Origin of the sequence: Methanoregula sp., assembly GCF_041663825.1 — an archaeon.
Taxonomy (GTDB): Archaea; Halobacteriota; Methanomicrobia; order Methanomicrobiales; family Methanospirillaceae; genus Methanoregula.
Genome location: NZ_JBAYLY010000001.1, coordinates 55,387 through 113,057, shown reverse-complemented (window position 1 = coordinate 113,057; position 57,671 = coordinate 55,387). Strand labels below are relative to the sequence as shown.

The window sequence follows — 57,671 nt, the reverse complement described above, 5'->3', positions numbered from 1 at the left end:
AACCGTTCCGGTCAAGGCAGATCACCCGGCTGTCCTGTGTTCCCGCGTAGATCCGCGACGCATCCGGTGAAATGGCAACTGCGGTCGGCGGACTCAGTGTGGAATAGTTCCAGAGGATCGCACCTGTCCGGTCAAAGAGAATCACCTGGTTTGATGTCGTGGACGTGACCGAACCCGCGCAGCAGCCCGGCACTAGTTCGGACGCCGCTATGATGCTGTTGTCCCGCGAAATATCTATTGAAGAGATCCACGGCGGCCGTTCAGCGGTAAACTGCCTGCTCCAGAGAAGTGCGCCGGTGCGGTTGAAGTACAGGAGCGTATCTTCGTCCGCCACGTACGCCGCCAGGTACTGTCCGTTGTCAGAAATGGTTATCCTGTTGAGATTGCCTTCGTGGGTTGCATCTGGCGACAGGGGAAATGTCCACTGGGGCTGGACCGCAAGGGCCGGGACACACAGCAGACAGAGTACAACAAGAGCAGGCAGCAACCCTGATGCGTTTGGTATTTTTTTATCCTGTTTCATGTAGTTCCTCTCCCGGTGAGTGCGGCCATTTCAACTCCAGTAATACCTGGTTCCGAGCAAAGCATATCCCCCGTCTGCGGTCCTGATAAGGGATATCGAACCAAACGTCGGATTGTTTCCGCCATGTGCATTCGCAGCGGAATCGAGCACATTCTTCGGAATCAGATCAATAAAATCGGTCCTGCTCCCATCCTCTGAAAAAATCCAGGCAGGTATTCCGGACAGGTCTGAAATTTTATCCTGCCGGACGATATGGCCCTGGGAGTCCAGCCTTGCAGAGATCGTATCCGCAGGCACGGATTCATTTGAATGCTGGAGATGGGACTGGTAGATGATATCATACCCGTCCCCCGACTCATGCATGCCGATCAGGTTGTTATTGCAGAACGATGTCTTGGTATTGCACGTGCCAAGTACGGCATCCCACGATATTGCCAAAGACGCATCTGTCTTTTCGATCAGTATTTCGTATCCCGTCCCGCCGGGTGAATAATCTATGTACTCTTTCCCGAACAGCAATCCGTTGTCATCTGTCCGGATGATGTCTGTCACTCCCTCCGGGTCTTTCAGGGGGAGGCTCTCTTTTGTAAGGAGCGTCCCGTTCCGGGCAACCGTTGCGGTTATCAGGGTGATCTTTGATGTGGAAAAATTTCCGTTCGTCAGGATCCAGTTCAGGCTGCCTTCAGGATCCTGCTTCAGGGAGACCGGAGTAAGATCATAACATACCGTACCATTGGTCCGGCAGATCGAATCCATGATATTCGTGGCACCCAGAGGCCTTCCCGAAGAATCGATAGTGAATACCAGTCCATCTCTCCCCAATATTGAATATCCCCCGTCATCCCACGGGAAAATCGAACGGATCTCTCCACCCATGCCTGTGTCTGCCGGTTTTTGGTCCCAGAGGGGATTTCCGTTGCTGTCGGTCCTGAAAACCCGGAGTGTTGTATAGCCCGATTTGTTGGAATAATACCCTGCGACAAAAAATCCGTTATCCAAAGTCTGGATGAACCGGTAATACCGGGGTGCAAGCGCCGTGGCTGTTGCATAATCCGGGTTTTGTATAACCGAGATCCACTGGATATTCTCCTGGCTGTCAAGTTTTACCAGCACTGTCTCGGTTTTTACAAATGATCCTTCGATACATCCAGCAAATGCCACGAGAAGAAGAAAAAAAACTGTCACGAGGCTGAGATATGCGGTTCTCTTCATGTGCGTTCACCGTATTTTTCCAATCATGGGGCATCCGGTACACGATTCATTTCTTCTTGCATCTCATGCAGGCTGCTGCGCCCAGACCCGTTGCAGCGATGGAAACTGCCAAGGGGAGCGGGGCCGGGAGGGTTGTCGGCACATCCGCTGGCAGATTCCCGGTTGGAGCGGTCGTTCCCTGAGTGGTATTTTGCAGGAGTGCCGGGGAAGCAGGGGTAGTATCCACGATTGTGAACGGATATACTTCCTGGTTGAACGGCCCTATGGAGAGTTCGTAGTTCCCCGGGACCGCAGCCATCCGGACCACAGACCCGTTCTCGAACGATTTTTCAAACCGGGTTGTATTTACGACAAATGACCATGTGTTGATCTCACCTGTCCCCCGATAAACGATAGTGGAGCCGGAAAATCTGGGCGGCAGGAGGTTCGGGCTGCCCGGGGCATAATTGGCAGAGAACGCCCCATAATCGATCTCCTGGCCGGTTGGGAGATTGGTCTCCCCGGAAATCCTGAATGTATCGCCGATGAAATGTGAGCCTAGGGGAAGATTGTCTACGGAGATCCAGTATCCCCGCTGTGCATGGACATACTGATTGGTGTGATAGGGAGTAAGATTGGGTGTTATAACCGTACGGTTATCCGTATCTTCCGGAGACAGAATTGAAATGATCTGGGAATCCTTCGCTGAATTACGGGGATCCTGCGAAACAGCGGTCACCAGGTACTCCCCCGGGACTGCATCGGGCACGGGAAACGGTGGCCCAAGCCCGTATGTCTGCCAGAGACTCGTCGTTACATTGCACGACCAGGTATTGACTCCGTTCTCCCCGGGTTCAATAGTGACGTTGGACTGGTAGGCAGACCCTCCACCTCCCGGGTTGAAATTGGTGCTATAGATTTGAAGAAGGAGAGGAATTCCCGATGCCGGCAGGTTCGTCGTCCCGGAGATAAAGAATACTTCGTCAAGGGGATGGTCGCCGATGGGGACGATGGTGATATACGGCGTTGTGACAGCGGTTACATTTCCATCATCAGCGCTCGCTAATGGGACAATCATGAGAGCCGCAAGGACTATGGCAAACGATACAAGAAACATTATTTTTCTTGATTCTTTTAACATTCTTCACACCTACCAGTATTCACGCCAATCAACAAATCCATCTGACAGTATACTCCTGTTGTCAATGTTTACGAGGGCATAGGCGAGTCCGTACTCGTTTGATGACAGGGAGCCAACGGGCATTGAAAGACGAACATTCCCTGTGTAAGGATATGCCCATTCAATGGTTATTGGTCCATGTGAACTCCTGAGATAGTCACCAAAATTTTTGTGTGGTACTCCTGCATTGGCTGCCGATGATAGATGAGAATTCAGCGTTGACGTTGACGCTATCATAAGTGCATCAATTTTTTGTATTCCTGTGATTGACGGTGTGTTTATGTAATCCGTGAAGTCTTTCGAGGGGCCGAAATGAACTGTTGAAATCTTTTTTGACAACTCCACTTTGTGGAGGGGCCAGACTATCCTGGGAAGAAGGGTGTCCTGTCGGGCTAATGATGCAACGGGACTGGCAACCTGCAATGGTGTCTCTTGGGTTGTAATTACAGTAGGTGTGGCCCTCCCACTAACGGTCGGAATATTCACAGGAAACCTGGTCGTGTTGCTGCCTGCTGCGTTGGTAGCCGTAAGAAATACCGTATAAGTTCCGGCACTTGAATAGGCGTGATGCGGGTACTGGGAGGTTGACGAGCTCCCGTCGCCGAACGACCAGAGCCACGATGCCGGTGAATTTTTGGACGTATCAATAAAATCAACCGTCACTGATGTCGTTTCAGAGGGCGTTGTTTCACCGTACCCATATGCAAATGATGCTACCGGTGGCGTGTAACTTTGTAAAGTGTGACTTGAAGTGATTGTACTGTTGGAGGACACCGTGAAAACGGATTGTGCTTCAACATCTCCGAGGGAAGATATGGAAGCAACCATCACAATATATTTACCTGGTATAGCATCAGGTTCTGGCCCGGGGAAAGTAACCCATCGATCGGTCGTAGCATTACAAGACCAGAGATTGACTCCCTGTTCTCCGGGTTGTATAGAGATGTTTGAACGGTAATCTGACCCCCATCCGGCAGGGTTGAAATTGGCAGTCTCGATTTGGATTAAAAGAGAGTCATTCGAAGCCGGCAGATTTGTTGTTCCGGTAATAAAGAATACATTATCAATCGTTTGGTTCCCGATGGGATCGATGGAAATAAACGGTTGTGCGGGAGGTGTCGTTACATTCTGATCCGGGACGGACCCCCCGCTGCAAGCCGGTATAAGGAGGAGTATAACGAGGAGCATCAGACCCGGGATTTTGATCACTGACAGAATCTTTGTGTACATCTCTTTATCCATGAATATCCACAAATCCCGCCGTTAGGGCAGATCCTTACTGAATGAATCGTAGAACGATCCGGCACTTAACTTTTCTCGCCCGATCGTTTACCGGTTTTGCGACCGGTGTGGTGTTTTCGGATCGCTGCGACAAGACCGGTACAGAGAAGAACCATAGCGATGGCGGACAGAGGCCCGGAGCCCGCAGGGGCCGGCTCCGAAAATGTATATGTCAGGGCCGTACTGTTTCCCTGTTGAGGAGTGGCTGGCGATGAAACCGACAATGGCTGCGCTGGTGCCGGTGTATCGATCTTGAAGATGTGAACATATCCGTCATTGATGGACTCATTGTCCGGGTTTGCGTAGAGGATCCGGTTATCGATAAGGCCCAGCAGCATCGGGTGCCGGGTTCCCGGTTCGAACAACACGCTCTCGCCGGTCGCGATATTGTAAACGACAACCTGCCGGGTTTTGTCCTTGGTGTCATCGTAGAGCGCGTACGTTTCCCAGGCCACGTAATTTCCCGAAAGGTACGGCTCTCCGGCGTAATACGTGAGATCGCTGATCCGGTACTCCGTCTCTGTTGTCAGGTTGTAGAGATAGATCGCAGGGGTGCCGTCGCGCAGATCTCCCCAGACCACATAATTCCCTGAGACCTGCGGATAATGCTGGAGGCCATGCGCTGTACAGAGAGGACGTTCCGTATTGTTCTTCAGGTCGAAAAGATAAGTATCGCCGGCTCCCGGATCGTTGCGCTTGTCCACCCAGACAACGTACGAGTCGTCCATGGTGGGGCCTGACTTTTTCCCGGGATCTGTTGCAATAGCCCGAAGGGACTTGTCGGTCAGGTTGTACAGGACGATGTCAGAATCTTGTGACGGGTAGAGTTTCTGTTTGGCCCAGACTACCCGGTCCCCGAAGATAAAGGGGTCCCGATTTTCCCGCTGAATACTCACGTCCCTAGTACCATCAACTGTGAGAGGATGTGTCGCCCCTACGTGATTATCGTACATGTAGAGATTGCCATCGAAATCTGCACGCCAGACAACCCGCCCGTCCGCAATGCCGAACGGCGTCTCGAACGTATACTGATATTCTGCTGAGGGAGACGTAGCAATGATTCGTGTCGCCCCTTCAGAGAGGTTCATCAGGTAGATTGTGCTGGTAAAATCATCCGTTGAGGGATGGGTCACCCGGTATGTCTCCCAGACCATCCGATCATGATCAAGGGCAAAACCGTCCGAATATGTGTAGTAGGGGTTACCTGAATCGTCCTCGGTGATGTACGGGGAATAGACTGGAATATCGGTACCGGAGAGTGTGGCGGCAACGGGAGGTATCACGAGGCAGAGGAGAAAGATAATCCCGCACAGGTACAGGAAAATTTTCATGAGTCTTTGACCCTCCGTCGGGAATTTGTCAGCATTACCCGGGGTACAGAAATAAAAAAGATCAGGACATTGAGATTGTACCCGCGTTGCCAGGCCCGTCATCATGATACATCCGGTAAAATCGTCTTTAAGATTTCTGTGACAGAATTTTATCAAATAGATTAAAGAGCGACACCCGGAAAAGTAAACCTATGGATGGGAAAAGCGGTGCATTCAGGATTGTGTGCCGTGTCGCATATTACGGGATAATCATTCTTATCGTCCTGTTCGTTGTCTACTCTTTCCTGAACTGGCTGACGCTTTTTTTGTGGGGTGACTCGTCCGCCCTGCGGGGCGAGCCCCGGATGTTCCACCCCCCGCAGATCGTGATCCTCCACTATACCAGCATGATCTCCCCCGAGCTCGGAAAGATCATTGTTGCACTGCTCTTCTCTGGGTGTGCGTTTTTTACGTACCTGGGATACCGCCAGTTGACCCGGAAAAATTCTCTCGACCATCCCACACGAAACAAGATCGCCGGGTGTATCCGGTCCCATCCCGGCTGCCATTTTGGCTCGATCATGCGGGCAAGCGGGATCAACCGGGGAACGCTCTCTTACCACCTCGGCCAGCTTGCCGCGCTCGGCCTCGTGCACGAAGTACGGGTCAGGGGCATGACCCGGTACTTCATGCAGGGGTGCGCACGTTCGGCGCTTGAAGAGGCGCTCCTGATCCACCGGAACAACAGCGTGCGCTCCCGGATCCTCGATATGCTTGAGCATGCACCAACCGTAACAAGGACAGAACTGAAAAAAGGCCTGGGGATTTCCGGCCCGGCGCTCTGGTACCACATGCAGCTGCTCATCCGGGACGGGATCGTCCGCGAGATCCAGGCCCCGGAGCAGATCGGCAGGCCCGTCAGGTACGCGCTTGCCGGGCCTGCACGGGAGATCGCGGAAAAAATGAGAGGGGCGCTCGGGTCTCTCGCAGGCGCTGGCATGTTATCCGATCAGGGGCAGGGAGAGGGCACCCTTGCTGGGCAGTGACACCCTGGCGAGGATATGAAAAACCGGTTCTGTAGATACACCGGATCCGAATTTTGATCCTTTTTGGGAAATTCTCCCGGGCCATTACGAGGGATCAAAAAGAGATTCAATAGAATGTTTTAGTTCTTTTTCCTGAACGAACATACGATAACCACAAATATAACCGCAAGACCGGGAATCACACCAGACACAGGGGCCTCCGTCGATCCGGTTCGTGCGATCGTTGCAGGGATTGTTCCCGTGGTTGTCACCGGGGTCTCTTTTGCAGGGTGGATGACAGGCCCGAGATCGGCATACCAGAGCTGGTAGTTCCTGGCATACTCCTCGGTCTTCTCTTTTGGGAATGACTTGATCAGGAGTCCCCCGTCATTGAACCGTACAATATCGAGTTGGGAAGTGTTTTCATTGGGTTCGCCGTCAAACAGTTTGTCCAGTCCGCCATTGAACGAGATTTCGGTTTTTGTGCCGGTTGGGATATGATAGAGGGTCCGCCCGAAGAACACGTAATCGCCGTCGATTGCGTAACTGTCGTCGCTGAAAGCCCCGTCCGTTTCACATAACGGGACGGTCTTTAAGGTACTGATATTGGTAAGGAAAAGGGTACTGTGATACCCGGAAGTACTGGTGCCGGTTGTTTTTGTCCATGCAACATAATCCTCCGAACAACAGTCCGGGGAAACTCCAATGCTCTCTTCGGGATAGTGTATATTCGTCGCAGACGGGATGGTGACCGGTGTCACCGACCGGTTTGAAGCACGCATGTCCAGGGAGAACAGGGCCATTCCTTCATCTGGTAGGCGTTTATTCGTTTCGTGGGGAATCTCTATTCCCTCAGTGAGAGTGGCAACGGTATTGCCGCCAAACCCCACAGGATCGCTTCTGTCGATACGATTGTCGACAGGGATAATTCCGTTGAAGTCCGGCGAATAAATGAACAGATCGGCAGCCGATCTTTTTCCGGAATCCAGAAGATGGCCAGAGTTCGTTGTATCGTGGATGAGTACGAGGCGGTGATCCGCGATGATATTCATTATGTCATGATGAAAGAAGGCGGCGACCGGGGTATTGTTTTTTCCGTCAAAGGCATACAGTCCGCCTTCCGTCCCATGGTTCACCCGTTTGGTTCTTTTATCGAACCCGTAATACACGACACCGTCGGCAATATCGAGGGCCGTGATCTCCGTGTTGTAATTTGCCTCCGGGGGAATCTCGAATATTTGTCGCTCTCCGGTTTTACTGTCCCAGGTATAAATCGTCTGGCCCTTATGGTATGCAACGACGCCCTGGCTTAAGCCCAGGTGCGACTGCCAGGCGGAAGGATCCCAGAGAGAGACATTCCCTTCGTCAATAAACGTATAATTGACCGTTACCCGTTTTTCTTCTGCGGTTACTGGTGAAGGTAATAATAACAGGAAAATAAGTCCGATAAAGAAAAACTCCAGCGTATGATCTCTCTTAAAAAAAGAGAAGAACTGTACGAATTCGGGTGATTTTTTCCGGCCATTCATATACAACAAATAATTCCACGTTATTTAGTGTTTATTCCGAACGTGTCTACATACCGGGAAAAACGAAAAACTGTGTAGACACTTTCGGAATAATGCTTATTGTATTCCGTTTCCCAGTGAGGATATGAACCATCAACCGGACGAAATACCCTGGTTTGCAAATGCCGGTCCCAAAGGATGGTATCTATCCCCATCACCCCTCTCTGGAGCGGATGCTGTCTTTCATGGATGACATGGTTTAGGAATGAAAAGAAGAACACCCATGGTTCAACCATGTGGGATTTCCCCCCATCGGAGCGTGGGGAAGCTGGGGTATTCTTCCCCAAGGTTTGGATGGACGGGAAAGAGCAAGGAAGTGAACAAATGACACAAGGCCACACAATTAAACTCGTGACAATCGTCGGTCTCCTGCTCCTGATTATTGCAGGATCCGGTGTTGTCAGCGCGTTTTCGATATCAGCTCAAGCTAATGAAAAACAGCTTGAGATCATCAAGGAGATTTACGGGACAAAAATGACCCAGGGTGAATACTGGGAGAAGGTATATCCCGACGAACTGGCGGAAATCAGGAAAAGTGTACCGGAAAAAGAGTATACTGAATTCTATAACCAGATGTACTACTGGGGAGATGACCATCCCGAACTTCCCAACGGGGCAACAGTCTGGGATGAGAGCGGCCCGGTAAACCTCAGGGCTATCAGCAGCGAAGAGAAGCAAGCATTCGGGCTTGAAAACATGAAAACAGACGAGAGCGGATATGTCCTCCGGGGCATGAATCCCGCGGATACAGATTCCACACTGGACAAGCTTTGTGCCTGGGTAACAAAGCGGACTGCGATGGCCCCAATGAGCGGGCTGGTATTAAACCCAGACGCTCTCACAAGTAGCGGGTCTGCAATTACCCATGGGGGGAAGGGGATTGTTGCAGGTGGCAGCAGTTCCACGACGTTATCTCTGACAACGGGGTTGTATGGGGACGGGTCGCTGGTTGATTCCTACACTCTGTATTGGGGGAGCGGAGGAAATGCCTGGAAATACATTTCACACACATTTTACAGCCCCCAGCGGAATGTACTCTACCAGTCCAAACTCTCGGGATCGTCAACAAATCCCACCTACTCCGGGTATGCCTGGTCCTACGGACAGGTATGGCCATTTTAAATATGGCTCTGTGGGGCTAATCTCTGCATACCGTAAATAATGACTAAAACTATTTTTTTCTGTTGGGTAAGGGGAACCTGTAAAAACCGGTTTCGCTCGTGATTCTACAGGGTCATACCTTCAAAGTCGCTCATCATATAATGATGCACGACCGTTCCGCTTTTTATCTTCTTAACGATATGATCGCTTTCAAGTTTTGAGATATGCCAGCTGACAGATGGGCCCGAAATATCCATCAGTTCTTCAATCTCTCTTCGGGAAATCCCCGGGTTTTTCGAAATCAGCCCGATTATCGTCCGTTCATTGGAATTTTTTGAATGCAATAACAACAACCGTTCTTTGGGGGATTCTGTCGAGGAATTCTGGAAATATCCTTTTCCCTTTGCAGATTCCTCAACGGCGATCATATGATACGTTAAAAGTTTGTTCACGTGATACGTGACGTTTTTATTGGTTAGTTTTGTCATCCGCTCTATTTCTGACAGGTAGATGCCGGGCTTTTGCCGGATAACCGTATAGACCCGGTTTCTTGCGTCATTGTCCAGAAGATTGTTCCGTTTTAATTTTAAAAGTCCGGTAATTGCCGGCAGATTGCCTGACAAGATCAGTTTAATCTGGGATACCAGGATGGAGAGAAAACCGGTCACGGTAAGGATCAGGAGAATTGCGATCGGGAGATCCGAGTACTCGATCTGTTGCGGTTCAGGTACATGTATCAGCGCATTCGCGGAGGTGTCGGGATGAAAGTAGAGGGTATCATAATCCGGAGAGAGATCGTATGCAGGCCGGACCTTATATCCCCCGGTCTCAAGTGCCGGGATCGGGGCGGCAAGGAGTATAATGGATATCAGAACCAGCATGACTTTCTCGTTTTTATCCATATCCCACATCCCCCCTCAATAGAAGAACACGATGAATGGCTGAACCCCGTCCGTTTTTCCGGCGTCTATCTTCTCTGCCTCTATGACAACATACCAGTCCCCGCATGAAAGATTCGCATCCCGTGATATCTGGAGGAATATCCTGCCATCAGATCTTCCATCGGAAATATCATAGTAAGGTCCCATCACACCATCGGGAGCGAATATGGTGAGCTTCAATGAACTGTCTGTATCCCGCCAGTTAAGGTCGCAGGTAATATTTCCGGATCCCGATGGGATGCTTCGGAAGAAAGCGATGGACCGTCCTTCCCGGATATGCCAGGTTAAACGGTCCAGTATCCTGTAACCGTCCCCACTGAGGATCGCCTCATCGATCCCGTACCGCTCTTTTTCGGTTTCATTTAATGCACTCAGGTTAACCGGGCCGTTTTCGGTCCAGACGTTTGCACCGTAGGGAAGTTCCGGATGGTCATTTCCCCAGTATACGTGCTGGTTGCAGAACTTTTCGAACGCGTCCCTGGTTAAACTCTGACGCAGGGTCTCAATCTCTGCGGGATAAATAATCTCCATGTATTCTTTGTTGGTGATATTGGATCCATGCAGCTGTGTTCTTAGATCGGTTTGGCCATTTCCTGAATGATTTGTTTTTTCTGCTGCAACAACTCCGGCGGTCATAATGCCGATCGCTAACGAGAGGCAAATAATCCGGGCTGCCAGATGATATGTTGTTGTCAATTATGTGATTCCCTCGGGGATTACATTGTCTTTCCCTGATTAATGTAGGGTATATTTTTGTTGTTCTATATACCATTTATTCCGAAAGCATCTACATTGTGCAGAACCCGATCCGTCACCAGGTACAGACATGAGAAGTACCAGCGAAGGATCCCCGGAGTATCGTGAAAAGTAAGATCCGGGAACCCTGCCATGGAAGTACCCGTCCCCGGTCACCCGATCCGGGCTACGCTATTCCGGGCCCAAATTGAGCCCTGATTGGCCTTGTTGATCCCAAAAAGAAGTCCGTATCGGGCTCCGTTTTAAAATGTCCACAAATAGGCCGTATTTTGGCAATCGGACGAGATAAAACGATCTCATAAACGCGATTTGCGGGCCTTTTCCCTGCCCGGACAGGCATTTGAATCATCTTGGAAAAAGGGGCGCCGGAACGCGTCTATGAACCGCTAAAGAGCATTATATGGGGCTCAATTTTGGTGTATTTTTGGAAACAGAGTAATATAAAAGCCCCGATTTGCGAGGCAGAGCCGGGACGGGGAAAAATGGATTGTTGTATCAGGCCCAGCCAAATAAAGCCTGCACCATTTTGAATACCGGCAGGAGGCCGGACGCCCGGCCTGTTGCCCCGTCATCCGGGATCGTAAAAAGTGCTGTACCGTGGCCGCTTGCCTTTTCTTTCTGCCAGCCGACATCGGCATAATATTCCCCGGGCACGAGCCCTGTCGGGTCCAGTTCGAACGTCCATGAATTCAGTACCTTGTTTATTCCCGGCTCGGCACCGGTGCCCGGCACAATCGCGGAGACCGGCACAGACCGGACATGCGTGCCGGTCGTAAGATTGTAAATTTCAGCGGTCAGCGTGTTCTCGCTTCCCATGTTCGTGGTCCCGGCAAAGGTAAGCCGGCCATCGGTGCTGCGGGCTGGCGTCAGCTGGCCGGTTACAGGGTCGGTCGTGCCGGAGAAGTTGAGGAAGGGAAGCTCGACGAAGAAATACGCAGGCGTCACGATATCGTCAACACCCGGCCGTCCTAAAACATTCTGGAGCGCCTCAACTGCCGGCTGGACGCCCGGGCCAAGCCCGCTCACCGGCCCGAGATCAGCGACCGGGACACCGCGATCGGTGAGCGTGATATTCCCGGTCCCGGTGACATGGGCGGCAATCTCGAACTGCCGGTCAACGCCCGGATCCAGTATCACAAAGGCATACTGGCCACTCTGGAAGTTCTGGGTCTCAATGGGGGACAACGTAACGGAATAGTTCCCCTGCGCATCGGGAATTGCCGTAAAGGTATGGAAATAATTCCTGCCAAATGCCATGACAGCGACAGAACCGTTAGTCGCGCCGGTCCCGGTAATCGTGAAGGCGTCGCCTTCCGCAATCGTCTGCGGGCTGCTCGATGTAAATGCCAGGCCGGCAGATGCCGGTGCGACTACGAGCACAATCAACAGGACGATGATCCCTGCAAATGCTGTGGAGTGTTTCATGGTCGTTCACCCGGAATGGGTTAGGGGTAGTATCGGAACCGGGATTTAAACGATTTCTGTGACAGGATTTTACCATCGCAAAAAAAGGGCCGGTAGTGTATCCGAAGTGCTGTAAAAAGTGAAGATGCCCTGTATCCAACAGTGAATTGGGAAAAACAAAGAGGAACCGGGCAATACTACCTCCTTAATCCCTTTCGTATTATCCCCCAAAGAGATACACCCGCCATCACACCGGCTATCGACACCATGCCGGGCAAACCGGCCGGTGCAGCCGGAGTTGCCCCGGTCTGTACCCCGGAATACTGTGCACTGGGTTGTTGGGTGTTGTTGTCATCGATCCCGGTTCCGGAAAGAGTGGTTATGGTGCTTGGCCGTGGTGCGGCAAGCGTATAAAGCACCACCTCCCGAGGCTCCTTAAACCAGTCGTCCCCCGCGCCCCGGGTATAGACGATCCTGTCTCCCGAGATTACCGGGAACGATACCCCCTTCTCAAATGAAGTGATCTGGCTTTTTTCGCCGGTGCGCAGATCCATGACCATGATGGCACCCTGTACTTCCCGCATATTTGAGGGACTCCTGGAAACACGCCACACGATCCTGTCATCGGAAACAGGAGAAATCGCCTGGGTCTGACCCATACATCCGGGTCCGATGTCCGAGCGGGTTCCGGACGAGATCGTATAACGGACGATGGTATCGATCCCCATAGAATTTTTCTCCTCCCAGAAGACGGAATCGCCTTGGATAAAGGGGATACCCCTCACGGATGAAACAAGCCGCATCTCGGTCCCGTTCCGGATATCCATTAGATAGAGATCCGGGGAATCCCTGTTGCCGCGGTAGTCCCTCCAGATGATAAAATTCCCGGATATCCTCGGGTAGCTCTGGTTTCCCGGCATACCGGCCGGAACATACTCTTTTTTGCCCGTGGTCAGGTTCAACAGCACTATCTTTCCACCGGAAACACCGGAACAGGACCCTCCGGCATGTTCGGTCCAGACTATCTTGTCCCCGTCAATCCAGGGATTCTGGTTATACCTGAGTTCGGAGACCGGAAGGATTGCATCGTTCTGGTTGGTGAGCCGAATGGTCGATCCGGTGGTAATATTGGTCAGCATAATCCTGCCTGCGGCGAATACGACCCGATCACCGGAGACTTCCGGTGTCAAAATCACATGTACCGTGGCGTTATTTCCTTCTGAACTTTGTTCCGACGGTTCACCGATCCGTACGAGTTGTCTTGTTGTGCCCTCCGTAAGATTATACACGTAAAGTCCCTGTTCCGGGGCATCCGGGGATGCGCTCTGCTGGAGCCAGAGGAGCCGGTCGCCATCGAACACCAGGGAAAGCGGTTCCCCCTTAAGGGTAAAAAGAACGGTCTCGGTCCCGGAGGTGTTCTCTGCTGCCGATACGGTCAGGACAAGGAACAGACCCGATAAAAAAAGACCCCTGAGTAGCAGACTTGTAAGGTTCATTCTTGTAGGGTTCATTCTATCACGAAAAAAAGGTTAGGGGAAACTGAAGACTGAGGTATCATCAGAATCCTCGGCATAGTACGGCGACGGGATATAGCCCCAGGAATGTACGTAATAGTTGCCATTAGCGGGATATAACGTGTCTTTCGATGAGGGAATCGACCAGACTCCGTCTTGTGAACTTGCCGATGTCGAATCCACAGTCTGCCCGGTGTCATGGTTAATCAGAAACGCCTCGTTATAAATGTACCAGGGTTGTGTCTCCAATCCCGATGCAGTAGTCGTTCCTCCAAAGCGAATGGTTCTTGAATCGAATTTGTATCCGATGGCCGTGACCGATACCGTTGCGCGTTCCGTGCGTGATGTACTTTCTGTTGTTATTTGATTGAGCGCCGGTTCTTTGCCCCACCAGTTCATCTTCTGCTGGGCCATGTTCTTCTTCACAGAATCCGGCACCCCGACCAGATGTTCAGGGTGAACCTGCTCCATGTAATCAAGGACTGTAATGTTCTTGCCATAGAGTTCATTGATGAGGTTCAGTTGTTCCTTACTTGCATCCGATCTCACGACACCCTTCTCATCCGCTGCACTTACGGCAGCGACAAACAACGCTGCGAGAAGAAGAGTAATGAGAACGATCCTTCCTGTTTTAAGTCTATGTATTTGCATGTTTCTCTCCCCAGGCCCGACAGCGTACGCTCTTTGGATAAGAACGCAGTGTCCGGCCAAGATGTAAGGGCAGCACCGGAACTGTCACACACCCCCTGCGGGGTCCTGCCTTTGCACAGGGTGGGTTTATCCTCTGAAGCCCTAAGCCCTTAGTATCCTGATATGGACAGGCCGCATATACGATCTCTGTGACAGGATCAGAAATTCGCAGGATGATGGTTCAGGATCTGTCACAGAGCATTTATCAGCAGCCCTGCCAAGATCCGTTCGATGAAGATCAGGAAACCGGAGAACGGAGACAACGAAACATTCGGCAATCCCGCCCAGCATCCGATCCGTCGCTATCTTGTTGCGGCGCTCGGGATCTTCTTTGTCGGTTTCTGTCTTTTCGAGCTGGTGTACATCCCTCTTTTCGGTGTTCATGCCGATGGTGTACCGATTCCCCGCTGGCAGATGCGGCCCATCGATCTCTTTTTCCATATGCTCCACTCGGTTTCTCCGGCGCTCGTTGAACCGATCGAGGCCGTTCTTTTCTGCTCTGCCGGCGCCGGGATCGTTGGGATGTATCTTGGTTTTCGAATCATCTCAAAAAAAACGGTGCTTGTCGAGCCGACGCGTGCACGGATCTTCAACGCAATCAAAGGGGAACCCGGTATCCACTTCAATGAGCTCAGGCATCGGACCGGCATCAACAGGGGAACACTTCTCTACCATCTCGGGATACTCGCCCGTACCAAAAAAATTACCTGTTATAAAGATGGACTCTTCTCACGCTATCTTCCGGAAGAATGGGGAATCTCCAGGAAAGACATGATCGTGGCCTGTAGGTTCCGGAGCAGACCGGATCGTTTTATACTTACCTACCTCCACTCTCACCCGGACGCAACCCGGCACGAGATCGGGAGTGCCGCAGGGATCTCTCCGTCAAATGTAAGCTGGAGGATACAACGATTCCTGCAGGAAGGAATCATCCGCATTGATCGGGGTGAAGGAAGAACCACGCGTATTTCCCTCACAAGCGATGCAGAGAACTCCCTCATGAGGTTGCAATGTTCACCTGTGTCGCCCGACCGGGCCGGATCCGGCCCCAAAGGGATCATCGGGCAGGAAATGTGAACGCAGGGATCGATCCCGTCACGGCAGGTCGATCAACATGCTAATGTCTCTTTATGAATTCCCGACAGGAATTCCTGTCAGCTGTCGTGGCCCCTGGTAGTATTTTTCATTCCTGTCACAGAGATCGTTTATTTACTCTGTCCGATTCCTTACCGGACACACGAACGTCCAGGAAAAAAATGCCAGTGAAATGTATGTCAAGGCTCTCTCTCATCTGGCTGGTAATCGTGGGACTCATACTCATCATCGGCCCCTGCTCTGCCAGCCTGGAGGTCCGGCCAAGTACGAACATCGCTCTTGCCAAAGGCGATCCCCTGACCATTACCGGAACCGGCTTCATGAACGGATCCGCAACGATCTGGGAGTTTGGGTCGGGGTTCTTCGCGTATAAGAGTATACCGGCTGCGCCGGAGGGGACCCTCTCCTGGACACAAGGAATGGACGTGACTGAAACCTTCAGGAGCGGCCCCCTTATGATCATCGTTCAGGATCCCGGGCGTGACCGGCAGTACTCGCTTCATGTCGATGCATCGGGTGAAACAAAACGTATCGTAGTGGGAAACGGTACAGATCTCTTCGATGTGAAACCGGATTCCCTGACGATTCCTGCTGCGATGGGTCTTGCAGAACAGGTACAGGACGAGATCGCCCGGGAAGAGACGGACGATTCAGGTACGCTTCAGATTGTCTTTGTGGAAGAACCCACTCTTAGTTTCCACCAGGAGAACGCCGGTGAGATCCCGACCGTTGCTGCAGGAAAGAGTATCCGGTTCTACGGGACAATGAATCTGGCACCGGAAAACCGGATCACCGCAAGGGTCGAGAACACTGCCGTGATTGAAAAGACCGGTTTACGCATACCGGTCAGGACCGGTACGGTTACCACAATCCGGACCGGAGAACTGCAGAACCGGTGGGAGTACACGCTTGACACGTCGGGGCTCGAACCCGGCGAGTACCTCGTTGAGATCGGATGGGAACAGTCTGCAGTGTCAGGGCAGAACGCGGAGATCTTCCGGATTGTTCGGCAGTCGGGAGCTGACAACACCACCGGGAGATCCTCGTTCTCCCTCATGTCTCTCTTCTCTGTTCCCGCGATCAAACCCATTGTTGCATGAGTTTTCCGTGCCGGAAAATTTTTTGCGCGAGATGAGAAAAATGCAATATTTTTTCGGTCGAACGTCCCTACGACCCGGAATTTTCGGACCAAACTCCGGATTGCCGGAAAATTTTTGGGACTAACGAATTCTACGTTAAAAAAATCCGGACAATATACGCATTTGCAAAAAGATTTCTTGTATCATGCTGTTCCCCCCTCCTTGTGCCAGCCCTGCTCCACGGGAGTGGGGGAGTATGCGGTGTCCTTTTTTAGTATTACCTGGACCCGGCAATGTTCCCGATACCGGTAATACGGCACTATCGCTAGCCGGGGGATACCCACGCTGGCAAAGGGCGGCAGCCCAAGAAGAGCGTTCTTACCACTCCCCCCGGGGATTTCTCCAGAGCACAAAAACAAAGACCCCCAGAAAGCCCCGGGCCTTAGCACGGATACGCCTGCTGCTCTGTCCATGTCCTCCAGTATTCCTGTACTTTGCCGGATACGGAATCGACAACAACGGTAAAACCATCGTTTTCGCAGGTCTTCCGGCCGGGCCGGTCATTTGAGTACAGGAACACGTACTGCCCGGCAATATTGGCACCCGGCATTCCCAGATCATCGTACCGCGACTGGATAAGACCAATGAGAGAATTTCCTGTGCGGTTCTGTACCTCGGCCCGTGCTGTCTTTTCGGCTGTATCCATGGAAACAACCGGCGTTGCCGGGCGCCCGAACCGTGTCGGGCCGTTCAAAGCATACCAGTCGAGCACGCCATCATCCGGAGATAAAGCACCGTGGACCAATTCTTCATCACCGGAATAGAGATGAAATTCCCAGGACCGGGTGTACCGGATCCCATCGTTATACTTCATCTGCACCCGGTCGATAGTCCACTGGGGAAAGCTTAAGCGGGCCCGGACTTTTGCCTCATCAATCGTGATCCCGGCTTTGTCCTGCAATGGAGAATAGAGATCACCGGTGGCGGCATTTACATAGGCAGTCTGGTTATTGTGGAACGGAGAATCGCTTGTCGGGACAAGGATAAATTCATACAGGAGTTTCCCGGGGAACCGGTCGGTCAGGTTGATGGCCGCAATGGAATAATACATCGGGTAGTCTTCCATCACGAGCGCCGATGCATTCTCCTGCGTAATGGTTATCCGGGGTGACGGCTGCGGAGCGGGTGTTGCCGTGAACGTGCGTGCGGGAGACGGGGCCGCAGACGTTGGCGACAGCAGCGGGGTTGCCGGGTCTGCCTTGTGGAGGGTTTGTTCCGATGCTGCACCGAAAAAATGAAATGCAATCGCGATCCCGAGGATGCAGCTGATTGCAGTAATAATCACAACCAGAATTGTTCTCGTCCTGAGTTCCATGAATCACTCAAACTCCTTTTTGTACCCCCGAACGGTGGCGGGGATCGTACACCTTCGACAAACACCACTCTCTTTTGGAGCGATAAACAGGTTCTGTGACAATTTTTTATCAAAAGGGAGATTCCCGGGCAGACATGAACGATCGACAACAAAACCCCGGTGTCCCTTGGAGTCCCTTATTCGCAGTCTGCCGGTTTATCCGGTGCAGTTACTCCAAGACCTCTGCATTGGATCCGGGCCCAGTCACCTGTGGGTGGTACTTATCGAGCGCACGGGCGGCATCCTGGGCTATTGAATATTGTACCGTTCTCCCGGTCTTTGTGACAGCGAGCACCCCGGCATCACGCAGCCGGTTCGTGTGCCAGGTCACCGCAGCGCCGGAGATCCCCAGTACTTTTTCGAGGTCGCCCCGGGTCGTTGCAGGGTTCCGGATCAGGTACTCGCAAATGAAGCGTTCCCTGTCATTGTGCAGAAACGCGAGGATCTTCTGTTCGGCCTCTGAAAACTTCCCGGAGTTCTCAAAATACCGGACATCGGATCCGGTTTTCGATGCCGTGATCTTTCCGGTCATTTTCAGCAGTGCGATATGGTACCGGAGCGTGCTCCGGGCAACACCGGTTTGCCTGACAAGCTCGTTAAAATAGATCCCGGGGTCTGCCACAATTGTCTCGTAGATCCGGGAGCGCGTCGCGTTCGTGAGCACGCTTGCTGCCGTGATCTTACGGTAGCCGAGGTACGCGAACATCTTGATAAAAAAGAACAGTTCGAGCGGATAGAGCAGGAGCGGCGACAGCGATAATGCAACAACAATCAGCATCTCCCGTGGCGAAAGATCCCAGAAAGAGACCTCCACCGTTTCAAGCGGAGTACTGTTTGCAATGTCTGCATCAGTTGCCGGCGTCACTACGTACCCATTATTCAGCAGGCCGGACATTGGCACGACAAAGAAAAAGAGGAGGAGACAGGCTGCCGTGATGACGATGCCGAGCCGGTCAGTGTCCATGGAAGAATATGTGTGGGGCAGGGGGTATTGAGGATTATGATCCGGTGTTTTGCCGGAAAAGAGAGGGCGGACGCCCGGTTTAAAGATCAATTCACCATTTTTATCACCTTATGCGATCGACAATCCGTTCATGGAGTGAACACCCTGGCGCCCGACGCTCTGCCTGCTGCTCTGTACGGTCATTCTTGTGGCCTGTGCCGGGTGCACATCCGGGTCCAAACGGTAAACAAACGGGATATTTCGGTACCCCGCTTTCTGTACTGCATTCTGCCTGTTTCTCCGGTGTGGTTACTCCGGCAGATCTGCGCCGGTCCCGGGTTCCTGTGGGTGGTATTTATGAAGCGCACGAACCGCATCCGGGGCTATCATGTACTGTACCGTTCTTCCGGTCTTTGTGACTGCGAGCACCCCGGCATCACGCAGCCGGTTCGTGTGCCAGGTCACCGCAGCGCCAGAGATCCCAAGCACTTTTTCGAGATCGGCCCGGGTCGTTCTAGGGTTCCGGATCAGGTACTCGCAGATAAGGCGTTCCCTGCCGTTGTGTAAAAACGTGAGGAGCTTCTGTTCGGCCTCTGAAAATTTTCCGGAGTTCTCGAAGTACCGGACATCGGATCCGGTTTTCGATGCCGTGATCTTTCCGGTCATTTTCAGCAGTGCGATATGGTACCGGAGCGTACTCCGGGTGACACCGGTCTGGCGTGCGAGCTCGTTGAAATATATCCCGGGGCTTGCTGCAATCGCCTCGTAAATACGGGAGCGCGTCGCGTTCGTGAGCACACTCGCCGTGGTGATCTTCCGGTAGCCGAGGTACGCGAACATCTTGAGAAAAAAGAACAGTTCAAGTGGATAGAGCAGGAGAGGCGACAGCGAGAATGCAACAGATTCCAGCATTACCCGGGGCGGGAGCTCCCAGAACGTGATCTCTGCATCCGCACCCGAGGTATCGGTATTGGGCCCTGAGAGATCTACCTCCGTTGCCGGCACGACTTTGGTCCCGTCGTTTAAGAGGCCGGACATGGGCACGGCAAAGAAGAGGAAGAGCAGGCAGGCTGCCGCGATGACGATGCCGAGCCGGTCGGTGTCCATGGAAGAATATGTGTGGAGCAGGGAGTATTGAGGATTATGATCCGGTGTTTTGCCGGAAGATGAGTGGGAGGCGCCTGACCAGCGGTCCGCACCCGATTCATTTAAGCCCTTTTTTGACAGGACGCAGTTCATCCTCCTGCCCGAAAATAAAATGCGGGCTTGTCATGCGCCGGTTTTTTTGGCTGTGTCCGGTAAACGATCGGGCGAGAAATCGTAAATACCATAAGGGCCCCAGAGATTTTCATACGTGGATGTGGAGGTACCCTGATAAGATATGCAGCCAGTACAAAAACAAGTAAAACGGATCGTTATCCTCATTATTTTTATCGTTATGGGAATTGTCGGGGGCATACTGTTATGCAGCATGTTCCTGCTTTCGGGACCGCAACAGCAAAATCCGCAGCAGGGGTTGTTGGCACAATGCGAGGTACAGGAAGCAAATATAAGCCTTGTCCATAACAGGACACTCATCACGATTACCGATGCCGAACTGGATGCCTTCCCGGGACTTACGTCCACGCTTCAGCATGCGTACGATTCATCGGGAAGGTGGGTGAACGGGTACCGGGGAATTACCGATTTTGAAGCAAATATTAGCCGCTATTATGATTTTGTCCACCGGGTCTGCAAAGATAAAAAGACGATGTTCGATTGTTTTCCCCAGCCGCCGCTTTATGAATACCGCGGACGGTATTATGACATTCAGTGCCTGGAATTGTATTATCACACTACCGCCCGTCCCATGACTCCCCACGTGGTAACGAATGTGTCGGATCGGCAGGAGAATAGCAGCCCGGTAACGAACGGGTGCAGTCCCCGGAAACCCTGCCTCGAAGTGTATGATCCCGGCACCGGCAGGCAGTCTTGGATCTCCCGGGATCAGGCAGGATATGCCCCGCTCCTGAACAATATGACCACGATCTTCCGGTCGATCAAAGGCCAGCTGAAATGCGCTGTTCCTTACGATGAATTCCAGGTGGAAAAACGGGAATACCGGTATGTTACCTTCACGGCCGCCGGTACGGTAACCGGCCGGTACTGCTATAACAACATCACGGCCGAATGCATGAATATCACTGCCGATGAATTTACCGTTCTGCTGCAGAAAAAAGCAAAAAACAGTACCTATGAAACCTGTTCGGAGAGCAACCTGATCTTTACCTACCGGAACGGTACCGATGCCAGGATGTGGTCGCTTGGCGAAGAGGATGCTGCCCTCCTAGACGCCCTCGACAAAAATGTCCGGGAAATTATTGACCGTCAACCCTAATCCCGGCAGATGTACATGAGCCGGGGAACGCCGGAGGGGGGCTCAGGATCCCCCGCACCCGGTTAAATGCACAAGGGAAACGGCGGGAGTTCGTAGGGAGTATGAACGTTCCCTGGGAAAAATTCAGGAAGAGCAATGCAATGATGGGGTTTTTCCGAAAGAACGGTTCATTGTGTGAAGTACAGTCCTCTGGTCTGCGGTCATCCGGATTGCGGGGCGGCCAAAGTACAATCCTTCTGCTGCTTTTTCCTGCCCGCTCCCGTCAGTACCAGCACAGGTCGTACGGGACAGTACCGTTAACCGAGTCCCCGGTTATTGCCACGGTCCATTTCCCCGGTTCGAAATATCCCGCGGGCCGATCGGAAGAAATCGTCATACGGACTGCCTGATCCTCCCGGGAATCGTCAGCGTCGGTAAAATGCCACGCCGACCCCCCCGGGCTTACAAGCGTCAGGGAGAGGGAGGTTTTGGGATCGTTCCACCGGAGCTCAAATGATATCTCCTGAGCCTGTTGCGAAGGTTCCAGCGAGTACCATTCCATTTCTCCGTTTGAAATGGTGCTGTAGTAGCGGACCCGGGTACCTGGTGTGGGAATTGTCGTGGGTGAGGCAGAATAAGCGGTTCCCCCCTGCCCTCCTGAAAAATCGTGCGAGCGGTTCGCCGGGTATCGGTACAGGAAGATATCGTGTGCGTTGTCGTACCCGCCGGACCAGATAACAAACTCCCCGGAAATTCTGGGGAATTCCCGGGGAACCTGCCCGTCAGCCACAATTTTTGTCGTATTCGTGGCAATATCGTAGAGCCGGATATCGCCGCTTCCCCGCTGGTAATTAAAAGAACCTGCCGATGAATTCCGGTAGTCTTCCCAGACAATCAGATTGCCGGATATATCGGGATACATCTGGAACGATCCGGAGGGGCTTACCGGTTTTGAAATCCCCGATTTCAGGTTGTAGAGAAACACCTGGTACGGCCCGTTGCGGCCGTCGGCCCAGACAACATTATCCCCGTCGATCGCGGGCATGGAGCGGGAACCCGGTCCATCGTAAAGGACGGTCTTTTCCATGGTGGTGAGGTTTACGAGTACCATCAGATCGTTTGCCGGCCCGGATTCGCGGAACACAACCCGGTCGCCGGAAATTGCCGGCTCGCCCAGGGAGGCGGCTGACGCCACCACGGTCCGGTGCATCCCGGACACGGCATTGTACACCTCCAGGGAATAATTCCCTTTGTTGTAGTCCACCCAGAGGACCGTACTTCCGTCAATACAGGGAGATGATGACTGATTGCCGGGGGAATACAAAAACGTCAGCATGCCCCGTGCGCTGTCGTACAAAAAGATTCCCCTGCCATCGCTCCAGACATACCGGTTCCCGGAGATCGCAAGGTCGCGCTTCCATGAAGGATCCCTGATCACCACGTCCTTTCTCCCCTCCGATACATTATACCGGTAGATCACCCGGGAATAATTACCGGGATCTGTTTCCGATCCATACTCAACCCACGCTATATTTCCTTCATCGCAGGCGATCGTGTTGTACTTGTAGGAGTTGCTTTTTGCTATAAGATAGGATTCGAATGAGTCCGCCCCGTAACACGGAACGGTACAAAAAAGAATGAGCGCGACGATCCCGAGAACAAAAAATATCGTCTTCATGGTTCGTCATTTTTTCCTGAGAATACCGGTGATCCCGCCCACGCAGCCAACTCCCGCCAGACCTGCAAGTACCAGTATTGCAGGATCGGGCGAAGGACCGGCCTTTTGAGTGGAAGTTCCGGTAACGACGGTTTTTGACTCCGGATCGACAGCGTAGGTCTTTGCGACAAAACCCTCTTTGGCAGAAGCGCCCGTATCGTAAAGACTGTTGTAGATTACCATGAGTCTGGTCGCTTCCGTTGAACCGTTGCGTACCTTTACGATATATTCTCCCGGTGACAGCGACGAGGTATCGATAACCGCATGCCATGAGCCGTCTTTGCCTGTGGTATCCGCAACGTGAACTCCCGCGATGGCGAATGCCGGCTGCTTCTGGCGATCGATATCCGCAAGGAAAACGCCGATGTCAAGAAGCGTACCGGTATTCAGGTTCGTTGTCCCATTTAGCCAGACGGACGTGCCGGAAACGGCATCGGGAATATCGTCCATCGAGATTACCGGTTCTTCCAGGAGGATCATGAATTTCTGGTATGGGTTCTCTTTTTCGTACGCATTCAGTTTGGTTTCCAGGACATCTGCCGGGATATATGCAGATGAATTTTTTTCATCCGGCAGGACTTTTAAGGCATCTCCCCCGTCCACCACATAGAAAAAGTACTGACCTGACCGCAGCAGAGTAGTATTGGGGAGATCGTACTCCGCAACTCCCGATCTGTCTGAGGAGATCTGCCGGAAATACGTATGGCCTGCCGCTGAAGAGGCGCTGGTGATCCAGATGCCGACGGGGCTGCCGGACGATGTTATGGCAGTTATCGTCAGCGGGGCTCCTTTCGCGAGTATGCTGCACCGCGTATTGAGATCCGGGGAGGTCCTGACCGTGAAGTTCCCGTCGGGCGAGACATACACCGGCGACCTGAACTCCCTACAGCCGGATACCGCTGTTACCGCCGGTGTCGGAACGGACGTCTCTTCCCCCCGGGCAAGCCGGACCTGGACCGATACACGATCCCCGCTTCCGGACTCCCCGATTGTGAAGATATAATCAGCGGGTGCATAGCCCTGCGTAAGGACCGGGACATTCCAGACCGGGCCGGCGGCTCCGTTCTCTACCGGGACTGTACCTTCGGCTCCGGAGTGTTCTCCATACCTGACCGTTCCGTTTCCTGAATCTTTGCGTGAGAACTCGTACTGCAGGATTGTCCCCGCAGGAAGGGTTGTCGTTCCGGTAAAGCTGATGACAGACCCTGTCGCCGGATTCCCGGGGACCGGATCGATGGCAATCCGGTTCATTGCAGATACCGGGGCGACACAGAGAAGCAATACTCCTGCAAGGAGCAGGATTCGGGCATAAGGGTGTGCACATGGAGTCATCTTTTCATACGTCCTTTTTCGTTTGTCAGATGACTGTATGGAGAATCTATATAAGTGATTTCTGTGAGGGAACTCACCTGATGATCGGGACTGCTGCCGGTTACATTCGAGTGTTCTCACAGAACTTATATAAGATATCGTTCCTTTCAATTCCTCAAAGGCTGTATCTATGAATCCTGCGAAATGGAGTGTTCCCGGTCGTATGCCGGTTTTTATTCTGGTCGCAGCGTGCGTCTTTCTCCTTATCGCTCCTGTATCGGCATATTCACCCCCCTATTCCATCCATCCCTGGTCAGATAACCTCCCGGTCAGCGAGGCAAAACTTCCGGTGCCGGTGGGTATATGGCAGGTTCCCCCGCTGACGGTTCTCTTGGCATTCACCGCCATTTTCCTGCCGTTCTGCCTGGTACCCCTGGAGATTCTTGTTTCATGTGCGGGATTTGTTGTCATGAATTTCCGTCGGGTCCGGAAAAACGACGTATTTGGAAACGACTGCCGGGCGATGATCTATGATCACATCGTACTGTACCCGGGCTCGGGATTTACTGAGATTATGCGGGATCTGCCGGTAAACCGGGGGACACTGTACTACCACCTGAATGTCCTCTGCCGCGAGAGGCTTGTTGTTGCTTTTTTGGCAGATAAAAAGACCTGTTACTTCCAGAATGCAGGAAAATTTTCCGATCCGGAAAAGAATGCGATTGCCCGGCTGAGAAACAGCGCCGGTCTCCCGATCTGCGAATTTTTGGTTTCCTGCCCGAATGCGTCGCGCCGGGATATTGCCCTGAGACTGAAGACCACCTGTTCGACGGTGTCGTGGCATATGCGGAGACTTTGCGCGGCCGGTCTTGCCACATCGATAAAAGAGAGCAGGAATGTCCGGTACGCGCTGACTCCTGCTGCGGCAAAGGTTATCGGCGATCTGCGGGAAGCGGCGGGTAGTGCCGGGTATACGGATTCCCCGGAACTCCGGCCGTTTCCTCCATGAAAAGCCGTCATTCCGCTGAAAAGCGGAAATTCCGGGAAGGAATGGCATCGATTGGTATCCGCGCCAATGGAATCTGGGTGAAACTGCCCGAAAAAAGAGCCGCAAAAGACCCGCAACTTTTACGCAGAGAAGACCGCGAAAACGATATCCGCGATCTTTTTCCAAGGGGATTTTTTCACCAGCCGGCATGGCTGCACATACGGGACGCGGGCGTACTCCGGCGGTACCTGGTTTCGGCAGATTACCGCGGACGGAAATTCAGGGATGCAGATCCCACGGGGCGATAAAACGTGATTCCTGCGATGGGAAAAACCGTGCGCTCTGATACGACCGGTAGACAATGTGGCGAGAAATCGTTTATGCCATGAACTGTTATAGGGATCGTATCCAGGAAAACCGGTGCGATGATGAATGTTTTTACAGGGGATCCTTTTTACCGGAAAAACCCTTTGTGGCTGCCGACATCTGCGGTACGGTGCACGGCGATTTTTTTAATAAGGCATCCCCGGGTTTCCCGCAGGAAGTGTGACCCCTGATAATCCGTGAACGTACGGGGTACCAGTGCCTTGCGATCGCTCTCCTCCTCCTTGCAATACTTGTCCCGACCGCAACGGCAGACGGCATGTCGTTTCTTGGCGACCCGGACATGATGCTTCTCCAGCCGGAGAACGACCAGGCAGGCGCGATCTTTTATGAGGACGGATACGAGAATATGCTCCTGTCCGTCTCGCTGGACTGGAACCAGCAGGGCAACCAGAGCGTCTGGATCTTCCCGGTCCCCGCCCGACCGCAGGATGTCCGGATCGACGTGCTCAAAGGATTTCCCACGTACGACGGGACCACCCTTCAGGAGAAATATACAATGGAGATTGGCACGGTCGCCGTCGCATCGGTATCGTATGCCACCTTCCCGCTCACCACCCCCGTCATCTTTCTCGCGGCTGTGGGCTGGTATGAGGATCCCCATGCGGGATTTGCCGGTGCGCCCCCGTCAGCTTCCGGGGACGTCGTTGTCTGGGACCGGGTGGACCGGCGCGGCCTGAAAACAGAAGTGGTTTCGGCCAAAGACGCCGGCGCACTTACCCGGTACCTTGCCGGGCAAAACCTCACGCTCCCGAACGGCTCCCTTACGATGCTGGACGACTATATCGCAAAGAACTATTCCTTTGTCGTCACGTCCGTGCAGAACGTGACGGAATACCGGGAGCAGTTCCCGTCGCAGTCGCTTGGGATCTCCGGGCCGGTCTTTGCGGAGAGCGGATCGGACAACGCGCTCGGGGTCTTTGTCCGTTTCCCCGCGGACCGGATCTATTTCCCGCTCAAGCCGACGCAGGCATACGGAAACCGGACGGTGCCGCTCCTCCTTACGGTCAACGGGTTTGTCACGCCGGTTTTCCCGGCCGGCACCGGCTCCCGGGCCTCCGTGTCGTACCTGGAACAGGACAGTTACTCGCCGCCGGCAACTCTCAAAGATTTCTTTAACGGGCAAAAGGAAAAAGCGCCGTTTACCTACACCAAGATCCTGCTTGTCGTACCGGCAGAAGAGTTCACCGACGACCTCTGGCTCGATAACGTCGCTCCCCAAGAGGTTTCAACCCTCTCGTGGATGATCACGTACTACCCGCTGATCGGTATCGGCCTGTACATCCTCTTCTCGGCTCTCGCCGCGCTCCTTGCCGGTCTTATCGTGTTTACCCGGGGGAGTGTGAAGCCGGCCCGGCTGCTGGAGCACGGCCTCTGGAACTGCGCAACGCTCGTCGGGGTTGTCTATGCCACGCGCAGGTACCTTGTCCTTCCTGACAGCGACAAGAAGAAGCGGGCCCGGTTTGTGGGTGTGTTTGTTGTCCTGTTCCTCATGCTCGTGACTGCCGCTGCTCTCGCGTCCGAGCCGGCCTTTGCCGCCCTGCTGCCGGTGTCACCCCTTATCCTCCTGATGTTCGTCCTGTTTGGGACCTTTGGCTGCGCAGAGATGGTGCTCCCCGTCTTCACCGATCACGCGGTATACCTCCCGACCGACGGGTTGATCCTCTGGGGGATGGCGGTTGCCGGGTTCGCACTTGTTGTTGCGGCCTGCATCTATGCCGCGTACCGGATCGTGCGGTACCTGGACAACTAAAAAAGGAGTGTGCTATCAATGGAAAAATTAAAAATAAACTCAAAATATCTGGCGTTTTTTCTTTGTCTGGTAATTCTGGTACTTGCCGGAAGTTACGTAGTTTACGCCACGTATCTTCTTCCAGGAGACTCTCACCGGAACCAGCCGCAGGATCTTCAGCCGCCACCGGAAATTCTCAGGCAAATCTCCCGGGACTGTTCCGGTTATGTTATTCGGGAAATCCAGACCGGTTACCTTTCTCCATCTGCCACGATAGTCCACCTTACTCCTGACACACTCGCGAATTTCCCGGCGATAAAAAGAGATTTGCAGAACGCAACGACCCTTCCCGCGGGCGATCGGTACGGGCCAAATACTATTGACTGGTTCAATGGCCGCCGGCATGTCGGTACCTTTGACAATGATGCCCAGTATTATGAATTCCGGAATTTATCCTGTAAACACAGTCCCGACCCAAAGTGCAATCCATTGAATTTCACGCAGGAATTCGAATATACCGGGCGGTACTTCGAAGTGCTGTGCTATCCGAGTTTTGCGGGAGCGCATGACAACCTTCCTCCCCCGAAGCAAATGGGGTGAGTTGGATGAGGAAAAAAATTCTTATATTTTTGATCCTTTTTATTGCGTTCTGGTGTACGGGATGCGTAACCAACAGCCCGGATCATCCCGATACGGGAAATACGGTTGCTGCTGATTTCTTCCAGCATTCCCATACCGTCAGGAGTTATACCGCTGAAGTAACCCGAACCTATGCCGGGATAGAGAACGACTCGGAAGTTTTTACAATCAATGTGAAATATCCCGACAAGTTACGGATTGACCTCAAGAAATCGTCAAGATCCGGTGACGGAACCGTTGTTGTTATCCGGGAAAACCAATCGTTCCGTTACAGTCCATCAGCAAATCAGGTGACAGAAATGAGTATCGATAAGCAGGACTGGTCAAATGGGACATCCTGGGCTGACGACGATTACTGGAGGATGGCCGAAGTGATTGCAAGTGATTCGGAGATTACAACAAAATCCTGCGAAACAACCGGGGGAAAAACGTATTGCATCGTGGAGATGCGACCGCGGAATCCCAATGATTTCGGGAAATACCAGAGCAGCTACGCATATTCTGACGTCCTCATCCGGGTAGACACCTCGACATTGAATCCGGTAAAGATGCAGTTGTTCTACGATAACGATACAAATTCAGTTTCTGTCGATTACCGGAACCTCACCGAAAATCCGGATCTCAGCGATTCATTGTTTACGATTCCGATCCCTGCGGGAGTTACTGTCGTTACCCCTCCGACACATCCCCCCGTTCATAAATACCCGGATACAGGCATTAGGACTTCACCGGTACAAGGCATCGGGACGATGAATGTATCCGCAACTCCGGAAAATTCAAATGTTTCACGCATAGTTGTAAATTATACGGGCGTCCGGGTGATTGGGGAGGATGACGCAACTGATCGCATCGATGAGAACCAGAAAAAAATGATTGTTGATGCAGCCCTTAGTGATGAACGTGTCAATGCCCTGCTGCAAGAAGGTGGTGTGATTGAAGGAGTCCTCTACCAGTGTCATCCGACCCCGAAAAATTTCTCCGGTCCTGCCTGTGCACCGGCCCTTCGCATTCTTCATGAGAATATAACCTGGGATTTTCTGATCGATGAAAAAAGTCGTACGGTCATATTTGTACAGCACGATCTCCCCAAGGGTGCGTTGATATGATTTGCATTTCATTAACCCCGGTAATTTCACTTGGCACATTAATATTCACCCGCTCCAGTATTCAAAGAGAGGAGCCCTAAGTGAAGGGAGGTGAAAAAAATTCAAAAACAATCTGTTTTCCTTATTTTTGCGATTCTGGTTATCCTCATTATTATTGCCGCCGCACTTGTGATGCTGCCCTCTTTAACAGATTCCCGGATGTTATCTCCTGCGGGGACTGATTCCGGTAACTCTCACGCTGACAACGAACCCGGGAATAATAAAACCGTGTCGATCGTATCAGTGTCCCGACAGTCCGGGGACGGGACGATCCGTTTGTCCGGCTCGGCGGACCTTCTCTCCGGTTCTGCAATCCTGTACGAGGTCTGGCCTGAAAACGCTGTCACCCTGAAAAAAACCACGGATGAAATATCAGGAGTATCCGGCAGGACCCTGACATACACCCGGAATGCGTCAGTGGTCTGGTCGGTTGACCTGGATACAGCATCATGGAAAAACGGGGAATACGTCGTCAACGCGTGGCCGGAACAATTGGATCCTCTGTACGGGGACAGGAAAAAATTTACTCTCCCCTTGGAGGATTCCATTAGGACCGGTACCGGGAAAGATGCAGGAAACGGGGAAATTATTCTTAATGAGGTAATCCCATCTGAATTATCCTCAGTTCCGGATTCCATAACGCCCCTCCCGACTCCCGACATACCATTATCGACTCAACCGGCCTCCCCGGCCGTACCGGTGACCGTTTCCATGCAGGATCCCGGGTCGCTATGCAATCTTTCTGTTGCCGGTCCCCGGGTTCCTGTCCCTGTCGATACGTCCGTCCCGATCCGGGACCCGATGCCCGGAATCCGGTATTCCCTGAACGAGAGCGATTCCGACAGGACTATCGTACTTGATAAGGGAGAGACCGTTGAGATCAACCTCCGTTGGAGACCAGGACATGGCTTACACTGGATCGTCCCGGTTTCCGGGTGTGGGCTCGATTTAGTAAATGATGGATATTACGACACTGGTACCGATTTCTGGAATACCTCCGGCTATTACCGGGCCAGGTATCGGGCGGTCAGCCCCGGGACATCGGTCCTTAACGGGGATGCGACCAACAAATGGATCATACTGGATGCATGCAATGTCTTAACGGATACCGATTGGGGGAGTGCCCTGAAATACTCACACGGGTTGCTTGGGTTTACATCAGATAAAACACCAAGTACGGATCTTCCAGATCGGTTCTTGCGTAACACAATTGATAATGACTACACGATCTCTTATTCGTGGCAGCGTGCCACACAGGATACGTATCAAGGTTCTGGATATGGTGCAAGGGTCATATTCGATACCCCGGACCAGTTGAACAACGATCATCTCTCGGGTCAGGGAACCGTGGCATCGAACGAACTGGTGGATGACAATACTGTATATGTCTCTTCATGGATGTGCTGATAATGGTAACGATGGCAAAATTATTCGGTATTATTGCAGGAATAATCCTGGTAAGCTCAATTATGGGTGTATTGATCCTTGTGCCAAGTGTGAACGAAAATACATCCTCGTACGTAACCCAGGGATCGATATCCCAAGTTTCGACGGATGAAGTGTTCGCGCTCGATATTGCATTACCACAATCTCCGGCAACAGCACCGGTATACAAGGTTATTGCTGCCGACTCAATCTCAAAAGGAGATCCAAAATTAATGGATGCCAAACCAAGCATCCCTTCAGAAGCAGAAGCCCCGGCCCTTGCTGAAAAGGCACTTGAAAAATATGGCGGTCTGCCCAAAGATGCAATCCTCACTGGCATCGAATGCGTATCGATAAAAAAATACAACACGGAAACAGGTATTGTCGAGGCAGAATACCCACAATGGACAAGTGTCCATTACCGGCAGCAGATTAACGGATCGCCCACCATGGGACCCGGTGCGGGTCTTACAATAAATCTTGGGGAAAACGGGGAATTGCTTGGTATCAGCAAAGGATGGCGTACCCTTGAATATGCCGGTGAAATTCCGGTGATCACGGTTCAGGAGGCATATGAAAAACTCAAAAACGGGGAAACGCTGACGGTCTATCAGTCCAGTCGGGCGGGTCTCAGGGTATCCGATATCAAGTTGGGATATTATGCTGAAGATACAAATGTAGATCAGAAATACTATACCCCGGTCTGGCTGTTCTATGCCACAAAAGACGGAAAAACTACCTATCCCTGGCCGGTAGATGCACGGAGGTAGGATTCTCTACCGACACCTGCCCTTCGGGCAATCACCGGAAAAAAACGGTATGTCGGCAACCTGCCCGGGGGCGGGAGCATGCCCTCCCCCAAAAAAACCGCCCCTCTTTCCCCCCTTCAGGAATCCGTGTTACGAACCCAGTATTTCGTGTAAAGGGAATGGCCAGAAATCATTTAACTGATCGGGCGAAAGCACAAACTGCGGATATCGACTGCGCTCTCAAATACTGGCGAGCCCCGCCGCGCTACACGGAATACCGGTACTTCATTGATTGCGGCCCGTGGAATTTTGATAAAAAAGCGATCGTTTTCCCGGGCTGGGAACGGTTGCAGGAAAGGAAACAGACGATGACAACACCGTGTAACAGGAATCGCACGAGCCTGTCCGAACGGGGTGAATAATATGGAAAAGAAATGGATTATGGCAGGAATTGCCCTGGTATGCACGGTTGCCTGTGCCGCTCTTGTCCTGTCTCTTTTGATGAATGCCCCGGCCACTTCGGCCCCGCAGGGATCTACCACAGGGTTTATTTTAGAGACAAAACTTCCCGAATCCCCTGCTACAGCGCCGGTATACACCGTTGCGCGGATTCCGGAGGTTAACATTTCCACTATCCCAGATCTCGGTTCGGGCTCTCTTCGCACCAATGCATCGTTTGTTGCGCAGATTGCGCTACAGGACAGAAACGTTCAGAAAATGATTAGTCATGGAAGTATCATTCGCGGTGTAATCGATTTCACGCCGTCAAGACCTAAAGAATGGAATATGAGTGCTGGTCCGACGCTTTGGGTGGATTACCGGGATATTGATGTCTATTTCTATGTCAATGAAACAGAGCAGTTTATTGAACGGTATGAGATCGTTGTCCCGGGGTACCTGTATCGAAAAGAGCGATCAAATACTGGAACCTGCCTTCTTGATAAAAACGGTACTGTGGTGCTGGCATTCAATACCAGCGAAGTTTGGTTCCCGATGGAAAACATTTGCTCTTATTCACACTAAAATAATCGCGAAGAACAGTTTGTCGGGGGCAGCACACAAATTGCCAGCGATCAAAAAATTTCGCACAGGAATGATGGGATGTGTCATCGATGGAAAAATTAAAAATAAACGCTTATTATCTGGCGGTGCTAGTTTGTCTGGTTATCCTAGTAATTGCCGGAAGTTATTTTGTTTACAAGGCGTATCATCCGTCAGAAAAACTTCGCCAGAACCAACAGCAGGACCTTACCCTTCAGCCAACACCTGTTACTCCAGCACCGGCTCAGTCAACCTCTCCGGCCGTCTCGGTACCTGGCTCTACTCAGGAGTCCGGGTCCCCCCGGTGCGATTCCCCTCCGGTTGTCGATTCCCAAATCCCTGTTCCGGCTAATATATCCGTTGCAATCCGGGATCCGGTGCCCGGAATCCGCTACTCCATTGGAGAGAACGATTCCGGCAAAACGATCGAGCTCGCGACGGGGGATATTGTTGAGATCAACCTCCGGTGGATCCCGGGGCTTGGTTTTCACTGGGTCATCCCGGTCTCCGGGTGCGGGCTTGAACTGGTAAATGCCGGCACCTATTCCGATGGTGGCGATATCTGGAATACCACGGGCCATTATGTGGTCAGGTACCGGGCGGTCAGCCCCGGGACATCGAGCATTGATGGAAAATTCATTCTTGTTCATGAAGAAAAAGGAGATCTGGGGTTCAATCTTACCGTGATCGTGAAGTAGGGCCAGGGCGGGTAAAGATGCTCGTTCGGAAGAATGTGTCATCAGGAACTTTCGGTATCTTGTCCGGATCGCCCCCTCTCCCCTGTGCGGGAGCCCACCCGGAAAAATTTCGGCCAAATGAAGTGTGCTATTAGGTGCGCCGCTCTCCGGCAATAAATCCCGCACGGGATGGAAGGAGGACGGGTGATGGGGAGTATGGATCGGCATTTTTTACGTAAAGGGAATGGCCAGAAATCGTTTATACGATCATGTTGAGAAGATTGACTAAAACAACCTGAATAAAAGTCGTGACATTCCCATGCCAATTTCCAAAAAAATATCTCCCGTTATCGTGATTGTCGGTCTCGTCATTATCGTTGGCGTCATCAACCTCCTCGTTATCTCATCCCTCCCGTGGATGTACTATAGTTTCCTGCACCAGCACGATCCCAATGCAATAGGGCCGCAGGCCAGTACACGAAATTTGTATCCTATGCAAAGGGGGGTGCACTCTTCATGAACCAGCGGGTTGTATGTCCCCGGGGACTCCTCATCTTCGTATTTTTTCTTTCCCTCATCCTCCCCGGTGCCATGGCAGATGGCACCATCTCGACAAAGACCGCAGTGTTCTTTGAACAAAACGGGAAACCGTTTGACAGCCCGGCCCCGTCTCCTGTGGCGCATATACCGGCACTCCCGGCGGAATCCAATATATCTGCCCTGAACAAAACCACACCCGGTTCCCCTCCGACCCAGGTCCCGGCCGGACGATCCATAATCGATGAAATCTCCTGCTGGTTTGCCGGGCAGTTTAGGGGAAGAGGTCATTCATGAAATCACGGTTCCTGCTCCTTATCTTCATAAGCCTAGTCCTGATTTCCGCACTTCCGGCGCATGTCGATGCGAATGCATACCGGCCAACGCTCACGAACGTCTATTTTGAAAAGGATCATGTACCCTTCAACGAATCTATTCGATTTACAATAAATTGTTACGGGTACCGGTGCGAGAACATTGGTTGTACCGCACTTGGCGACAACAGGATTCCCGGTACGTATACGCAGGATCTTGTATTCTCATTCTTTGCGACCTGTCCGGGATACGGGTGCCGTATATTCGAACCACACTCCTCGACAAGCGATATGAGAATCGATTATTGTTCCCTTGAAGGGGAAACAAGTTCAGGAAATTTTGTCATCCCCCGGTACTCGGATACCCCGTTCCCGGATTGTTTTGCAGCTGGAGAGAATATCTATGCGGTTGATGATCAATCCGGGAAAAAATATATCAGAACGAATTCCCGGTCATATTCATGTACGCGGGAACGGGAACAGGAAAAAAAGCGGTGCGACCAGTATCTCATTACATTTGACCGCGCCGATGAAAAAAAGTATAATGTAAGCGACCAGATTCTCCTGAACCAGACTCATGGGATCGTATCTACCCCCATGTATACGGAATGCCAGAGTATGATCGATCGACAATTTGACTGCACCCAGTACCTGGAAACACTGAACAGTTCCTCATTGATCCTGGACGACCGGGGTAACGTGGTATCCGAAGTTTGTTCTTTAAGATTTTCCCTTCCTGAAGGTAACCAGACACCGGCCGATCCTCCCGGGCATCCGGATTTCATCACTTCGATCTCCTGCTGGTTTGGCTGGTTCCTTGGCAGGGGATGCAGCGTATGATCCCCGTACAACTCCGGTTTTTCACAGGAGATTTCCTTTACGCAAGGATCCCGCCGCACTCAGGAGCACCCGGTTAGCATGCTTTATGAAACACAGTTCCTGCTGGCGCTCGCGATAACGATTATCACCGAAGTCACGATGCTTGTCGCATTGATCCGGTTTGTATTCCGCGATACGGGCATCCCGATCCGGAGTATTATTGGTATCGGTGCACTCTGTACGGCACTGACACTCCCGTACCTCTGGTTCGTGTGGCCGCCATTCGTGGACGCGGCATACTACCCGCTGATCGGCGAACTGCTGGTCGTGCTTGTGGAGGCAGGCGTGCTAAACCAGCTGCTCGGCCTCGATGTGAAGCGGGCGGCAGCCTGTTCGCTCATCATGAATGCCGTGTCGTTTGGGATCGGGCTTCTGGTTTTCTAGGATTTCTGCCGCATATGTGTAGAGAAAATAGCTAGAAACCGTATATAGCAGCGGGTCAACAGGTAAATTTTATATGCGACGCGTGAAAAACGGGAAGTACCCCAGAATGAACCTGCGGCCCGAGCAGAATAGGATTGGCATATTACTTGTTGGGACGATCCTGCTTTGCGTTGTTGCCCTTGCAGGGTGTACCGGTACAGATACAACAACACCGGCTATTCCTTCCACCACCCAAGGAACCGCCGGTGTTACGGACGCAAACAACCGGTTCGCGTTCGACCTGTACTCGCGGCTTGCAAAGGATCCGGCATACACGGGAAACAACCTCTTCTTCTCGCCATTTTCCCTGTCGTCGGCCCTTGCAATAACGTACGAGGGTGCACGCGGCCCGACTGCCGATGAGATCCGGTCCGTATTTTACTTCCCCAACGATACTGCCGCACTGAGACAGGGATTTGCAGACATGAATTCCGGCATGAACAATGGATCTGCCGGGTATACCCTGGACACGGCAAACGCGCTCTGGGTGGAAAAGACATACCCGTTTCTCACGGGGTACATAAGCACCGCTGCCCAGTACTATGGTGCAAACGCAACCTCCCTTGATTTCATCAACCGGCCCGAAGAGTCCCGGGCAATAATAAACCGCTGGGTGGAACAAAAGACCCAAAATAAAATACAAGACCTGGTACCTGCCGGTGGAATTACCCCTATGACCCGCCTCGTGATCACCAATGCGGTGTACTTTAAAGGCACATGGGTCACGCAGTTCGATAAGAACACGACACGGGAAACGAGATTCCGGGTTTCGCCGGAAAAAACGGCAAACGTGAAGATGATGCAGAGGATAGACGAGAATGCCGTGTACCGGTATACGGAGACCGACGATCTCCAGGTACTTGCACTGCCGTATGCGCACGACAGCGGCAAGGAACTGTCCATGCTCGTTCTTCTCCCGAAAGATGATAACCTGATGGCGGCAGAACGTGCCCTGGACCCGGTAAACTATGCAGGCATACAAAATTCACTGGTATCCCAGCGCGTGAAGATCTTCCTCCCGAAATTCCGGATTGAGACGACCGCCCACCTCCCCAGTACCCTTGCTGCCATGGGAATGCCGACCGCATTTTCCGGTTCTGCGGATTTTTCGGGGATGGATGGCACACAGTTCCTGTACATTGAGGATATCATTCACAAGACATACATCGATGTGAATGAAGAGGGAACGGAAGCTGCGGCTGCAACCGCTGTGATTATGTGGGGGAAAGGGAGCGTTCCCGAAGAACCTACGGTCCCGGTATTCAATGCCGACCATCCGTTTCTTTTCATCATCCAGGATGACGAAACCGGGGCCATTCTCTTCATGGGCCGGGTCACGAACCCGACCGGCTAACACTGAACCGGGGATATGCGTCCATCCGGTATCCCCCGGCTCCTTTTTTTATTCAGTATCCTTACAATAAAAATCAGGAGACCCGTTTTTGAAAAAATAACGTTCAGGGATAAATTAAAGCTCCGGGATATACAGGAGGGGAAAAAAAGATCGTGCAACCGCAATTGCCATGTCCCGAAGCGTGACATCCCAAAGGAAATGGGGGCTACAGGTCTTCCCGGATTAATTCCGGCGCAAGGTCCTGTCCCGGTTCAACCACATGCCTTCCATTCAACGTCCCGGGTCCGTGCATACCGATCGATACGACAACAAAGCAGGCTGCCGCGATAATGATCCCGGGGAACAGTGCCTCTCATATGATGTGTAGAGAAAATGGCTAGAAATCGTTTATATAATAAAAATCATAGGGTGACTATCAATAAAACCTGGCGATGCAATGAACCCGTCCCTATCGAAATACATGGTTGCTGCCCTGATGCTCTGCTCACTTGTCGCTGCGTGTGCCGCTGTTGAATATTCCGGAACGTCAGCGGGTGTGCAGACCGCTGTTGCGGTTGCGCAGGGAGGATCCGTCGCAATCCCGCTCCCGGAACCGACACCGGCCGGCGATCTTACCGGCAATTATACGAGACTTGAGATCATGCCCTCGTACATACACTTCCTGCTCAAGCCGGGTGCGGGCGACGAACAGGTCGTAACGGTCAGGAACCGGGACGATAAAACGATCACCGTCAGTCCCTTCGTCCAGCAGAATCCGTACAACGGGCTGTACCAGGTAGAAAAATCCTGGGTCTCCATCACCCCGGCCCGGGCAGACATCCCGGCCGGGCAGAGTGCGAAGTTTACAATCCGTGCCACGCTCCCGCAGGATACCCCCCGGGGATCGTATAATACCCAGATTGCCTTTACGGACGAACAGTATCCCTCGCCCTATCCCCAGACGTACCCCAATTACGTCCACACGCTGAGTTTCTCCATCGATGCGGCGATAACGCCGGTGATCCGGATAGATCCCCTGTATATCAGCGACCAGCTGGAGGCGGGAAAGGAGTACCGGTATACCGTGAATATAACAAATACCGGCCTGACACCGATCCCGCTGTCGCCCCGGGTCGGGAGCGACAATTACCTGGTGTATTCCTCCTCCGGCCCGCAGGAACCGGTGCTGACCGATAAGGCGATTACGATCGATGCACCGTCATCGGTACCTCCCGGAGGGAACGTGACCATGACCGTGACCGTGCAGGTCCCGCCGGGAAAGAGCGGCAGTTATAACGGGTATATCGATCTGGGCATTGACGACCCGGCAGTACGGGAAGGCGAGGGGCGGGTCTCGCTTGGTTTTCAGGTCTGGCAGCAGCCTTCAGGGGCATTTACCCGGCAGTTTTCCATGAGCTCGCCGGACACTATTACCGTCAGGCTCACGGCAACACCTCAAGGTTATCCGTCTCCGGGCACCGTGCGGAACTATCCGGTACGTGAACCCGCGTTTGACGTAACACTTGCCGGACCGTACGGGAATGTTGCTGTGCAGCAGGTGAAAAAAGAGATCACTGGGACGGTCAGTGTCGGTGCGGATCCGCTGATCTACGGAATGGGAAATGCCGGGGAGTACCAGCAGGTCAGCACGCAGTATGTCTATACCTACACCGCACAGGGAAGAGCCGGCGCGTGGACGCTTGCCGTGACGCCAAAAAACACGCAGACGTTTGGTTATACGATCAGTTTCGGGAGTGCACAGGAGGAGTCGCCCCTGCTTGTCCCGCAACCGACCCTTGTCTGGGGTCTCCGGGGGACAAACCTGGTATAAATCGATTAAAAGGATGTGACGGGTGAGAGAAAGTACCGAAACCAAGGTTGCAGGCGGTGTCATTGTCGGTATCCTGATACACAGCCCGCACCGCCCCCTGCCGCACTTGTCATTCTTGCTATCGGTTGTATCGGAATACTTGCTGTCGGTCAGCGAAGAGGGGGAGATACATGAAGGAGCCCGAAGTTGAGGAGCCTATGACGAAGACAAAAAGTATTGGTCTTTTCGCACTGACCGTTATCTTTGGACTTACGTGTCTCGGTTCAATAACGTGGATAAACCAGATTGTCAACCACGAGTTTTTCTGGAGTGGGATAGACGGAGTATTTGTCGAGTTCGGTTTTATCATCGCGTACGTACTGGGAATAATCCTGATGGGCTTTATTGCATCGATGATATTCCGAAAATATACCAACTCCCGCAAGGACCTTTTAGTGATAAGTGCCTGCTCCGGCTGCGTGACAGGAATCTTCTGGTTCTTTGGCATGCAGTTCCTGAACGTCGTCTATGAATACCAGCTTGGGCATTATATCACCAGCACAACTGTTTTGGATATCATTCCCCTGACCATTACGCATTTTTTCTGGAGCGGCCCCTTAATGTGCCTGATAATTCTTGCAATCATGGGTTTGGGAATCACAGGATCCCTGATTTTTTCATACTGTGATCGCACTCCGGAAGGTACCCTGCCGGGCACGAAAAACACGGGAAGAACGCCAGTACAAGTCAGAACCGTGATTATTGCGTTTATCGCAGCGATCCTGATGAGTATTATCCTTCCCCTAGGTGGGGATATTGCAGCGATCAGTTCCGGAACGAATTCGTGCTCGCAGTGTGGTCCCTGGAATCCCGTTTCCATGACGGTAACGAGAACAGACAATTCGACGATAACCCTGCAACTCTCCATGGATTATGACGGCCATGCAGGGAACCGCCTGATTCCCCTGCAATCCCAACCGTTGCAGATCCTGGTGGATGACCGGGATTTCTCAAACCAGTCTCTTATACAGGATCAGGATCTTTCCGATACGATCAATCCTCATGAGGGAATCACGACGTATGTCGATGGTTCATCAGTGACTCTTTCCGGCCCGGATCTTATAAGGAGTAGTTCATCCGGAACTCACATTTACGTTGTCAGTTATTATAATCAGCAAAACCCGTGGGTTGTGGTGGATACTCATGTGTGAGGCACGTGAACGGGAGATGCAGGACCCTTGTTATCTGCCTGGCAGTGAGCGGAAAGTAATAAAAATGAAGGTCTGACCGGTTATGAAAAAACTCCTCAATGAGAGCAACCTCTCGAACCTGGCAGGAGCACTGGCATTCCTGCTCATTTCGGTATATTTTATCAGCATTGTCCTGTACGGGCAGCCGGGAATTGCCGAACCCTTCATTATCACCGGCATCGGACTGTTTTTTTGTTGTGTGATTATCTACCTGGCGAAAAAATACCCGATAAAAAAGATCGCCCTCGCCATCGGAACCGGTATCTGTGTCTCTCTTCTGGTGTTGGTTATCGTGGTATTGATCGGTACGTCGCTGGTCAGCGATCTGTCACCTCCACTGCCCGTCGGGTCATCCCCCGGTTCCATGGAATACAACCGTACCATCACCCTTGATGCCCCGCTGCCCGTATCTCCTGCGACCGTGCCGCTGTACCGGGTGGTATCCGCGCAGAGATTCTCAACCGGGACCGGCACGGCCTTTACGGTGAAAAAACAGATCCCTGCAACCGGAGAGGCACCCGGGCTGGCAGAAAAAGCGCTTGAAAAATACGGGGGACTCCCGGCCGATGCAGTCCTTGAAAGGACCGGGCAGGTATTCATGAAAAAATACAACCTCCAGACCGGGACCGTCGAGGAGCAGTACCCGCAGTATACTCAGGTGATATACCGCCAGTATGTCAACGGTTCCCCGGTGATAAATTCAGAAATATCCGTCTCGCTTGGGGAGAACGGGGAACTTCTTGACCTCTCCAAAGACTGGAGCACCCTTGAACCTGCCGGGAAAGTCCCGGTCATCTCTGCTAACGAGGCATTTGAAAAACTTCAGGCACGGGATCTGTTCATCCCGATCCAGGGCTCTCTTGACGGTTACCACATCTCCCGGGTACAGTCCGGGTACTATGTCGAAACGCACCTTCCCGACGCGTCGGCCCTGCCGGTGCCGCCGGATACCTGTACGCCGGTCTGGATCTTTTATGGGATAAAACCGGGAACCGACAGCGATCCGTTCCCCTTGTTGATCAATGCTACGAGGGGATGAGAGATGAGAGTCGGTCTTGTATTGGCATTTGCCATAATGCTCCTCATTGGCATCAGCAGTATTATTCCCGGTTGTATGAACAGCCAAGAAACCAGTTTCACCCCCGTCGACTTGGCAAGCACTTTCTTCAACCATGCCAACCTGATCACGGATTACCAGTCGGAATATACGTCAACATCTGACGGAACCGTCCAGTTTGACTGGAAGGCACCGGCCCTCTACCGGATGGAGTATATCAATTCCACGAACCCGGTGACGGGATCCCTTTTAATCATGAACCGGACAACCGCCGTAGAATATAGTCCCGGGGAAAAGACCTATCATATTGAACCGGATATGCAGTATCTTCCCCAGCATGATTACCAGAAGATGGTGAGGCAGATCGTGCAGGACGGGCAGTATTCGGTTATTGGCAGGGAGGTTATGAACGGCCACACGATCTACCTGATCGAGGGCCTCCCGGATAACTGGCAATCGAAAGATATGCCCTACCTCATCTCTAAAGTCCGGGCATGGATTGATCCCGAGTCAGGGTTGGCCTGGAATATTACCACGTTTTACCCGGCAGACACGGTAAATAACCAGATCGATTATTCCCGGATCGATGTTAATACCGGTATCGCAGACGATCATTTCGCGTTCGTCCCGCCGCAGGGATCGTCCGTCCAGTGCGGATATACCGGAGGATCAACGGATGCGGAGAATTATAATCCGAAAAACCTCCCCCCTGCACTTGAACCCGGCTGCCTGAACTGCACGGACGCGCTGCTGACCCGGCCGGTCGGGGGATTCAGTGGCGACAAACTTCTGGTATCCCTCTATGACTACGAGGCCGGAGGCCGGACGATCGATCCGGATCCTCATCGTTCAATAAACTATACGTTCTATGCCCGGGCTATGAAGCCGGGAAACGTCAGGTACACGGTGTCCCGTGTCGCTGGTCTTTACGATACAGAGCCCGAACCGATGCCGGAGAATATCTCCGTCTTTGTTGAACCCGGTGAATTTACCGCAGAGCCGGGCCATGAATATACATCGGCAGTCACCGTCCATGTGAAGCCGGGAACCGTTATGAGAGAAAATTTCTGGATCCACATTCACGCAGCTGTGGAAGGTGAGCCAGATGCGCTCACGGACGACTGGGTCCGGCTTGCCGTTGATGACGGATCTGAGATGAGCGGTATGGGCCTCTATCACTTTTACCAGGGGAGTGGCGGATACTGCCAGAAGGTGCTCGTGATCCGGCAGGGCGAAACCGGCCATACCCGGTTTGCAATCCGGAACAGCGAGCTCGATACGGGAAATGTGACGCTGGGCCTTGTCACCAGCCCGTGCAGTGTCGATCACGGGCCGTTACGGCCGGACGAACGGCCCGCGTGGCCGGAGGGGATCCGGGCAACGATCACCCCGGACCTGTTTACCGGCAGGAGTTTTGCCACGTACCTTACGGACATGTCGTTTGATATCAGCCTAGAGGTTCTGCCCGGGGATTATTGTTTCAGCGCAGTCCTCCGGACCCCCACCGGTGGAGGCGATTATGCCCCGTTTACCGTACGGGTGATACCGGGGGAATCGTGAGGTTGCCAGGAATAAATCCAAGAGGGAAAACCTAGGGCGGGTGCGAAGACATGCAGATTATAACCAACAGTATGAATTCAGGGAGAATACGGTGCGGGCATACGAAGGTAGTCCCGGGTTCCGGGAAACTTCTGTATATCCTGGTTATCGTTCTGGCAGTGGGCCTTTTTGCCGTAATCCCCGTATGTGCAAAAGAGACCACGGTTGCCGTGTCCAATGAGAATCCTCACGAATTCCGGTTTGTTTCGATCGATCCCATGGGGAATCATTATTCCGGGGATACGATTCTCATTCGGGGATCGACAAACATTTCCACAACGCGAAATCTTCTGGTCGAGGTATATTCGTCATCGTATCATCATCATACGCGCATTCCGTTTACCGAGTATGGAGCATCCAAAACCGTACCCATCCTGCCCGGGAGAGATGACACCACGAACCACTGGCTGGCCGAAATAACGACAACCAACTGGAGCGAGGGCGAATACCTTGCACAAGTTTCTTTGGAAGATTCTACGGATAGCCGCCCGTACGCAACACAGTTGTTCGACATTCTGCCTGCAGATAGTCGCCCGGCAGAAAATTCTCTCCCGGGGAATGCGACTTTTCCACTATTACCTGTTCAGGTAGATACGCAGGTCACACCGGTACGAACTACCGTACCTACGCAAACGGCACCGCTCCTTGGCATAATTCCCCTTGCCGCGATCGGCGGTGTCCTGATAATTGCTGGTTTGAAAAAAGACCGGGAATTAAAATGAATCCTTCTGACAATAAGAAATGGCATACCCTCCTGATGGCTGCCCTCTGTGTCATCATCGTTCTTGGGCTTGGCATTCTCTTCTGGAACCCTGCGCACTCTGTAGTGAACATGTACCTTGTCCCGGTTGGTGAGTGGAGCGGTTTTTCTTTTGGCACCTGCGGTAACGATGATATCCCGATGACCTCTACGAGCACGATCCCGCAGGCCTACAACGAAAGTTTCCTGTACAGGTTCGGCGAGCCTGAACCGGCTGCGGCCCCGGCCCTGCCTCCCATGATCGATTACCCGTTACGGAAAGATGCAATCGATACGCTCATGGCCCGGGCAGAGGTCAACGGCTCTGAAGAGTCTGTCATCGGGCTGTACGAATTTCCGGACACGCGGATCCTTCTTGTGAAGTCCGGTAAAAACGTGACCGAAGTCCTTGCCAAAAACGACAGCGTCCGGACCCTGACACTGGTATCTCTCGCTGTGGGAAGCCTGCATAGTGAGGCAGCCGCACCCGGGCCCGCACAAAGCGGCGCCTATACCACGACTTCCGTATCAGATGTCGTCATCCGGCGCATTGATCCCGTGCTCCCGGGCGGAGCGAACAGTACATTTTCCCTGTACATCGTACAAAAGGACCAGGAGGACACGTGCCGGGATACCGATGGCACGGCCATTGCCACGATAAAAACGGATTGTACTTTTTACGTGCTCTATAACCAGCGGGTCGAACGTGTTGTCACCGGATCCTCGGCCGTCCCGGGCCCGGGATGGACACTCTGTTCGGAGAACGCGGCGATTGAAGGTTCGGGCAGCGCGATGGCGTCCCTGAAGCATACGGTCAGGCTGGCAAAAGGATCTGACGATATACTGCTTGCAAACCTGATCCGGACCGGTGCTGCGATCCTGGTGAGCGAAGGGAACATGGGAAGCACGACCATGCGAATCTCCCGCGGCAGCACCGGGTGCAGTTGCTGACAGGAGGGCGGAGGACATGAAACGATATCATTTCTGGCTGATTGCAGTGTTGCTGCTGGTGGCTCTCGTGATATCTCCTGTAGCCTGCGGATCGAACGATACGTGGGATCAGTCCTATTACCTGACGCACAAAGAGACATTGGCCGGGCAAAAAGACATGTCCCGGTACAATCCGCAGGTGACGCCCGTACCCATCCAGACCATGAATGCAACGACAGCCCGGCTCTACCCGGGCATGATGGCGTGCGGGAGCAGCGGATGCATCGACACGACACCCTGCCCGTTTCCATTCCTCCGGTGCAGCCGCCCGCTCACCGTTATGGTTGCATACAATGTGAACGAAACCCGGCCGGAAGAGCCCGTTCCGGTCGTCGGTGTCAGCATGGTCGGGGGACCGTTTTTTGAACCGGTAGACCTGTACCGGGCAGGAACGCCGGCCATATTTTTAACGTTCGATCCGCATGCAGGGAGGATCCCATGAACATACCTGCCGGCATTGTGGCGGTTGTCGTGCTTGCAGGTTTCATCCTCTGGGCGGGATGTACATCGGCGCCTCCCGTGGATAACCTGACCGCGCCCGAAATTGCCGGACAATACGTGAAGGCGCAGGAGAACATACAGGATTTCTCGGCGACAGTCGAGGTCGCGGGCGCCACCGGGCAGGTCGTGGACCGGGTACAAATCCAGAAAAAGGCACCGCACGATTCCAGGATCGAGTTCCTGACCCCCGGCAGCGAGGCGAACGGAACGCTCGTCATCACGAACGGCACGGTCATCTGGTGGTATTCTGCGTTCACGAAAACTCTCCGCACCACCCGGCATTTCGATCCGGATCAGACCTATTTTACCGGGTGGGATTACCCGGGGATGATCGCCCGCCTCTTTACAAAATATCCCGGCTCGTACATGCTCAACGGCACCGACCGGCGCAACAACTCTTATCTCGTGGACTTTTCCGCGCGTGCAGGAGAACCGTTCACCGGTCTTCCTGACAATTACCAGAATGCCCGGGTATGGATCGATGCCGGTTCGTGGATGCCCGTACGGATCGTCCTTTATAACGACACCTGGCCGTCGCCCGTGACCGTGGAATACCGGGACATCCGGGTGAACAGCGGCATTCCCGACAGCGTGTTCGTTTTCGATCCGGATAATGTGCCGAATCCGCCAAAAGAGATCAGGCACCACGACCCGGTGATCTTTCTCCTTTCCCTTGAGGATGCCTACCGTGTGCTGGGAAACGGCCTCGCCATCCCGGGATATCTTCCGGAAGGGTATGCGTACGGCGGCGGGTACCAGATGAGCGACGGGACCCTCCAGTTCTCGCTTGTCAAAAATAGCGATTCGATCAGTTATATTGACTCACCGGTCATAGGAAGGCCCCATGGTGAGGTCGTTGACGGCCCCGTCACAGAACTTCCCGTGAACGGGACCATCGGCGATTTCCGACAGGGCAAAGACCAGAACCAGCTGCAATGGATCAAGGGCGGCCATGCATATACCCTCACGGGAAAACAGGAACGGAGGGAACTGGCAAAAATGGCAGAATCGCTGGTGCAGGTCAACGATACCCTGATGAAAACGCTGCCATGGAACGAGCCGAAGATGGCCGAACCCCTCGGGATCACCGAACTGACTTCGATCGTTATGCCGGAGTCATGGGTTATGAGCCACAACACCAGCGCGACGCCGGGTATGATCGGGATCCGGCTGCCGGCCCAACAATTTTCTGTGGATTTCGTGAACGGTACGGCCTACCCGGATTACCACATTTGTCGCAGTATCGCGGCGGACGAGCGCGTGATGCTGTACCAGGTTCCGATCGATATGTTCCAGCAGGACAACCCGGACCCGGCGTACGTGCATATCAACGAGCCGGAGTCAGTCTTCCGATCTTACCCGAACCTGACGGCGGTCTTCCAGGAACAGTGCAAATATTACAAGATCCCCTGCCCGGCCGGGAGAGTGACGGCGCATGAATAAGCTCCTGTGGCTGATCGCTGCGGCACTTGCCGTACTCATTATTATTGGCTGTGTCCTGTCCGTTCCCCAGCACGTCCCTCCCGGCCACAACAATTCCGGACCTGTTTTTTCCGGGAACAATACCGTACAAAAATCATTGCATGAGATGTCGGCGGAGGAAATCGCAGCGGAATTTGTCCGTCACAACAATAATATCTCCGGTTATTCTGCTGACGTGCACTCTGTGGGTGAAAACGGTTACGATGACGACGAGTACCGGTTTTATGTAACCCGACCGGACAAGTTCCGTGCAGAATACAGCCGGTCTGAAATTCACGGCAACGACACTATCGTTGTAGCGAACGGGTCGTTTGTTTGGCAATACTATCCGGATACCAAAAAAGCACGACCGGACCTTATCGAAGATCCGAAGAACACTTTCTTTGCATGGAAAGATTACCCCGCGATCGCGGCACGGATCCTTGAACGATTCCCTGCCGTCCTGAACGGGACTGAACACTTAAACGGCTCCGATGCGGTCATCATCGAAACAGCAGTTGACGATGTCCCCACGCAGTATTATCCGACGATTTTTCGCCGGGCGAGGATCTGGATCGATGAGGATACCTTGATGCTGACACGGATGGTGTTGATCGGGGACTATAACGAAACTGCACTTGCCGTAGATCTCCGGAATATCAGCATCAATCCCCCGCTTTCCGGGGAAATGTTTGACTTTACGCCACCACCCGGAACGGAAATCTCGCCGACAATCACAGAACTGGTTGCACCTCTGAACATGAGTTCGATGTACCAGGCAAAGGTCCGGTTTGGTCCTGACTTCCGTTTGCCTTCCACCGTCCCGGCCGGGTACACATTCAGGTACTGCTTCCATTACCGGGATCAAGACGGACGGGATTCAATTGTGTATTCCAATGATACCGATGATCTCGTATTCACGCAGGCATTTGTAAAAACCGGTGTCTCACGTGAATCCGTCACGGAACAGGATATGCCGGTGTTCTTCGGCAACCTCACCGGAAGGTTTCGGACTGTTGCCGGCAGGAACGAGATCGATTGGCAGGATAAAAACCGGTCATACGTCCTGATCGGTACCCTCCCTCAAGAGGAACTGGTTCGCATTGCCCGGTCAGTGACAACACCCGCACTGCTCAACTTCGCACCAGAAGAGATCAAAAACCCGGAAACGATCGCAGAAATTGCACTGCGGGACACCTCTGCACGAAGGATGGTGGATGCCGGTGGGGAGATACTCGGTGTGGGAATGTCTCTTCAGAGAGGAACAAAAAACAGCCCCGGAGGTTTCTTCCCTGCGTTATCTGTCCGGTATAACCAGATTGTTGCAGAGTATATGGTGGATCCTGTCTCACTTACCGTGGTAAAAAGAAGTATTCAGGTCCCTAACGGCGCAATGGTTCGTGAAAAAGGAAACCGGACTCTCGTTGAGTTTAATGGAGAAATCCTTTTTGCATTCGATCCGATGGAGGCAACCCCATGAAAACCAGGATTTTGGTTCTGCTGCTGGCCGTGCCGTTATGCCTGACCGTTCTCATGGCAGGCTGCACGGATTCTGCGGGATCCCCGGTAACACCGGATGTCAACCAGTCTCAGTCTTCGCTCCTCCAGCAGGATTCCCAACCCGCATCGGCATATCGCGGGAGTCCGGGTACAACCCTCACCACCGTGCCGATCGACACCGCATACAACCGGACGCTTGCCGCGTTCTGGATGTTTGCACTCGAAGGCCCGTATGCCACAAACCCCAACTGGACATCCGCGGTGCTCGATCCTGTGCCGGTAACGCTTTTCGATATCAACGGGGAACCCCGGTATTACGAATTTTACCTTCGCAACGGGAACGAGAGTCCCGGTTATTTCTGGACGGTGGCAGATAAACGCATGGAGCATGGCATTTTCCGGATCTATGAGGGATCTCCAAGTGCCAGTTACACCCGTATTGCGCGTGACGCAGAAGATATCGTGAACATCACCTATTCTGGCTACCCGATACTCCTGGAAAAATCCGGTCTCTATGGAGGTGGTTACCCGAACCTGTGTACGATCGTCACCATCCTGAACAGGACATCTGGTGTAAATGAAACGATCGTCGTAGATGCGTATTCCCACATGGTGGTTCCTGATCATCCGTCCGAAGATCACCCGGGCCCGGAGTATGCATGGTCGTATCTCGACAGCATCCCGCAGGAGGAACAACCGGCCCGCGTCGCGCAGTGGGAGGCCGAGAATTCGAATGCCACGAACGTCGTGGCATATGCACTGGCACGCGGCATCGATCCCCGTCTCCCCCTTTCAGGACAGAATACGAGTATTATCAGGGAATATTACCGGGAACAATCGCCGGATTCAGCAACAGCACCGGACGAGACTCATGAAAAGCCGGACGACCGGCCGCTCACCGGAGAGATTATCGATAAAAATATTGTTCCCGTTGATGCCGCACGGACAGAGGCCACCGCGCATCTCTGGCGCATCGTACTCGACCGGCCGGACAGTTATGCCGACAGGTCCTGGAGAAATGCCGGTCTTAGTAAAAACGAGCCGCTCATCATCGAGGATATCAGCGGCAACAAACTCTATTACGTATTTACTGCCGAGCGCAACGGGATGCCGATGAGCGAGATAATTGTCGCTGCAAACAAGGGGCTGTATTCCCACCGTTTCGGGCTTGAGACCGCTGCCGGCGATTACGATTTTTCGAATGCAACACAAAAAGTCCGGGTGGTTGCTGCACAGAGTTTTCCCGGGGATTCCATTCGTACGGTGCGATCGGTCTATTCCCTCAAAGACAACTGCTGCCATAATGTTACGGTGATAATGGATGTTGAAAATTCATCCACCTTGGAAAAAAACTGCATCCTTGTCGATACGTATACCCTTGATGCGTCCATCGAAAAAATTTCCGGTACTGTGGGAACTGAAGCATACCCATCACTGTTTTCCTTAATGACCCAAGGAGAATATGCAGATAATATCCAGCGTTGGGAAAATGATGACAAAAAAGATCGGGATTTTGTAACCTATGCAGCATCCCGGGGGATCCCTGTGGATCAACCGCTGAACGATAGAGGTTTTGTCGCGCTTGGCGTGTATATCTTCACGACAGAACCCCGCAACCCCCCCGTGGAAAATCTCTACAATCCGCTCTATCCGCAGCCGGCAGTCCGTCCGAAGCTGGACAAGGTAACTCAGGCCTGGCACGAACAGGCCGACTGGTTTAGTGCAGTTCTCGTCGATGCGTCGCTGACGGATGCAGAGATTAAGCAGCAGATCGGGAGCCATCAGATTTCCGGGAACTACACATTAGAGATCCTTTCGGTAGGTGCGATGGGAACGGATTATTATCTGGATGTGCCGGAGGCTGATTACAATCGCACGTTTTTGCTCCTTGAAAAGGACGGAAGTGTCTGGATCAGCGAACAGATTACGTCCATGTGGGAATACGAGCAGATTGTCAAACAGAGAAACGGCTCGGTTATTATCCCCCTTGCCATTGCCTATCCTCATGAGGCAAACGCCAGGCGGCTCATTGCCGAAGACCTTCCCATAAAACCGATGAAAGAAGTGTATATCCGGTATGACTACAAATCGGAACCAAAAAAATCGGAACGGGAAAAGGTTCTCGCAGAACTTAACGCTGATGATCGGATCCTGTTTGCATTTAAGGAGTATTCGTCATGAAAGCGAACATGGAGCCGATGGGCAAGAAGTATTCAAAACGAAAATCCCGAGGCATTTGCCGGTTAAATCCCGGTTACAATGTGATGGCGGTACCGTTCACGGAGGTATTTTCATGGATGTGAAAACACGAAGATTCCTGATAAATTTTATCCTGATAATTATCGTCATCGGTATCTCGGCAATGCTTGGCGATTACGCTGCCAGGATCATGAGCACATCAACGATTGTGAAGAATGCAATGCTGTGCCAGATCATCTTTATCCTGGGAGTATTGGCCGGAATTATCATGTGCCTGATATCCCAGGATCTTTATCGTAGATATGGTTTGATCGAACCGAACAATATCCCCGGAAAAAACCCGCCTCATGAGGATACTTCATGAAAAAAATACCGTGGATTTTGTCGGGGTTGACTGCCCTCATAATTGCGGTGACCGTGTGCCAGTTACTGCGGGTGAACCTGATTTCCCTCTTTAAACCGGCCGGCTGGAATCCATTTTCATTCTTCATCGGACCGGCGCCCGGCATGGGCATAGGGTATTCCATCCTCGGGAGAGACAACGGACCCGGATCGACACAGGATGCGTGATCGTTCATGGATGACGACAAAAACAGCGGGCGGACAAAATACCTGAAATCCCCGATCCTCGCCGGGATAGCCGGGGGCCTCCTGCTCGCGGCCGTCATCTCTCTCACGAACCTGGGATGGAGGGACCTGGTAGGGTATAACGGATGGCTTTCGGGACCATATGGGGCATGCTATACGACAGAGATCCTTCTGGTCTTCATTTTTTCCGGGGCCTTGTCCGTTTTTTTTATACATTCACGCGAAGATCGCGAAATAGCGGTACTCCGGTCCGGCATCCTGTCGGGTATTATGGCAGGGCTCGTGTTCGGCGGCACCTTTCCTTACCTGGATATTCTGCTGGATCCCGCCCGGTATCATCTCCTTCCGGGGATTTTACCAGGACTTATGGCTTTTTTGGAAGCGGCCGGATTTGGCTGGTTCATGGTCGTGTGTGCATCCGTCCTTACCGGCATGGTTTTTGCTGCGACCGGGGCCCTGCTGTTCCGGTTCCTCAGGCAAAGACTTGCCGGAAATTCCGGTTCCCGCGATAATGATTACAAAACCGGGATACTGTCACGCACGATCCTTCTTGCCCTGCTCACCGGGATTGTTGCCGTTTCCCTTGTCCCGCCGGCCGTTGCTATGATCGGGATTGCGCAGGGAACCATCGCACATGAACCTCCCGCCTTGGTCGATCCTCTGCCCGCCACCCCCCTGCCGGTACAATCTGTCCGGGCCGGTTGCACCACAACGGTCTCCCCGTGGATGCAGCAAAATGCGGGGCAGGACGTTCCTGCCGGAGAATACCTGGACGTTATCAATCCCGGCAGCCCTGACACCGTGCCGCAGGATACAAGGGATGCTTATTACCGGATGGTCGTCCGGGTGCCCGGTTACCCCAATGCGAGTGAGGGGATGCAGGACCCTTCACCCGGGGGCCTGACGTACGGTTCGCGGAGTGCTGCCATTGCAGTCGCGGGTTACCGAGAGATTCCGGACGGTCAGCAAAACGCCGACGCGGGAAACCGCAGCGGGCAGTGCCACATGAACGAATCGACGATTGAAGGGTCGAACCGGTTGGCCGGCCAAGAGATTACGATCGGGAAGTATTTCGAAACGGTCTGTCCGGACTACCTTGCGGGAATGCCGGAATCTGAAAAAGAACCGTTATACAACCAGACCCTGCAGGTACCGGAGATACCTCCTGACCATGAGGGCACGGTCGCATTCGTCCCGCCCTTGTCCGTATCAGGTATCCGCATGGAGTATTCCCCGGGATGGGCCATGACCCTCTGTGGAATCGCGGGGCTCGGTATCCTTGTCATGGGGTATGTTATTGTGAGGAGGTACCCGTAAATGAACAGTTCGCCGGCCGGAAAAACCCCGGGGCCCCGGGTGATTCCCGCAATCCGTCCCGGGAAGGATATCGCAGTACGCGGGAAAAAGAGAAACCGGAGAAGTGGTTAATCATGGAACAAAATCGTATCCTCCTTCTTGCAGTGCTGGCGGTGCTGGTTATAATCCCGATTGTGACAGCGGAAAACAATTCATCCTCGTCTCCGGCATGGCCATATGAAAATGTGCCCGAACATTATCTCTCCCCGGAATATTTTAAAGATGCAAAACCGGCAACTCCACTTCCCGAGTCGGAGATGATCACTATCATCATCTCCGGGCAAACATTTGAACGGTTCAGCGGGAAGGACACACCCGGAATTATTGAGATCCCCGTCTCGTACCTGGACTTTGCCGCAAACTTTACCAGTTCAACGTCGTCACCGACATGGCATTATGAGAAAAACCTGGTCCCGGAAGACCGTGTAGCCATGATACGGATGCCTGAATCAATGTATGATCGTTTCATGGCAACCGTAAGCGGGAACACGCTGGAACTGCCGGTATCCTCGTATGTCCGTCAGTATGACAATCTCACGGAACTTTACGCCCAAATCAATCCGAAGGGGATGTACCTGAACGATTCTGCCACGGGCAGGGAGGAACCCGGTACCCGGTCATCACCGACAGTTCCTGTCGTTATCCGGACAATACCCGGAACTCAGCCTGCACCGTCTTTGGGCGGACTTGGTATAGTGGCAATCGGGTGCATCGCCGTGTACGCTGCAATCGGCAAACACCGGAGGGGATCGCAATGAAAAAAAATAAAAAACAGGAACCCGGCATCCCGGGTGTCTGTTGTGCTGACTTGCTCATCCCGATCCTTATGACCCAAAATGAACTGAAACGAAGAAGTGGTTAATCATGCAACGAAAACGTGTTATCCTTCTGGTAATCCTTGGTGGAGTACTCTCTCTGGCAGCAGGATTTATAGCGATAGCAGGGCCATCGTTTTCATCCTTCACCCCGCTTATCGTTCTCATTATCCTTGCCGCCATGGTTGTTGTCCTGCTCATTCGGGAGTTCAGGCAATGGGTGGAATCGCTTGTCGAAAAACTCGCGGCGGGTAACAGGATCAATCCGCCCGAAACAGCCGGCATACCTGAAACCATTGCGTCGCTCAGGGCCGAGATCGAACGGATCAATCAGCGGCTGGAAGCACTGGAGAAAAAGGAGAGGGAATGAATTGCTGCCCATGATACGGACATCGTATTCACGAATGGCGATACCCGCACCGCTCCCGACCATAACGCTGGTCACAGCACTGGGACTCTGTGCTGTTGTTGCATCAGCATTGTTCAGGAGAACCCTATGAAACACGTTCGATGTATAATCCTCCTGCTCCCCCTCCTGACGGCATTGATGTTTGTGGGATACAGTCTCATGGTCCCGGTTGTTCTCCCGTCGACAGAATTACAGATGGTGTTGAAAGCCATGATATTTGGAATCCCGGTTGCGATCCTCATCGGTTTTGGCCGCTGGACCGGTGATGAAACCGGTACGACACTCTCGGGCTTGCTCCTGTTTCCCTTGTTTTGGATATACACCCAGGTCCTTTCTCAAATGTTCGATCCCGGTTTTGTGGCAACACCTCTCTACGGATTGAACTGGAATTTCTTTGCCGACACTGCACCATTCGTCCTTATTTCAGGTTCAATGGGCTGGTTTGCATCAAGAAAAACGAATCAATCACTTTTCATTGCTATCGCTCTTGGTGTCCTGTTAATCGTGATCATCGTGGGGATACACTGAAATATCCAAAGAAGGTTTGAGGAAATGAAAAAAATCCTGGCTGGCGGAGTTATTGTCCTGGTTGCGGGCATCATATTCGTTTCACTCGTTTTTTTATCCGGTACGACAGATCCCACGCCTCCCCAGGTACGGGCCGGATGGTATCTCCCCCATCAGGATATTGCCTGGACGGTACCGGAACCCACGGTGAACGAAAGCCGGCAGGAACGCCTTGTCCTGAACGGGTGGCAGGATGCCCCGGCGCCACAATTCCCGGCTCTTTCTCCGTACAGCCGTTATGAAAACTACACGGATCCCCGGACTACCAACAAGTATATGATCGCCACATGGTATTTTACCGATGAGAGAACCTTCGTTGAATCACAAAAAAAATTAAACGGTTTTTTGCAGGCATCGGGAAACTTCTCACCTGTTGAATTAAATTTTACTGGGCACATTGCGGGGCTTGGGCAGCCTGCCCGTGGCATTCAGGATCCACAAAGCCGTTACACCCTCCCCCCGATTCTCCAGGCTTCCGGTTATGAAAGCGGCAATACTTCCGGGTATTTTTTCACGGTAACGATTCCTGGATCCGGAGGCTTTACCGGGGATACGGATTATTCCAAACATGAGGAGTATTATCTCGTCTATTATGGGACAACAACCCCGACGAGTCTTACCTCACAGGCCCCCTTCCTGAAAGGGATGATTGCAGAAACCTGCCGTTTTGACCGCGTGGCACGGATGGGGGACTACCAGCACCAGCTGAGCGACTGGGAAGTGGAGAATATAACGATCCGGGAGCAGGTGAGCCCATGAGACCGAAATACCGGGGTTCTCTGATACTGCTGTATAGTACAGCACTATTCGTTCTCGCCGTGCTCGTTACGACTCCGGCACTGGCAGACCCGGACGCGGCAATTCCCTATCCTACGCCAATAGTAAACGACAACGGCACCGTGACCCTCAACAACGTCACGCTCCCCCTGATCGAATCACGGGCGATTGTTTTAAACGATTCCGAACTGGTCGCGCGAAACAATCCCATGACCCACGAGGAGTTCATGGAAGCAAACCGGCAGTACATCGATTTCCTTGCCGGGCAGTTCGGGAGGGCACAGGTAGAAAAAATGGCAAACGCTGAGTACGACCCGGCGACCAGCGGGTCCTCTCTCCCGTCCGCCCCGGTAAACGGGACGGGTACAACGGCAGGGACCGGGACGGTACCTGCAACAAAACCGGCACCAGTCCCGGGAATTGTATCCCTTGCGGCGACCGGGGCAACAGCCGGCATCGTTGCGATCAAAAAACTGAGGAGATGAGACGATGGAAAAAATCCAAAAACTTCACAGAGCCCTTGCGATCCTGGCGCTTTTTATTGTCGCCTGCATTGCCATTTTCCCTGCCGCTGCGGATACCGGGGGAATGCAGCAGGCCTTCCCCGAAAACGATACGGTCGGGTACGTCCCGGTCGATATCATTGTTATCGACCCGGCGATCAAGGCAGCAACGCCCGACTACAATTTCCTCGTGCTGGATGACGAAGGGAAGGCAAATTACCTCCGCGACCTGGGTACTGATTTCGATCTCCTGTATGCCGCCGACCCCGAGAAAGAGACAAAATATGCCGCACTGGCAGCGAAGCTGAACGCGATCTGGGACAAGTACCCGGTCGTCTCCGAAACAAAACCGGGAAGCGCCGGGTACCCGACATACGGCGGATCGGAGAGTACGATCCGGTTCGTGCCGTCCGTTACCAGCACAAAACTGACCGATGACGAGAATGCAGCCATTCGCGAAAGTGCGGCGATCATGAAGGAGGCGTTCCTAAAAAGCATCGGTAATCCGGTGGACCTGGATTCCGCGCGAACTCCTGTACCTGACCTATATAACCTGACGTTCGGGGAAAATACCGGCTGGTTTGTCGTGCACGCCAACGTTGACGATGCCACGGTCGATTTCGACACGGACCGAATAGGGGCTCTCTCTCACGGGACGCTCGTTGTGCCGGTCAACGTAACCGCACCCCGTTACAAAACAGTCTCGGTTTTTAAACTGGGATACATTTCTTTTCCGGTCACTATCGACAGGTACCCGGAACGCGGCGGGACGGTCGATCTGTACGCTACGCTCACCGTGCCGACAACGGCAACGCGGCCTATGCAAACAGCTCCGCTCCCTGCCGGTATCGTTGTCGCATCTGTTCTTGGTGCGGTATTGCTGATTGTTAAAGGGCTAAGACGAGGTGGCTGAGAATGGGTGTTCAGGATCAACAAACGGGGTATCCGGTCATGTGGCTCATCCTTTTCGGCATTCTGGTTTTGTTCCCGGCAATTACCTCCCCCGTTCTTGCCGCGCAATCAGATTTCGCGGCTTTGGACCCCTCACAAAATACAACCGCTCTGCACTATATTTATGATCCGAAGACCGGGGCTTTATTAGGATACGGCACGACACCGTCACCCGAAGAACAGGTGATCATTAATCAGATCAGGGGACCCGGCTACTCCCCGTTTCCCGCACCGACCCCGCTTGCAATGGACATGGCCCCGGAACAGCCGGTCTCTGCCTACGGAAAACCGGTGAAGATTAACATAACCCTCTCCAATGCCATTTCAGATACGTTCACCTTCCCGGATTTTCCTCCTGATATAGAGATCTCGACCAGACCGGAAGGGTGGAACAGGGGGATCGTCCGGACCATAAGGCACGGTGACGAGATGCGACTTCTCCAGCCGAACAATACAACCAGCACGATACTCATCTGGGATCAGAAAAATGATCAGCAGGCCCAGGTGAATCCTGGTGTCTACTATCTCTCGGCACAGGCAGGCATTGTCCAGAATGTCACACCAGATTCAACAACAATCACCTCATCGTTCATTTCTGCAAATTCCGAAGTTATTGTTCAATATCCCCAAGGGGCACTGGCTGGCACCCTGTACCCCAATGTATCGGTGACTGACGGGGATGTGACTGCGAAACTTGACTCCCTTGTGCTCAATGAACGAGGCGGTTTTGTAAACATGACGGTTATTGCACCGGCACCCCGCAAGGGATCTCCTGCCGCACCCGGATTCTCGCAGGTAACCGCGGAATATTGGATCGATAACAGTACGGCGCAGGATTTCCGTATGTACTCATCATTGTATTCCGGCAACGGTGTCAATCATGTCACATGGCATACCGCCCCAATTCCATGCGATGCACGGGAGATCCGCATTGCCGCAACCAAGTTCGATCCGTACCGGGGGCACTGGAACTTCACGGTGGATTGTTCAGATATTTCATATTGCGCCGTGGAGAACGACACGCTCTTTTCCCGTGAAGCGACCGAGGACGCATTCCGGAAAAACAAACCCGAAACCACGCAGCCTGCATCACTTCCCATCGCTCCGGCTATCAGTGCACTTGCGGGAATCAGCCTGCTCATGGCGCAACGAGGGCGTTGTAAAAAATGAAAAACACATCCTGGTTCGTAGTATTGTGCGCCATTGTGACGATCGGTTGTTGCACGCAGATTGCCGGTGCAACGCCCCCTCCCCCGGAATATCGTGCCATGTATCTTCTGCCAAATCCCGCCGGTCTCTATTACAACCAATCCGTCAATTCAGGGTTTCTTGTAACGTCTTCCCAAAATACTGCTGGTGCATCCCCTTACTTTCCCGGGGTATCACAATACCGGGCTTTCCAGAATTTTACGTATGCAAAAACCGGTGACCCCTACCTCTCGGAAGTCTGGTATTTTGACACCTGGGATTCATTTGCAACCGGCCGCGAAGATTTGACGGACTATTTACAGAAACGCGGGACGATCTCACCGGTAACCCTTGACATATCCGGCGACCTTGTACGAACGGGCGATCCCTGGATTGCCGGCCTGCACGCCACCCGGATCAATGCAACGGCCTACCGAGCGGCAGATACTTCCGGGTATTTCATCATCTTTTCCACGGATTTCTTCCCGGACGAGAATTACTATATCGCGTACTACGGGACCGCAGGGAAATCCGATCTGGATGTTGCAACGCCCCGGCTCAAAACCCTGATAATGTCCTGTTTCCCGGGTTTTGTCGAAGGAAAGACCTATACTTTTGATCCGGTTTCACCAGAAAACCCGGCCGCATTCCTGCCTGCGACCGTAGTGATCATCACAATCTGTTGCATAGGCGCGCTCGTAATTCTCCAGAAAAAGAGAGGTTCATAACATGAAATCACCAGTTCC

The 57,671-nt window shown here is 52.8% G+C and carries 55 protein-coding genes (2 of these 55 only partly in view); 38 read left to right on the top strand and 17 right to left on the bottom strand.

Features of this window, described 5'->3' with window-relative positions; all coding sequences use genetic code 11:
- The 5 genes from WCX19_RS00585 to WCX19_RS00565 all read right to left on the bottom strand — a co-directional run.
- A protein-coding gene (locus tag WCX19_RS00585; RefSeq protein ID WP_373003398.1) for a WD40 repeat domain-containing protein crosses the window boundary here: on the bottom strand, positions 1-523 show its beginning. It extends 1,178 nt beyond the left edge of the window; only the first 523 of its 1,701 coding nucleotides appear in the window; it begins with the start codon at positions 521-523; the stop codon falls past the left edge of the window.
- A 30-nt stretch (positions 524-553) separates the two neighbouring features.
- The gene (locus WCX19_RS00580; protein WP_373003395.1) at positions 554-1,735 is read right to left on the bottom strand and encodes a hypothetical protein; all 1,182 of its coding nucleotides are present in this window, start codon (positions 1,733-1,735) and stop codon (positions 554-556) included.
- A 46-nt stretch (positions 1,736-1,781) separates the two neighbouring features.
- The gene (locus tag WCX19_RS00575; protein WP_373003393.1) at positions 1,782-2,855 is read right to left on the bottom strand and encodes a hypothetical protein; all 1,074 of its coding nucleotides are present in this window, start codon (positions 2,853-2,855) and stop codon (positions 1,782-1,784) included.
- A gap of 9 nt (positions 2,856-2,864) precedes the next feature.
- Positions 2,865-4,136 carry a PKD domain-containing protein gene (locus WCX19_RS00570; RefSeq protein ID WP_373003390.1) on the bottom strand — a complete coding sequence of 424 codons (1,272 nt, stop codon included), beginning with the start codon at positions 4,134-4,136 and terminating at the stop codon, positions 2,865-2,867.
- A 65-nt stretch (positions 4,137-4,201) separates the two neighbouring features.
- The gene (locus WCX19_RS00565) at positions 4,202-5,506 is read right to left on the bottom strand and encodes a TolB family protein (protein ID WP_373003387.1); all 1,305 of its coding nucleotides are present in this window, start codon (positions 5,504-5,506) and stop codon (positions 4,202-4,204) included.
- A 191-nt stretch (positions 5,507-5,697) separates the two neighbouring features.
- On the opposite strand from WCX19_RS00565, the gene WCX19_RS00560 reads away from it, so the two are divergent.
- Positions 5,698-6,531 carry a winged helix-turn-helix transcriptional regulator gene (locus WCX19_RS00560; protein WP_373003384.1) on the top strand — a complete coding sequence of 278 codons (834 nt, stop codon included), beginning with the start codon at positions 5,698-5,700 and terminating at the stop codon, positions 6,529-6,531.
- Positions 6,532-6,650: 119 nt separating this feature from the next.
- On the opposite strand, the gene WCX19_RS00555 is transcribed toward WCX19_RS00560, so the two are convergent.
- Positions 6,651-8,039 (bottom strand): hypothetical protein, encoded by a 1,389-nt coding sequence (locus tag WCX19_RS00555; protein ID WP_373003381.1) that lies wholly within the window; start codon positions 8,037-8,039, stop codon positions 6,651-6,653.
- A gap of 363 nt (positions 8,040-8,402) precedes the next feature.
- Between WCX19_RS00555 and WCX19_RS00550 the strand changes: the two genes are divergently transcribed.
- Complete coding sequence (locus WCX19_RS00550) at positions 8,403-9,200, top strand: hypothetical protein (protein WP_373003378.1); 798 nt, start codon at positions 8,403-8,405, stop codon at positions 9,198-9,200.
- 104 nt (positions 9,201-9,304) lie between these two features.
- On the opposite strand, the gene WCX19_RS00545 is transcribed toward WCX19_RS00550, so the two are convergent.
- The 5 genes from WCX19_RS00545 to WCX19_RS00525 all read right to left on the bottom strand — a co-directional run bounded on the left by WCX19_RS00545 (position 9,305) and on the right by WCX19_RS00525 (position 14,445).
- Positions 9,305-10,081 (bottom strand): winged helix-turn-helix transcriptional regulator, encoded by a 777-nt coding sequence (locus tag WCX19_RS00545; protein ID WP_373003375.1) that lies wholly within the window; start codon positions 10,079-10,081, stop codon positions 9,305-9,307.
- 15 nt (positions 10,082-10,096) lie between these two features.
- On the bottom strand, positions 10,097-10,816 hold the full coding sequence (locus tag WCX19_RS00540; RefSeq protein ID WP_373003372.1) for a hypothetical protein: 720 nt from the start codon (positions 10,814-10,816) through the stop codon (positions 10,097-10,099).
- 555 nt (positions 10,817-11,371) lie between these two features.
- Positions 11,372-12,301, bottom strand: coding sequence for a hypothetical protein (locus WCX19_RS00535; RefSeq protein ID WP_373003369.1), 930 nt, complete (start codon positions 12,299-12,301; stop codon positions 11,372-11,374).
- A 176-nt stretch (positions 12,302-12,477) separates the two neighbouring features.
- Positions 12,478-13,776, bottom strand: a complete 1,299-nt coding sequence (locus WCX19_RS00530; protein ID WP_373003366.1) for a TolB family protein — start codon at positions 13,774-13,776, stop codon at positions 12,478-12,480.
- Between the two features lie 33 nt (positions 13,777-13,809).
- A complete protein-coding gene (locus WCX19_RS00525) occupies positions 13,810-14,445 on the bottom strand; it encodes a hypothetical protein (RefSeq protein WP_373003363.1) in 636 nt (211 codons plus the stop codon).
- Between the two features lie 270 nt (positions 14,446-14,715).
- Here WCX19_RS00525 and WCX19_RS00520 point away from each other — a divergent pair, with 270 nt between their 5' ends.
- Complete coding sequence (locus tag WCX19_RS00520) at positions 14,716-15,561, top strand: winged helix-turn-helix transcriptional regulator (RefSeq protein ID WP_373003360.1); 846 nt, start codon at positions 14,716-14,718, stop codon at positions 15,559-15,561.
- A gap of 194 nt (positions 15,562-15,755) precedes the next feature.
- On the top strand, positions 15,756-16,679 hold the full coding sequence (locus WCX19_RS00515; RefSeq protein ID WP_373003357.1) for a hypothetical protein: 924 nt from the start codon (positions 15,756-15,758) through the stop codon (positions 16,677-16,679).
- A 421-nt stretch (positions 16,680-17,100) separates the two neighbouring features.
- Here WCX19_RS00515 and WCX19_RS00510 read toward each other — a convergent pair whose 3' ends face one another.
- The 3 genes from WCX19_RS00510 to WCX19_RS00500 form a co-directional block, all read right to left on the bottom strand.
- Positions 17,101-18,033, bottom strand: a complete 933-nt coding sequence (locus WCX19_RS00510; protein ID WP_373003354.1) for a hypothetical protein — start codon at positions 18,031-18,033, stop codon at positions 17,101-17,103.
- 208 nt (positions 18,034-18,241) lie between these two features.
- Positions 18,242-19,036, bottom strand: a complete 795-nt coding sequence (locus WCX19_RS00505) for a winged helix-turn-helix transcriptional regulator (RefSeq protein WP_373003351.1) — start codon at positions 19,034-19,036, stop codon at positions 18,242-18,244.
- A 288-nt stretch (positions 19,037-19,324) separates the two neighbouring features.
- Positions 19,325-20,254, bottom strand: coding sequence for a winged helix-turn-helix transcriptional regulator (locus WCX19_RS00500; RefSeq protein WP_373003348.1), 930 nt, complete (start codon positions 20,252-20,254; stop codon positions 19,325-19,327).
- Positions 20,255-20,396: 142 nt separating this feature from the next.
- Here WCX19_RS00500 and WCX19_RS00495 point away from each other — a divergent pair, with 142 nt between their 5' ends.
- Positions 20,397-21,392 (top strand): hypothetical protein, encoded by a 996-nt coding sequence (locus tag WCX19_RS00495; protein ID WP_373003345.1) that lies wholly within the window; start codon positions 20,397-20,399, stop codon positions 21,390-21,392.
- Between the two features lie 262 nt (positions 21,393-21,654).
- On the opposite strand, the gene WCX19_RS00490 is transcribed toward WCX19_RS00495, so the two are convergent.
- Positions 21,655-23,049, bottom strand: coding sequence for a TolB family protein (locus WCX19_RS00490; RefSeq protein WP_373003342.1), 1,395 nt, complete (start codon positions 23,047-23,049; stop codon positions 21,655-21,657).
- A gap of 6 nt (positions 23,050-23,055) precedes the next feature.
- The gene (locus WCX19_RS00485; RefSeq protein WP_373003339.1) at positions 23,056-24,420 is read right to left on the bottom strand and encodes a hypothetical protein; all 1,365 of its coding nucleotides are present in this window, start codon (positions 24,418-24,420) and stop codon (positions 23,056-23,058) included.
- A 202-nt stretch (positions 24,421-24,622) separates the two neighbouring features.
- Between WCX19_RS00485 and WCX19_RS00480 the strand changes: the two genes are divergently transcribed.
- Together WCX19_RS00480 and WCX19_RS00475 are read left to right on the top strand one after the other, a co-directional pair.
- Positions 24,623-25,408: a winged helix-turn-helix transcriptional regulator gene (locus WCX19_RS00480; protein WP_373003336.1), complete on the top strand. Its 786-nt coding sequence runs from the start codon at positions 24,623-24,625 to the stop codon at positions 25,406-25,408.
- Between the two features lie 622 nt (positions 25,409-26,030).
- Positions 26,031-27,524, top strand: a complete 1,494-nt coding sequence (locus WCX19_RS00475) for a DUF2330 domain-containing protein (RefSeq protein ID WP_373003333.1) — start codon at positions 26,031-26,033, stop codon at positions 27,522-27,524.
- A gap of 39 nt (positions 27,525-27,563) precedes the next feature.
- Here WCX19_RS00475 and WCX19_RS00470 read toward each other — a convergent pair whose 3' ends face one another.
- Complete coding sequence (locus WCX19_RS00470) at positions 27,564-27,707, bottom strand: hypothetical protein (protein ID WP_373003330.1); 144 nt, start codon at positions 27,705-27,707, stop codon at positions 27,564-27,566.
- Positions 27,708-28,108: 401 nt separating this feature from the next.
- Here WCX19_RS00470 and WCX19_RS00465 point away from each other — a divergent pair, with 401 nt between their 5' ends.
- The 31 genes from WCX19_RS00465 to WCX19_RS00315 form a co-directional block, all read left to right on the top strand.
- Entirely contained in the window at positions 28,109-29,248 is a 1,140-nt protein-coding gene (locus WCX19_RS00465) for an outer membrane lipoprotein carrier protein LolA (RefSeq protein WP_373003327.1), read from the top strand.
- Positions 29,249-29,338: 90 nt separating this feature from the next.
- Entirely contained in the window at positions 29,339-30,694 is a 1,356-nt protein-coding gene (locus WCX19_RS00460) for a DUF6345 domain-containing protein (RefSeq protein ID WP_373003324.1), read from the top strand.
- A gap of 11 nt (positions 30,695-30,705) precedes the next feature.
- On the top strand, positions 30,706-31,482 hold the full coding sequence (locus WCX19_RS00455) for a hypothetical protein (RefSeq protein WP_373003321.1): 777 nt from the start codon (positions 30,706-30,708) through the stop codon (positions 31,480-31,482).
- 402 nt (positions 31,483-31,884) lie between these two features.
- Positions 31,885-32,484: a hypothetical protein gene (locus tag WCX19_RS00450; RefSeq protein WP_373003318.1), complete on the top strand. Its 600-nt coding sequence runs from the start codon at positions 31,885-31,887 to the stop codon at positions 32,482-32,484.
- 89 nt (positions 32,485-32,573) lie between these two features.
- Complete coding sequence (locus WCX19_RS00445) at positions 32,574-33,200, top strand: hypothetical protein (RefSeq protein ID WP_373003315.1); 627 nt, start codon at positions 32,574-32,576, stop codon at positions 33,198-33,200.
- Positions 33,201-33,695: 495 nt separating this feature from the next.
- Positions 33,696-34,013: a hypothetical protein gene (locus tag WCX19_RS00440; RefSeq protein ID WP_373003312.1), complete on the top strand. Its 318-nt coding sequence runs from the start codon at positions 33,696-33,698 to the stop codon at positions 34,011-34,013.
- Positions 34,010-34,870 (top strand): hypothetical protein, encoded by an 861-nt coding sequence (locus tag WCX19_RS00435; RefSeq protein ID WP_373003309.1) that lies wholly within the window; start codon positions 34,010-34,012, stop codon positions 34,868-34,870. Before WCX19_RS00440 ends, WCX19_RS00435 begins: the two co-directional genes overlap by 4 nt.
- Before the next feature lie 78 nt (positions 34,871-34,948).
- On the top strand, positions 34,949-35,293 hold the full coding sequence (locus tag WCX19_RS00430) for a hypothetical protein (protein ID WP_373003306.1): 345 nt from the start codon (positions 34,949-34,951) through the stop codon (positions 35,291-35,293).
- A gap of 73 nt (positions 35,294-35,366) precedes the next feature.
- The gene (locus tag WCX19_RS00425; protein WP_373003303.1) at positions 35,367-36,686 is read left to right on the top strand and encodes a serpin family protein; all 1,320 of its coding nucleotides are present in this window, start codon (positions 35,367-35,369) and stop codon (positions 36,684-36,686) included.
- Positions 36,687-37,122: 436 nt separating this feature from the next.
- Positions 37,123-38,496 carry a hypothetical protein gene (locus tag WCX19_RS00420; RefSeq protein WP_373003300.1) on the top strand — a complete coding sequence of 458 codons (1,374 nt, stop codon included), beginning with the start codon at positions 37,123-37,125 and terminating at the stop codon, positions 38,494-38,496.
- 170 nt (positions 38,497-38,666) lie between these two features.
- The gene (locus WCX19_RS00415) at positions 38,667-39,686 is read left to right on the top strand and encodes a hypothetical protein (RefSeq protein WP_373003297.1); all 1,020 of its coding nucleotides are present in this window, start codon (positions 38,667-38,669) and stop codon (positions 39,684-39,686) included.
- A gap of 82 nt (positions 39,687-39,768) precedes the next feature.
- The gene (locus WCX19_RS00410; RefSeq protein ID WP_373003294.1) at positions 39,769-40,764 is read left to right on the top strand and encodes a hypothetical protein; all 996 of its coding nucleotides are present in this window, start codon (positions 39,769-39,771) and stop codon (positions 40,762-40,764) included.
- 3 nt (positions 40,765-40,767) lie between these two features.
- Positions 40,768-42,342, top strand: coding sequence for an outer membrane lipoprotein carrier protein LolA (locus WCX19_RS00405; protein ID WP_373003291.1), 1,575 nt, complete (start codon positions 40,768-40,770; stop codon positions 42,340-42,342).
- A 50-nt stretch (positions 42,343-42,392) separates the two neighbouring features.
- Complete coding sequence (locus WCX19_RS00400) at positions 42,393-43,103, top strand: hypothetical protein (protein WP_373003288.1); 711 nt, start codon at positions 42,393-42,395, stop codon at positions 43,101-43,103.
- Positions 43,100-44,071, top strand: coding sequence for a hypothetical protein (locus WCX19_RS00395; protein WP_373003285.1), 972 nt, complete (start codon positions 43,100-43,102; stop codon positions 44,069-44,071). The genes WCX19_RS00400 and WCX19_RS00395 overlap by 4 nt, the downstream gene beginning before the upstream one ends.
- A 16-nt stretch (positions 44,072-44,087) precedes the next feature.
- The gene (locus WCX19_RS00390; RefSeq protein ID WP_373003282.1) at positions 44,088-44,552 is read left to right on the top strand and encodes a hypothetical protein; all 465 of its coding nucleotides are present in this window, start codon (positions 44,088-44,090) and stop codon (positions 44,550-44,552) included.
- Entirely contained in the window at positions 44,549-46,054 is a 1,506-nt protein-coding gene (locus WCX19_RS00385; RefSeq protein ID WP_373003279.1) for a DUF4367 domain-containing protein, read from the top strand. The genes WCX19_RS00390 and WCX19_RS00385 overlap by 4 nt, the downstream gene beginning before the upstream one ends.
- On the top strand, positions 46,047-47,552 hold the full coding sequence (locus WCX19_RS00380; protein WP_373003276.1) for a hypothetical protein: 1,506 nt from the start codon (positions 46,047-46,049) through the stop codon (positions 47,550-47,552). Before WCX19_RS00385 ends, WCX19_RS00380 begins: the two co-directional genes overlap by 8 nt.
- On the top strand, positions 47,549-49,753 hold the full coding sequence (locus tag WCX19_RS00375) for a hypothetical protein (RefSeq protein ID WP_373003273.1): 2,205 nt from the start codon (positions 47,549-47,551) through the stop codon (positions 49,751-49,753). The genes WCX19_RS00380 and WCX19_RS00375 overlap by 4 nt, the downstream gene beginning before the upstream one ends.
- A 112-nt stretch (positions 49,754-49,865) precedes the next feature.
- Positions 49,866-50,135, top strand: a complete 270-nt coding sequence (locus WCX19_RS00370; RefSeq protein WP_373003270.1) for a hypothetical protein — start codon at positions 49,866-49,868, stop codon at positions 50,133-50,135.
- Positions 50,132-50,341, top strand: a complete 210-nt coding sequence (locus tag WCX19_RS00365) for a hypothetical protein (protein ID WP_373003267.1) — start codon at positions 50,132-50,134, stop codon at positions 50,339-50,341. The genes WCX19_RS00370 and WCX19_RS00365 overlap by 4 nt, the downstream gene beginning before the upstream one ends.
- A 6-nt stretch (positions 50,342-50,347) precedes the next feature.
- Complete coding sequence (locus WCX19_RS00360) at positions 50,348-51,676, top strand: hypothetical protein (RefSeq protein WP_373003264.1); 1,329 nt, start codon at positions 50,348-50,350, stop codon at positions 51,674-51,676.
- A gap of 113 nt (positions 51,677-51,789) precedes the next feature.
- On the top strand, positions 51,790-52,473 hold the full coding sequence (locus WCX19_RS00355; RefSeq protein WP_373003261.1) for a hypothetical protein: 684 nt from the start codon (positions 51,790-51,792) through the stop codon (positions 52,471-52,473).
- Positions 52,474-52,579: 106 nt separating this feature from the next.
- Positions 52,580-52,900: a hypothetical protein gene (locus WCX19_RS00350; protein ID WP_373003258.1), complete on the top strand. Its 321-nt coding sequence runs from the start codon at positions 52,580-52,582 to the stop codon at positions 52,898-52,900.
- Positions 52,901-53,026: 126 nt separating this feature from the next.
- Positions 53,027-53,467: a hypothetical protein gene (locus tag WCX19_RS00345; RefSeq protein ID WP_373003255.1), complete on the top strand. Its 441-nt coding sequence runs from the start codon at positions 53,027-53,029 to the stop codon at positions 53,465-53,467.
- Positions 53,468-53,491: 24 nt separating this feature from the next.
- Positions 53,492-54,265, top strand: a complete 774-nt coding sequence (locus WCX19_RS00340) for a hypothetical protein (RefSeq protein ID WP_373003252.1) — start codon at positions 53,492-53,494, stop codon at positions 54,263-54,265.
- Complete coding sequence (locus tag WCX19_RS00335; RefSeq protein ID WP_373003249.1) at positions 54,262-54,768, top strand: hypothetical protein; 507 nt, start codon at positions 54,262-54,264, stop codon at positions 54,766-54,768. Before WCX19_RS00340 ends, WCX19_RS00335 begins: the two co-directional genes overlap by 4 nt.
- A gap of 4 nt (positions 54,769-54,772) precedes the next feature.
- The gene (locus WCX19_RS00330; RefSeq protein WP_373003246.1) at positions 54,773-55,699 is read left to right on the top strand and encodes a hypothetical protein; all 927 of its coding nucleotides are present in this window, start codon (positions 54,773-54,775) and stop codon (positions 55,697-55,699) included.
- 38 nt (positions 55,700-55,737) lie between these two features.
- A complete protein-coding gene (locus tag WCX19_RS00325; RefSeq protein ID WP_373003243.1) occupies positions 55,738-56,907 on the top strand; it encodes a hypothetical protein in 1,170 nt (389 codons plus the stop codon).
- Positions 56,904-57,653 (top strand): hypothetical protein, encoded by a 750-nt coding sequence (locus tag WCX19_RS00320; protein ID WP_373003240.1) that lies wholly within the window; start codon positions 56,904-56,906, stop codon positions 57,651-57,653. Before WCX19_RS00325 ends, WCX19_RS00320 begins: the two co-directional genes overlap by 4 nt.
- A gap of 1 nt (position 57,654) precedes the next feature.
- Positions 57,655-57,671, top strand: partial view of a PKD domain-containing protein gene (locus tag WCX19_RS00315; protein ID WP_373003237.1) — the beginning only. It continues 1,693 nt past the right edge of the window; the window shows 17 of its 1,710 coding nt (coding positions 1-17); the start codon lies at positions 57,655-57,657; its stop codon lies beyond the right edge, outside the window.

What these genes read in the sequence shown, in the direction of transcription:
- WCX19_RS00455 (WP_373003321.1), top strand. Translation starts at nt 30,706, where the DNA reads ATGGCAAAATTATTCGGTATTATTGCAGGAATAATCCTGGTAAGCTCA.
- WCX19_RS00355 (WP_373003261.1), top strand. Translation starts at nt 51,790, where the DNA reads ATGGAACAAAATCGTATCCTCCTTCTTGCAGTGCTGGCGGTGCTGGTT.
- WCX19_RS00445 (WP_373003315.1), top strand. Translation starts at nt 32,574, where the DNA reads ATGGAAAAATTAAAAATAAACGCTTATTATCTGGCGGTGCTAGTTTGT.
- WCX19_RS00535 (WP_373003369.1), bottom strand. Translation starts at nt 12,301, where the DNA reads ATGAAACACTCCACAGCATTTGCAGGGATCATCGTCCTGTTGATTGTG.
- WCX19_RS00425 (WP_373003303.1), top strand. Translation starts at nt 35,367, where the DNA reads ATGCGACGCGTGAAAAACGGGAAGTACCCCAGAATGAACCTGCGGCCC.
- WCX19_RS00525 (WP_373003363.1), bottom strand. Translation starts at nt 14,445, where the DNA reads ATGCAAATACATAGACTTAAAACAGGAAGGATCGTTCTCATTACTCTT.
- WCX19_RS00440 (WP_373003312.1), top strand. Translation starts at nt 33,696, where the DNA reads ATGAACCAGCGGGTTGTATGTCCCCGGGGACTCCTCATCTTCGTATTT.
- WCX19_RS00405 (WP_373003291.1), top strand. Translation starts at nt 40,768, where the DNA reads ATGAGAGTCGGTCTTGTATTGGCATTTGCCATAATGCTCCTCATTGGC.
- WCX19_RS00400 (WP_373003288.1), top strand. Translation starts at nt 42,393, where the DNA reads ATGCAGATTATAACCAACAGTATGAATTCAGGGAGAATACGGTGCGGG.
- WCX19_RS00490 (WP_373003342.1), bottom strand. Translation starts at nt 23,049, where the DNA reads ATGAAGACGATATTTTTTGTTCTCGGGATCGTCGCGCTCATTCTTTTT.
- WCX19_RS00350 (WP_373003258.1), top strand. Translation starts at nt 52,580, where the DNA reads ATGCAACGAAAACGTGTTATCCTTCTGGTAATCCTTGGTGGAGTACTC.
- WCX19_RS00545 (WP_373003375.1), bottom strand. Translation starts at nt 10,081, where the DNA reads ATGGATAAAAACGAGAAAGTCATGCTGGTTCTGATATCCATTATACTC.
- WCX19_RS00335 (WP_373003249.1), top strand. Translation starts at nt 54,262, where the DNA reads ATGAGACCGAAATACCGGGGTTCTCTGATACTGCTGTATAGTACAGCA.
- WCX19_RS00510 (WP_373003354.1), bottom strand. Translation starts at nt 18,033, where the DNA reads ATGGAACTCAGGACGAGAACAATTCTGGTTGTGATTATTACTGCAATC.
- WCX19_RS00495 (WP_373003345.1), top strand. Translation starts at nt 20,397, where the DNA reads ATGCAGCCAGTACAAAAACAAGTAAAACGGATCGTTATCCTCATTATT.
- WCX19_RS00530 (WP_373003366.1), bottom strand. Translation starts at nt 13,776, where the DNA reads ATGAACCTTACAAGTCTGCTACTCAGGGGTCTTTTTTTATCGGGTCTG.
- WCX19_RS00430 (WP_373003306.1), top strand. Translation starts at nt 34,949, where the DNA reads ATGCTTTATGAAACACAGTTCCTGCTGGCGCTCGCGATAACGATTATC.
- WCX19_RS00330 (WP_373003246.1), top strand. Translation starts at nt 54,773, where the DNA reads ATGGAAAAAATCCAAAAACTTCACAGAGCCCTTGCGATCCTGGCGCTT.
- WCX19_RS00475 (WP_373003333.1), top strand. Translation starts at nt 26,031, where the DNA reads ATGTCGTTTCTTGGCGACCCGGACATGATGCTTCTCCAGCCGGAGAAC.
- WCX19_RS00415 (WP_373003297.1), top strand. Translation starts at nt 38,667, where the DNA reads ATGAAGGAGCCCGAAGTTGAGGAGCCTATGACGAAGACAAAAAGTATT.
- WCX19_RS00345 (WP_373003255.1), top strand. Translation starts at nt 53,027, where the DNA reads ATGAAACACGTTCGATGTATAATCCTCCTGCTCCCCCTCCTGACGGCA.
- WCX19_RS00565 (WP_373003387.1), bottom strand. Translation starts at nt 5,506, where the DNA reads ATGAAAATTTTCCTGTACCTGTGCGGGATTATCTTTCTCCTCTGCCTC.
- WCX19_RS00500 (WP_373003348.1), bottom strand. Translation starts at nt 20,254, where the DNA reads ATGAACTGCGTCCTGTCAAAAAAGGGCTTAAATGAATCGGGTGCGGAC.
- WCX19_RS00575 (WP_373003393.1), bottom strand. Translation starts at nt 2,855, where the DNA reads ATGTTAAAAGAATCAAGAAAAATAATGTTTCTTGTATCGTTTGCCATA.
- WCX19_RS00320 (WP_373003240.1), top strand. Translation starts at nt 56,904, where the DNA reads ATGAAAAACACATCCTGGTTCGTAGTATTGTGCGCCATTGTGACGATC.
- WCX19_RS00340 (WP_373003252.1), top strand. Translation starts at nt 53,492, where the DNA reads ATGAAAAAAATCCTGGCTGGCGGAGTTATTGTCCTGGTTGCGGGCATC.
- WCX19_RS00375 (WP_373003273.1), top strand. Translation starts at nt 47,549, where the DNA reads ATGAAAACCAGGATTTTGGTTCTGCTGCTGGCCGTGCCGTTATGCCTG.
- WCX19_RS00520 (WP_373003360.1), top strand. Translation starts at nt 14,716, where the DNA reads ATGAAGATCAGGAAACCGGAGAACGGAGACAACGAAACATTCGGCAAT.
- WCX19_RS00370 (WP_373003270.1), top strand. Translation starts at nt 49,866, where the DNA reads ATGGATGTGAAAACACGAAGATTCCTGATAAATTTTATCCTGATAATT.
- WCX19_RS00515 (WP_373003357.1), top strand. Translation starts at nt 15,756, where the DNA reads ATGTCAAGGCTCTCTCTCATCTGGCTGGTAATCGTGGGACTCATACTC.
- WCX19_RS00325 (WP_373003243.1), top strand. Translation starts at nt 55,738, where the DNA reads ATGTGGCTCATCCTTTTCGGCATTCTGGTTTTGTTCCCGGCAATTACC.
- WCX19_RS00570 (WP_373003390.1), bottom strand. Translation starts at nt 4,136, where the DNA reads ATGGATAAAGAGATGTACACAAAGATTCTGTCAGTGATCAAAATCCCG.
- WCX19_RS00465 (WP_373003327.1), top strand. Translation starts at nt 28,109, where the DNA reads ATGAGGAAAAAAATTCTTATATTTTTGATCCTTTTTATTGCGTTCTGG.
- WCX19_RS00390 (WP_373003282.1), top strand. Translation starts at nt 44,088, where the DNA reads ATGAAACGATATCATTTCTGGCTGATTGCAGTGTTGCTGCTGGTGGCT.
- WCX19_RS00410 (WP_373003294.1), top strand. Translation starts at nt 39,769, where the DNA reads ATGAAAAAACTCCTCAATGAGAGCAACCTCTCGAACCTGGCAGGAGCA.
- WCX19_RS00580 (WP_373003395.1), bottom strand. Translation starts at nt 1,735, where the DNA reads ATGAAGAGAACCGCATATCTCAGCCTCGTGACAGTTTTTTTTCTTCTT.
- WCX19_RS00505 (WP_373003351.1), bottom strand. Translation starts at nt 19,036, where the DNA reads ATGGACACTGACCGGCTCGGCATCGTCATCACGGCAGCCTGTCTCCTC.
- WCX19_RS00365 (WP_373003267.1), top strand. Translation starts at nt 50,132, where the DNA reads ATGAAAAAAATACCGTGGATTTTGTCGGGGTTGACTGCCCTCATAATT.
- WCX19_RS00385 (WP_373003279.1), top strand. Translation starts at nt 44,549, where the DNA reads ATGAACATACCTGCCGGCATTGTGGCGGTTGTCGTGCTTGCAGGTTTC.
- WCX19_RS00560 (WP_373003384.1), top strand. Translation starts at nt 5,698, where the DNA reads ATGGATGGGAAAAGCGGTGCATTCAGGATTGTGTGCCGTGTCGCATAT.
- WCX19_RS00550 (WP_373003378.1), top strand. Translation starts at nt 8,403, where the DNA reads ATGACACAAGGCCACACAATTAAACTCGTGACAATCGTCGGTCTCCTG.
- WCX19_RS00485 (WP_373003339.1), bottom strand. Translation starts at nt 24,420, where the DNA reads ATGACTCCATGTGCACACCCTTATGCCCGAATCCTGCTCCTTGCAGGA.
- WCX19_RS00555 (WP_373003381.1), bottom strand. Translation starts at nt 8,039, where the DNA reads ATGAATGGCCGGAAAAAATCACCCGAATTCGTACAGTTCTTCTCTTTT.
- WCX19_RS00450 (WP_373003318.1), top strand. Translation starts at nt 31,885, where the DNA reads ATGGAAAAGAAATGGATTATGGCAGGAATTGCCCTGGTATGCACGGTT.
- WCX19_RS00395 (WP_373003285.1), top strand. Translation starts at nt 43,100, where the DNA reads ATGAATCCTTCTGACAATAAGAAATGGCATACCCTCCTGATGGCTGCC.
- WCX19_RS00360 (WP_373003264.1), top strand. Translation starts at nt 50,348, where the DNA reads ATGGATGACGACAAAAACAGCGGGCGGACAAAATACCTGAAATCCCCG.
- WCX19_RS00380 (WP_373003276.1), top strand. Translation starts at nt 46,047, where the DNA reads ATGAATAAGCTCCTGTGGCTGATCGCTGCGGCACTTGCCGTACTCATT.
- WCX19_RS00435 (WP_373003309.1), top strand. Translation starts at nt 34,010, where the DNA reads ATGAAATCACGGTTCCTGCTCCTTATCTTCATAAGCCTAGTCCTGATT.
- WCX19_RS00480 (WP_373003336.1), top strand. Translation starts at nt 24,623, where the DNA reads ATGCCGGTTTTTATTCTGGTCGCAGCGTGCGTCTTTCTCCTTATCGCT.
- WCX19_RS00420 (WP_373003300.1), top strand. Translation starts at nt 37,123, where the DNA reads ATGAACCCGTCCCTATCGAAATACATGGTTGCTGCCCTGATGCTCTGC.